The sequence below is a fragment of the Pseudomonas sp. UBA1879 genome, from assembly GCF_002338065.1.
Classification (GTDB): domain Bacteria; phylum Pseudomonadota; class Gammaproteobacteria; order Pseudomonadales; family Pseudomonadaceae; genus Aquipseudomonas.
The window spans coordinates 248,541-304,454 of record NZ_DDHJ01000018.1 but is presented as its reverse complement, the minus strand read 5'-3'; the positions used below and the strand labels follow the sequence as shown (position 1 = coordinate 304,454).

The 55,914-nt window shown below is 61.4% G+C and carries 57 protein-coding genes, 1 tRNA gene and 1 pseudogene (2 of these 59 running past the window's edge); 34 read left to right on the top strand and 25 right to left on the bottom strand.

Going from position 1 to position 55,914, the window contains the following annotated elements:
• The 8 genes from B3N48_RS21685 to B3N48_RS21650 all read left to right on the top strand — a co-directional run.
• Positions 1 to 86, top strand: partial view of a DeoR/GlpR family DNA-binding transcription regulator gene (locus B3N48_RS21685; RefSeq protein WP_296187300.1) — the 3' portion only. 715 nt of this gene lie to the left of the window's left edge; the window shows 86 of its 801 coding nt (coding positions 716–801); its start codon lies beyond the left edge, outside the window; the stop codon is at positions 84 to 86.
• Positions 83 to 1,054: an N-acetylglucosamine kinase gene (locus tag B3N48_RS21680; RefSeq protein ID WP_296187299.1), complete on the top strand. Its 972-nt coding sequence runs from the start codon at positions 83 to 85 to the stop codon at positions 1,052 to 1,054. Before B3N48_RS21685 ends, B3N48_RS21680 begins: the two co-directional genes overlap by 4 nt.
• 10 nt (positions 1,055 to 1,064) lie before the next feature.
• Positions 1,065 to 2,324 (top strand): extracellular solute-binding protein, encoded by a 1,260-nt coding sequence (locus tag B3N48_RS21675; RefSeq protein WP_296187298.1) that lies wholly within the window; start codon positions 1,065 to 1,067, stop codon positions 2,322 to 2,324.
• Complete coding sequence (locus B3N48_RS21670) at positions 2,324 to 3,229, top strand: carbohydrate ABC transporter permease (RefSeq protein WP_296187297.1); 906 nt, start codon at positions 2,324 to 2,326, stop codon at positions 3,227 to 3,229. Before B3N48_RS21675 ends, B3N48_RS21670 begins: the two co-directional genes overlap by 1 nt.
• The gene (locus B3N48_RS21665) at positions 3,229 to 4,104 is read left to right on the top strand and encodes a carbohydrate ABC transporter permease (RefSeq protein WP_296187296.1); all 876 of its coding nucleotides are present in this window, start codon (positions 3,229 to 3,231) and stop codon (positions 4,102 to 4,104) included. The genes B3N48_RS21670 and B3N48_RS21665 overlap by 1 nt, the downstream gene beginning before the upstream one ends.
• Before the next feature lie 18 nt (positions 4,105 to 4,122).
• Positions 4,123 to 5,076, top strand: coding sequence for an SIS domain-containing protein (locus tag B3N48_RS21660; RefSeq protein WP_296187295.1), 954 nt, complete (start codon positions 4,123 to 4,125; stop codon positions 5,074 to 5,076).
• 31 nt (positions 5,077 to 5,107) lie between these two features.
• A complete protein-coding gene (locus tag B3N48_RS21655) occupies positions 5,108 to 6,187 on the top strand; it encodes an ABC transporter ATP-binding protein (RefSeq protein ID WP_296187294.1) in 1,080 nt (359 codons plus the stop codon).
• Positions 6,188 to 6,379: 192 nt separating this feature from the next.
• Positions 6,380 to 6,670 (top strand): hypothetical protein, encoded by a 291-nt coding sequence (locus tag B3N48_RS21650; protein WP_296187293.1) that lies wholly within the window; start codon positions 6,380 to 6,382, stop codon positions 6,668 to 6,670.
• Between the two features lie 116 nt (positions 6,671 to 6,786).
• Here the strand turns inward: B3N48_RS21650 and B3N48_RS21645 are convergent, their stop codons facing one another.
• On the bottom strand, positions 6,787 to 7,539 hold the full coding sequence (locus tag B3N48_RS21645; RefSeq protein WP_296187292.1) for an SDR family NAD(P)-dependent oxidoreductase: 753 nt from the start codon (positions 7,537 to 7,539) through the stop codon (positions 6,787 to 6,789).
• Positions 7,540 to 7,646: 107 nt separating this feature from the next.
• Between B3N48_RS21645 and B3N48_RS21640 the strand changes: the two genes are divergently transcribed.
• Positions 7,647 to 8,564: a LysR family transcriptional regulator gene (locus tag B3N48_RS21640; RefSeq protein WP_296187291.1), complete on the top strand. Its 918-nt coding sequence runs from the start codon at positions 7,647 to 7,649 to the stop codon at positions 8,562 to 8,564.
• Between the two features lie 672 nt (positions 8,565 to 9,236).
• A complete protein-coding gene (locus tag B3N48_RS21635; protein ID WP_296187289.1) occupies positions 9,237 to 10,448 on the top strand; it encodes an MFS transporter in 1,212 nt (403 codons plus the stop codon).
• Positions 10,449 to 10,656: 208 nt separating this feature from the next.
• On the opposite strand, the gene B3N48_RS21630 is transcribed toward B3N48_RS21635, so the two are convergent.
• Positions 10,657 to 11,541, bottom strand: a complete 885-nt coding sequence (locus B3N48_RS21630; RefSeq protein WP_296187288.1) for a LysR substrate-binding domain-containing protein — start codon at positions 11,539 to 11,541, stop codon at positions 10,657 to 10,659.
• 103 nt (positions 11,542 to 11,644) lie between these two features.
• On the opposite strand from B3N48_RS21630, the gene B3N48_RS21625 reads away from it, so the two are divergent.
• Positions 11,645 to 12,235: a LysE family translocator gene (locus tag B3N48_RS21625; protein ID WP_296187287.1), complete on the top strand. Its 591-nt coding sequence runs from the start codon at positions 11,645 to 11,647 to the stop codon at positions 12,233 to 12,235.
• 2 nt (positions 12,236 to 12,237) lie between these two features.
• Positions 12,238 to 12,621: a cupin domain-containing protein gene (locus B3N48_RS21620; RefSeq protein ID WP_296187285.1), complete on the top strand. Its 384-nt coding sequence runs from the start codon at positions 12,238 to 12,240 to the stop codon at positions 12,619 to 12,621.
• Positions 12,622 to 12,659: 38 nt separating this feature from the next.
• On the opposite strand, the gene B3N48_RS21615 is transcribed toward B3N48_RS21620, so the two are convergent.
• Positions 12,660 to 13,106: a GFA family protein gene (locus B3N48_RS21615; protein WP_296187284.1), complete on the bottom strand. Its 447-nt coding sequence runs from the start codon at positions 13,104 to 13,106 to the stop codon at positions 12,660 to 12,662.
• Positions 13,107 to 13,265: 159 nt separating this feature from the next.
• On the opposite strand from B3N48_RS21615, the gene B3N48_RS21610 reads away from it, so the two are divergent.
• From B3N48_RS21610 to B3N48_RS21595, 4 genes are all read left to right on the top strand, one after another.
• Positions 13,266 to 13,427, top strand: coding sequence for a DUF2986 domain-containing protein (locus tag B3N48_RS21610; RefSeq protein ID WP_296187283.1), 162 nt, complete (start codon positions 13,266 to 13,268; stop codon positions 13,425 to 13,427).
• A gap of 251 nt (positions 13,428 to 13,678) precedes the next feature.
• Positions 13,679 to 13,915, top strand: coding sequence for a hypothetical protein (locus tag B3N48_RS21605; RefSeq protein ID WP_296187282.1), 237 nt, complete (start codon positions 13,679 to 13,681; stop codon positions 13,913 to 13,915).
• A gap of 143 nt (positions 13,916 to 14,058) precedes the next feature.
• Complete coding sequence (locus B3N48_RS21600; RefSeq protein WP_296187280.1) at positions 14,059 to 14,595, top strand: 2,4'-dihydroxyacetophenone dioxygenase family protein; 537 nt, start codon at positions 14,059 to 14,061, stop codon at positions 14,593 to 14,595.
• A 90-nt stretch (positions 14,596 to 14,685) separates the two neighbouring features.
• On the top strand, positions 14,686 to 15,588 hold the full coding sequence (locus B3N48_RS21595; protein WP_296187279.1) for a LysR family transcriptional regulator: 903 nt from the start codon (positions 14,686 to 14,688) through the stop codon (positions 15,586 to 15,588).
• 18 nt (positions 15,589 to 15,606) lie between these two features.
• Here B3N48_RS21595 and B3N48_RS21590 read toward each other — a convergent pair whose 3' ends face one another.
• A complete protein-coding gene (locus tag B3N48_RS21590) occupies positions 15,607 to 16,242 on the bottom strand; it encodes a cupin domain-containing protein (RefSeq protein ID WP_296187278.1) in 636 nt (211 codons plus the stop codon).
• A 328-nt stretch (positions 16,243 to 16,570) separates the two neighbouring features.
• Between B3N48_RS21590 and B3N48_RS21585 the strand changes: the two genes are divergently transcribed.
• From B3N48_RS21585 to B3N48_RS21575, 3 genes are all read left to right on the top strand, one after another.
• Complete coding sequence (locus B3N48_RS21585) at positions 16,571 to 17,632, top strand: ABC transporter substrate-binding protein (RefSeq protein WP_296187276.1); 1,062 nt, start codon at positions 16,571 to 16,573, stop codon at positions 17,630 to 17,632.
• A gap of 246 nt (positions 17,633 to 17,878) precedes the next feature.
• Entirely contained in the window at positions 17,879 to 19,126 is a 1,248-nt protein-coding gene (locus B3N48_RS21580; RefSeq protein ID WP_296187275.1) for an aspartate aminotransferase family protein, read from the top strand.
• A 527-nt stretch (positions 19,127 to 19,653) separates the two neighbouring features.
• Positions 19,654 to 20,127 (top strand): REP-associated tyrosine transposase, encoded by a 474-nt coding sequence (locus B3N48_RS21575; protein ID WP_296187274.1) that lies wholly within the window; start codon positions 19,654 to 19,656, stop codon positions 20,125 to 20,127.
• Positions 20,128 to 20,367: 240 nt separating this feature from the next.
• On the opposite strand, the gene B3N48_RS21570 is transcribed toward B3N48_RS21575, so the two are convergent.
• On the bottom strand, positions 20,368 to 21,693 hold the full coding sequence (locus B3N48_RS21570; protein WP_296187273.1) for an APC family permease: 1,326 nt from the start codon (positions 21,691 to 21,693) through the stop codon (positions 20,368 to 20,370).
• A gap of 148 nt (positions 21,694 to 21,841) precedes the next feature.
• On the bottom strand, positions 21,842 to 22,660 hold the full coding sequence (locus tag B3N48_RS21565) for a carbon-nitrogen hydrolase family protein (RefSeq protein WP_296187272.1): 819 nt from the start codon (positions 22,658 to 22,660) through the stop codon (positions 21,842 to 21,844).
• A 90-nt stretch (positions 22,661 to 22,750) separates the two neighbouring features.
• Between B3N48_RS21565 and B3N48_RS21560 the strand changes: the two genes are divergently transcribed.
• Positions 22,751 to 23,515 (top strand): helix-turn-helix transcriptional regulator, encoded by a 765-nt coding sequence (locus B3N48_RS21560; protein WP_296187270.1) that lies wholly within the window; start codon positions 22,751 to 22,753, stop codon positions 23,513 to 23,515.
• Between the two features lie 24 nt (positions 23,516 to 23,539).
• On the opposite strand, the gene ydiJ is transcribed toward B3N48_RS21560, so the two are convergent.
• On the bottom strand, positions 23,540 to 26,566 hold the full coding sequence (ydiJ, locus tag B3N48_RS21555) for a D-2-hydroxyglutarate dehydrogenase YdiJ (protein WP_296187269.1): 3,027 nt from the start codon (positions 26,564 to 26,566) through the stop codon (positions 23,540 to 23,542).
• Positions 26,567 to 26,724: 158 nt separating this feature from the next.
• Between ydiJ and B3N48_RS21550 the strand changes: the two genes are divergently transcribed.
• Positions 26,725 to 27,609, top strand: a complete 885-nt coding sequence (locus B3N48_RS21550) for a LysR substrate-binding domain-containing protein (RefSeq protein WP_296187268.1) — start codon at positions 26,725 to 26,727, stop codon at positions 27,607 to 27,609.
• Between the two features lie 12 nt (positions 27,610 to 27,621).
• Here B3N48_RS21550 and B3N48_RS21545 read toward each other — a convergent pair whose 3' ends face one another.
• Together B3N48_RS21545 and B3N48_RS21540 are read right to left on the bottom strand one after the other, a co-directional pair.
• Complete coding sequence (locus B3N48_RS21545; RefSeq protein ID WP_296187267.1) at positions 27,622 to 27,948, bottom strand: AzlD domain-containing protein; 327 nt, start codon at positions 27,946 to 27,948, stop codon at positions 27,622 to 27,624.
• Positions 27,945 to 28,688, bottom strand: coding sequence for an AzlC family ABC transporter permease (locus B3N48_RS21540; RefSeq protein WP_296187266.1), 744 nt, complete (start codon positions 28,686 to 28,688; stop codon positions 27,945 to 27,947). The genes B3N48_RS21545 and B3N48_RS21540 overlap by 4 nt, the downstream gene beginning before the upstream one ends.
• Before the next feature lie 285 nt (positions 28,689 to 28,973).
• On the opposite strand from B3N48_RS21540, the gene B3N48_RS21535 reads away from it, so the two are divergent.
• Positions 28,974 to 29,381: a PaaI family thioesterase gene (locus tag B3N48_RS21535; RefSeq protein WP_296187265.1), complete on the top strand. Its 408-nt coding sequence runs from the start codon at positions 28,974 to 28,976 to the stop codon at positions 29,379 to 29,381.
• A gap of 134 nt (positions 29,382 to 29,515) precedes the next feature.
• Here B3N48_RS21535 and B3N48_RS21530 read toward each other — a convergent pair whose 3' ends face one another.
• The gene (locus B3N48_RS21530) at positions 29,516 to 30,238 is read right to left on the bottom strand and encodes a dienelactone hydrolase family protein (RefSeq protein WP_296187263.1); all 723 of its coding nucleotides are present in this window, start codon (positions 30,236 to 30,238) and stop codon (positions 29,516 to 29,518) included.
• A 162-nt stretch (positions 30,239 to 30,400) separates the two neighbouring features.
• Positions 30,401 to 30,940, bottom strand: coding sequence for a sterol desaturase family protein (locus tag B3N48_RS21525; RefSeq protein WP_296187262.1), 540 nt, complete (start codon positions 30,938 to 30,940; stop codon positions 30,401 to 30,403).
• 384 nt (positions 30,941 to 31,324) lie between these two features.
• On the opposite strand from B3N48_RS21525, the gene ppnN reads away from it, so the two are divergent.
• The 5 genes from ppnN to B3N48_RS21500 all read left to right on the top strand — a co-directional run bounded on the left by ppnN (position 31,325) and on the right by B3N48_RS21500 (position 39,396).
• Positions 31,325 to 32,698, top strand: coding sequence for a nucleotide 5'-monophosphate nucleosidase PpnN (gene ppnN, locus B3N48_RS21520; protein ID WP_296187260.1), 1,374 nt, complete (start codon positions 31,325 to 31,327; stop codon positions 32,696 to 32,698).
• 177 nt (positions 32,699 to 32,875) lie between these two features.
• Positions 32,876 to 33,469 (top strand): GNAT family N-acetyltransferase, encoded by a 594-nt coding sequence (locus B3N48_RS21515; protein WP_296187259.1) that lies wholly within the window; start codon positions 32,876 to 32,878, stop codon positions 33,467 to 33,469.
• A 78-nt stretch (positions 33,470 to 33,547) separates the two neighbouring features.
• Positions 33,548 to 38,314: an AvrE-family type 3 secretion system effector gene (locus tag B3N48_RS21510; protein WP_296187257.1), complete on the top strand. Its 4,767-nt coding sequence runs from the start codon at positions 33,548 to 33,550 to the stop codon at positions 38,312 to 38,314.
• 45 nt (positions 38,315 to 38,359) lie between these two features.
• Positions 38,360 to 38,773: a type III secretion system chaperone gene (locus B3N48_RS21505; protein ID WP_296187255.1), complete on the top strand. Its 414-nt coding sequence runs from the start codon at positions 38,360 to 38,362 to the stop codon at positions 38,771 to 38,773.
• 176 nt (positions 38,774 to 38,949) lie between these two features.
• Positions 38,950 to 39,396, top strand: a complete 447-nt coding sequence (locus tag B3N48_RS21500; protein WP_296187254.1) for a CBS domain-containing protein — start codon at positions 38,950 to 38,952, stop codon at positions 39,394 to 39,396.
• Positions 39,397 to 39,448: 52 nt separating this feature from the next.
• Here the strand turns inward: B3N48_RS21500 and B3N48_RS21495 are convergent, their stop codons facing one another.
• Positions 39,449 to 40,132: a hypothetical protein gene (locus tag B3N48_RS21495; RefSeq protein WP_296187253.1), complete on the bottom strand. Its 684-nt coding sequence runs from the start codon at positions 40,130 to 40,132 to the stop codon at positions 39,449 to 39,451.
• A 451-nt stretch (positions 40,133 to 40,583) separates the two neighbouring features.
• Here B3N48_RS21495 and B3N48_RS21490 point away from each other — a divergent pair, with 451 nt between their 5' ends.
• The 4 genes from B3N48_RS21490 to B3N48_RS21475 all read left to right on the top strand — a co-directional run bounded on the left by B3N48_RS21490 (position 40,584) and on the right by B3N48_RS21475 (position 44,297).
• Positions 40,584 to 41,741 (top strand): murein transglycosylase A, encoded by a 1,158-nt coding sequence (locus B3N48_RS21490; RefSeq protein ID WP_296187581.1) that lies wholly within the window; start codon positions 40,584 to 40,586, stop codon positions 41,739 to 41,741.
• 6 nt (positions 41,742 to 41,747) lie between these two features.
• On the top strand, positions 41,748 to 42,353 hold the full coding sequence (locus tag B3N48_RS21485; RefSeq protein ID WP_414704267.1) for a GNAT family N-acetyltransferase: 606 nt from the start codon (positions 41,748 to 41,750) through the stop codon (positions 42,351 to 42,353).
• Positions 42,354 to 42,459: 106 nt separating this feature from the next.
• Positions 42,460 to 43,674 (top strand): MFS transporter, encoded by a 1,215-nt coding sequence (locus B3N48_RS21480; RefSeq protein WP_296187251.1) that lies wholly within the window; start codon positions 42,460 to 42,462, stop codon positions 43,672 to 43,674.
• Positions 43,675 to 43,808: 134 nt separating this feature from the next.
• The gene (locus B3N48_RS21475; protein WP_296187250.1) at positions 43,809 to 44,297 is read left to right on the top strand and encodes a MarR family winged helix-turn-helix transcriptional regulator; all 489 of its coding nucleotides are present in this window, start codon (positions 43,809 to 43,811) and stop codon (positions 44,295 to 44,297) included.
• Positions 44,298 to 44,378: 81 nt separating this feature from the next.
• Here B3N48_RS21475 and B3N48_RS21470 read toward each other — a convergent pair.
• The 4 genes and pseudogenes from B3N48_RS21470 to B3N48_RS21455 all read right to left on the bottom strand — a co-directional run.
• Positions 44,379 to 44,516, bottom strand: a pseudogene (locus tag B3N48_RS21470) (DUF2934 domain-containing protein); the annotation flags it as partial.
• Between the two features lie 224 nt (positions 44,517 to 44,740).
• On the bottom strand, positions 44,741 to 45,094 hold the full coding sequence (locus B3N48_RS21465; protein ID WP_296187248.1) for a glycine zipper domain-containing protein: 354 nt from the start codon (positions 45,092 to 45,094) through the stop codon (positions 44,741 to 44,743).
• Between the two features lie 111 nt (positions 45,095 to 45,205).
• Positions 45,206 to 45,832: a DapH/DapD/GlmU-related protein gene (locus B3N48_RS21460; RefSeq protein ID WP_296187246.1), complete on the bottom strand. Its 627-nt coding sequence runs from the start codon at positions 45,830 to 45,832 to the stop codon at positions 45,206 to 45,208.
• Between the two features lie 160 nt (positions 45,833 to 45,992).
• The gene (locus B3N48_RS21455; RefSeq protein ID WP_414704271.1) at positions 45,993 to 46,229 is read right to left on the bottom strand and encodes a DUF6021 family protein; all 237 of its coding nucleotides are present in this window, start codon (positions 46,227 to 46,229) and stop codon (positions 45,993 to 45,995) included.
• A gap of 707 nt (positions 46,230 to 46,936) precedes the next feature.
• Here B3N48_RS21455 and B3N48_RS21450 point away from each other — a divergent pair.
• From B3N48_RS21450 to B3N48_RS21440, 3 genes are all read left to right on the top strand, one after another.
• Positions 46,937 to 48,163 (top strand): MFS transporter, encoded by a 1,227-nt coding sequence (locus B3N48_RS21450; protein WP_296187244.1) that lies wholly within the window; start codon positions 46,937 to 46,939, stop codon positions 48,161 to 48,163.
• A 147-nt stretch (positions 48,164 to 48,310) separates the two neighbouring features.
• Positions 48,311 to 48,661 carry a hypothetical protein gene (locus B3N48_RS21445; RefSeq protein ID WP_296187242.1) on the top strand — a complete coding sequence of 117 codons (351 nt, stop codon included), beginning with the start codon at positions 48,311 to 48,313 and terminating at the stop codon, positions 48,659 to 48,661.
• A gap of 6 nt (positions 48,662 to 48,667) precedes the next feature.
• Positions 48,668 to 48,934: a hypothetical protein gene (locus tag B3N48_RS21440; protein ID WP_296187579.1), complete on the top strand. Its 267-nt coding sequence runs from the start codon at positions 48,668 to 48,670 to the stop codon at positions 48,932 to 48,934.
• 112 nt (positions 48,935 to 49,046) lie between these two features.
• Here B3N48_RS21440 and B3N48_RS21435 read toward each other — a convergent pair.
• From B3N48_RS21435 to thrS, 9 genes are all read right to left on the bottom strand, one after another.
• Positions 49,047 to 49,123, bottom strand: a tRNA-Pro gene (locus B3N48_RS21435).
• Between the two features lie 89 nt (positions 49,124 to 49,212).
• A complete protein-coding gene (locus B3N48_RS21430) occupies positions 49,213 to 49,569 on the bottom strand; it encodes a MerR family transcriptional regulator (protein WP_296187240.1) in 357 nt (118 codons plus the stop codon).
• A complete protein-coding gene (ihfA, locus tag B3N48_RS21425; RefSeq protein WP_296187238.1) occupies positions 49,550 to 49,852 on the bottom strand; it encodes an integration host factor subunit alpha in 303 nt (100 codons plus the stop codon). The genes B3N48_RS21430 and ihfA overlap by 20 nt, the downstream gene beginning before the upstream one ends.
• Positions 49,853 to 49,855: 3 nt before the next feature.
• Complete coding sequence (gene pheT, locus B3N48_RS21420) at positions 49,856 to 52,237, bottom strand: phenylalanine--tRNA ligase subunit beta (RefSeq protein ID WP_296187236.1); 2,382 nt, start codon at positions 52,235 to 52,237, stop codon at positions 49,856 to 49,858.
• Between the two features lie 32 nt (positions 52,238 to 52,269).
• Entirely contained in the window at positions 52,270 to 53,286 is a 1,017-nt protein-coding gene (pheS, locus tag B3N48_RS21415; RefSeq protein ID WP_296187234.1) for a phenylalanine--tRNA ligase subunit alpha, read from the bottom strand.
• 102 nt (positions 53,287 to 53,388) lie between these two features.
• Positions 53,389 to 53,745: a 50S ribosomal protein L20 gene (rplT, locus tag B3N48_RS21410; RefSeq protein WP_007905879.1), complete on the bottom strand. Its 357-nt coding sequence runs from the start codon at positions 53,743 to 53,745 to the stop codon at positions 53,389 to 53,391.
• Positions 53,746 to 53,773: 28 nt separating this feature from the next.
• A complete protein-coding gene (gene rpmI, locus B3N48_RS21405; RefSeq protein ID WP_002553160.1) occupies positions 53,774 to 53,968 on the bottom strand; it encodes a 50S ribosomal protein L35 in 195 nt (64 codons plus the stop codon).
• 60 nt (positions 53,969 to 54,028) lie between these two features.
• On the bottom strand, positions 54,029 to 54,580 hold the full coding sequence (infC, locus tag B3N48_RS21400) for a translation initiation factor IF-3 (RefSeq protein ID WP_296187576.1): 552 nt from the start codon (positions 54,578 to 54,580) through the stop codon (positions 54,029 to 54,031).
• Positions 54,580 to 55,914: the 3' portion of a threonine--tRNA ligase gene (gene thrS, locus B3N48_RS21395; protein ID WP_296187216.1), read on the bottom strand. Its footprint extends 588 nt past the window's final position; the window shows 1,335 of its 1,923 coding nt (coding positions 589–1,923); its start codon lies off the right edge, out of view — the gene reads right to left on this strand; the stop codon is at positions 54,580 to 54,582. The genes infC and thrS overlap by 1 nt, the downstream gene beginning before the upstream one ends.

The window sequence follows — 55,914 nt, the reverse complement described above, 5'->3', positions numbered from 1 at the left end:
AATGGCAGACCAGGCTGACCGAACTGGGCTGCGCCGTGCTGACCGGATCGAGCCAGTCGGTGGCGGCCGAGGATCTGAAGGGATGAACGCCGGCATCCTGGGCCTGGACAGCGGAGGCTCCAAGACGCATTGGGTTGTTGCCGACGCCAGGGGCCAGGTCATGCAATGGGGCACCTGTGAAGGACTGGACCCCATTGCCAATCCCCAATGGCGCGCGCAATTGCAGGGCCTTTTGGCTGTCGCGGCTCAGGTGCCCCTGGCCGCTGCGGTGCTGGGTCTGCCTTTGCACGGCGAACTTGAAGCGGTTTCGGCTGAACAGACTGGCGCCGCCCAACACGCCTTGAGCTGCCCGGTCATCGTCGAAAACGACGTGCGCGTGGCCTTCGACGGGGCATTCACCGGCGCCCGTGCCGGTGTCTTGATGCTGGCGGGAACAGGCTCCATGGCCTGGGCCAGCCAGAATCGCGAGGATTCGCCTCATGTGCGGGTCGGCGGCTGGGGCGATGTGTTCGGCGACGAAGGCAGTGCCCATTGGATCGGCCTTCAAGCGTTAATGCTGGCGAGCCGAACCCTTGATGGTCGCGCCCACGAATGGCCATTGACCCACGCGCTGCTCAACCACCTGGCGTTGACCCCGTCTGAATTGGCGGGGTGGGCATATGGCCTGGTCAATCGCCGCGCCGGCATCGCGTCCCTGGCCGCGCAGGTATCGACCTGGGCGGACGGCGGTGACCAAGGCGCCGTCGGCATTCTTAACAGGGCGACCGAACACTTGGCCGAACACGTGACTGCCGCGTGGCAACGCATCGGCCAGACCGACGTTCCGGTGTGGAGTCATGCCGGTGGAGTGTTCGCCAACCCCGACATCGCACGTCACATGGCGCACCGGCTGGGCACCGACCCGGTCGCGCCGCGTTTACCACCGGTGGGCGGCGCGCTGTGGCGTGCTGCTCGTCACGCGGGATGGAACCCGGATAACGGGTGGATCGACACCCTTGCCTCACACCTGCACCGCACGCTTGCACTGCCATCAACCTCCCCTTATCCGATCTAGAGGTTTTGCCATGCTCCGACGCCAATTAGTCGCCTCGCTCGCCCTCGTGCCGCTGACGTTCGCCCTCGCGGCGTTCACGCCAGCGGTCCATGCAGCCAGCACCGCCGAGGTGCTGTTGCCACCCTGGGGCACCTTGCCCAAGGCCATGACCGACCGCCTGAACACCGAGACGGGCCTGACGCTGGAGACGCAAACCCTCGGCTGGGACCAGATCCTGACCAAGGTCGCCACCTCGATGATCGCCGGCAGTCCCCCTGCGGACGTGACCGAAGTCGACTGGTCATGGGTCGGTCAGTTTGGCGCGGCGAAGTGGTATCAACCGCTCGACGGTGCAGTGGATGCCGCCACCGTTGCCGACATCCCCTCGGCCAAGCTGTTCGTTTTCGACAATCAACTGCTGGCCGTTCCCTACGCCAACGACTTCCGGGTGCTGATCTACAACCGCGACCACCTCAAGCGCGCCGGCATCAACGCAGCGCCCACCACCCCCGAGCAATTGTTGACGGATGCCAAGGCGATCAAGGCTAAAAACATTGCGCAGTACCCGATCGCCCTGCCGCTCTCGGCCACCGAAGGCAGCGCCACGGCGTGGTACTTGCTGACCAAGGTCTTCGGCGGTGAGCTGTTCAACGACGCGCTGGAACCGCAATTCGTCAAACCGGATTCGGCCGGCTACAAAGCCATGGCGTTCGAGATCGAGGCCCTCAAATCAGGGTTGATCAGCCCGGCGGCCACAGGCCTCAAAGACGTGGAAGTCCAGGAGCTGTTCAAGAAAGGTGACGCTTCGTTCGACCTCGCAGGCTGGGCGGGCAACATTGCGGTGTACAGCGATCCGGCCAAATCCCAGGTCGCTGAACAGGTCGCGGCCGCGCTGATGCTGACCACCACCGGCACCGCGCGGACCATCGGTTTGCCCGAAGCGGTAGGCATCCCGGCCACCGCCAAAAACAAGGAAGGCGCGAAGGCTTTCATCAACTGGTTCGTCAAACCTCAGAACCAGATCGAAAGCTATGAAACCCTCGGCAACCTGCCAACGCGCACCAGCGTGCTCAAGCAGCTGAATAGCGAAGGCAAGCTCAAGAGCGGCGACGTGATCCTGCAACAGGCCGGGCTGGTCGATCCGCTGTTCAAGCAAGGGACGCCGGTTTGGTACCCGCAATTCACCAGCGCGGTGTCTAGCGCGTTGAATCAGGCGGCCAAGGGTCAGCTGACCGTCGATCAAGCCGTCGCTCAGATCGCTCAAGAAGCCAAGAGTGCGATGCAGCCGTGATGAATCTGACCTCCCTCAGAGAACGCCTGCGTCCTGTTCCGGGCGAGACCTGGCTCGGGCTGCTGTACGTGTTGCCGATCATCGTGGTCATGGCCAGTCTGGTGTTTGTACCGCTGGTGACCACGGTCCTCGACAGCCTGTACCGCATCGACCCGATGCGTCCGGGCAGTCCCTTCGTCGGGCTGCTCAATTACCAGAATCTCACCGCCGACAGCAACGTTCAGCACGCCACCTGGAATACCGTGGTTTACGTGGTCCTGGCGGTGGTGCTGGAAACGGTCGGCGGGCTGGGTGCCGCGTTGTTGCTCAACAAGGTGCGTCACGGTCGGCAATGGTTGCTGGCGGCGCTGGTGCTGCCGTGGTGCCTGCCGCCCGTGGTCAATGCGCTGGTCTGGCTGTGGATCTACAACCCCAGCTACGGGCTGCTCAACAATTTGCTCAAAGCGGTGGGTCTGCTGGACGACAACGTGGTGTGGTTCAACGACCACAACACCGCCCTGCTTCTGGTCGCGCTGGTGCATGTCTGGCGGATGCTGCCGCTCACCGCGATCATACTGCTGGCTGCGTTGCAGGCGATTCCGGCCGATCTGTACGAGGCCGCGAAGCTCGATGGCGCTGGCCCTTTCAAATGTTTTCGCATGATCACTCTGCCGTTGATTGCAGGCGGCCTGGCCATTGCGCTGAGTCAGTCGACGGTGTTCGCGTTCAACCTGTTCGATGAGGCGTGGATTCTCAACGGCTCCAGCCTGGACACCCGCAGCCTGATCATTCAGGTGTACATGTCGGCGTTCCAGAACTTGAAGTTTTCGTATGGGATGGCGTTGTCCGTGCTGGCCATGATCGCGTCGCTGGTGGTTTCGCTGATTTACGTCCTCAAGGTCTATCGCGAAACGAGGTTCGACTGATGCGCACGCTTACGTTGCAGTGGCTGGGTAAAGCCGGATTTGCCCTCGCCATCCTCGTCCTGCTGATCTGGTCGTTGGGCCCGGTGTATTGGGCCGTGATGACCAGCTTCACGGACCCCAAAGACATGCTCAGCCAGCACCTGACGTTATGGCCGGAGCATCCGACGTTGGAACACTTCGCCAAGCTGTTCGGCGCCAGCAGCCTGTCTCAAGGCAACGAGGTGCAGTCGGTCTGGCCGCAGTTTTCCAGGGCCTTCGTCAACAGCCTGGTGACCTCGGTCGCCGCCACGCTGGTGACGCTGGTGGTGGCGGCCTTTGGCGGTTATGCCTTCGTACGCCTGCGCTTTCCGGGCCGCAATCTGCTGTTCGGGCTGGTGGTCGCCAGCATGGCGGTGCCGGCGTACACCGTGATGATTCCGCTGTACCGACTGATGATCTCGCTGCACCTGATCGACACCTACCTGGGGGTGACGTTGATCTATGTGTCGGCGTTTCTGCCCCTGGCACTGTGGCTGATGCGCAGCGTGTATCAGTCGCTGCCGGTCTCGCTCGAGGAGGCTGCGTGGCTGGACGGTGCGGGCCGCACCTACACGTTGATTCGCATCGTGCTGCCGCTGGCGGCCCCCGGTCTGATTGCCACCGCCATCCTCACGTTCCTCAGCGCGTGGGGGCAGTTCATGGTGCCGCTGGTGTTCTCCCCGTCGCTGGCGACCAAATCCCTGACGGTGCTGATCCCTGAATTCGTGACCCGCAACTACGTCGATTACGGGCTGATGAACGCAGCTGGCGTCGTCGCCATGCTGCCACCCGTGCTGCTGGTGATTTTTCTCAACCGTTTCCTCGTGCGCGGCCTCATCGCCGGCGCCACCAAATAACCCTGTAAGGACCTGAACATGAACGTTACCGAGCGCGTTATCGTCGAGCAATTCCCTTTCTGGAACGCGGCCCTGACCCAACCGCTTCCTGGTATTGGAAGCGCCAACGTGGTGGTCGTCGGCTGTGGCACCTCCTATTACCTGGCGCAAATCGTCGCCAGCGCCTTCAACCTCAATGGCAAACGCGCCATTGCCGTACCCGGCGGTGAATGGGCGCGCCGTCCGGAGGCGTACCTGGCGCATTATCAGGACGCACTGGTGATCGCGCTGTCGCGCAGTGGCGAATCCACCGAAACCGTTGAAGCGGTCCAGGCCAGTCGCGTACGCGGCTTGAAATCCATCGGCATTACCTGCGAAGCCGAGAGCAGCCTGGCCAAATGCAGCGATCAAGTGGTGTTCGCCCCGACCCACCCTGCAGAAGGCATTGTCATGAGCAGCTCGGCCAGTCTGATGCTGTTGCTGGGCTTGCGTCTGGCCGGGGCCACCGTCGACGCCAGCGTCGCCGCCCTGGCCGAGCACGCGATGAAGGCCCTGGATCGTCAGGTGAGCACGAGCGTGCTGTCGCGCTCGCACTTCGTGTATCTGGGCGGTGGTGCGTATTACGGGCTGGCCAGTGAAGGCGCCTTGAAGCTCCAGGAAATGAGCCTGACTTACACCCAAGTGTTTCACCCGATGGAATACCGCCACGGCCCGATCAGCCTGGTCGACGACAAGACCTGCGTGGTGTTGATCTACAGCCCGCAAACCCGTGACGAAGAAGCAAAGCTGTACGCCGAACTCAAGGAAAAAGGCGCATTCGTCATCGGCATCGGCGGCCCTGGCGATCTGTATGTCGACGTTGCTCAACACGAGCTGGACCGCAGCCTGACCATCCTCCCCGCCCTGCAATTGTTCGGCGAGCGCCTGGCGCAGCACAAAGGTCTGGACAGCACCGCGCCGCGCCATCTCACCAAGGTGGTGCGTCTTTCCTGAAGCAGTGGTCCGGCCGAGGTAGTGTCCTGATATGGCAACCGTAAACATTCAGCAACTTCGCAAGCACTACGGCACGATTCCGGTGCTGCATGGCATTGACCTGAGTATCGCCGACGGCCAGTTCGTGTCGCTGGTCGGCGCCTCGGGCTGTGGAAAATCCACCCTGCTGCGGATGATCGCAGGGCTTGAGTCCGTGTCCTCCGGGACCATTTCGCTCAATGGCAAGGTGATCAACGACCTCTCGCCCAAGGATCGGGACATCGCCATGGTGTTCCAGAACTACGCGCTGTACCCGCACATGACGGTCGCGCAGAACATGGGCTTCAGCCTGCAACTGCGCAAGGAATCCCCCGAGCGCATCGCGGCTGCCGTGAAAGAGACAGCCGCCATGTTGGGGTTGTCCAACTACCTGGATCGCTACCCGAAGGCACTTTCCGGCGGGCAGCGTCAGCGGGTGGCCATGGGACGCGCGATCGTTCGCCATCCGCAGGTGTTTCTGTTCGACGAGCCGCTGTCCAATCTCGACGCCAAGCTGCGTGTGCAGATGCGCATCGAGATTCGCACCTTGCAGCGCAAGCTCGGCACCACGGCCATCTACGTGACGCACGACCAGATGGAGGCCATGACCATGTCCGACCTGATCGTGGTCATGAACGCCGGGCGCATCGAACAGGTGGGCACGCCCATCGAGGTTTACGATCAGCCTGCCAATCTGTTCGTCGCGACGTTCATCGGCTCGCCCGCCATGAATCTGGTAGACGGCGTCGTACTACAGGAAGCGGGCTCTTCGGTCGTCCTCATCGGCGATCAGCGGATCGATCTTGGCCGCCGTATCGACATTCCCACAAACAGCCCGGTCGTGATGGGCATCCGCCCGGAGCATTTCAGCCTGGGCACCACGGCTGCGACAGACTTCAGCCTGCCGTTCACGGTCGATCTGATCGAGCCGACCGGCGCCGAAAGCCATGTGTACGGTCGCTATGGCACCACGCCGATGGTGGCGTCGCTTCCCCGCAACGGCGACTTGCAATGGGGTCAGCAATTGGTGCTGCGGGGCAGCTGCGAGCACGTCCATGTGTTCGACAAAGCCAACGGGCTGCGACTGGCATGACGACGGCAAGCGCCTGTCTTACGGCAGGCGCTTGCCGCATCCCGCGCGGCCGTACCAGCCCGACGACCGTTCATCGCTGAAACGTTTTTTTCGCAAACTTTTTTCAGGTGTCGGTGAGTCTGACTGAAGAGCTGCTGACGCCCTCGTCAGCGTGCAGGCGCTCTGAATCATTGACCAACGAGGCTTGATGACATGAATAAGAAACTGAGTTATGCGTTCGCGATGGCAGGCCTGACCTGCGTCCTTTCACTGCCGGTCATGGCAGCTACCACCACTGCCCCGAGCGACACCCACAAAACCCACACCACGCAGCAAACCCACGATAAGTCCACTCACTCCAGCAAGGAACCGGCCGGCACCAATGGCGCCAAGACCCAGGGCACTGCCCTTCCAGGTTCCGGTGGCGAAGCGGGCAGCGGTGGTAACTCCAGCCCGGGCAACAAGACCCCGTCCGGCGCAGGCAGCACTAACAGCGGTTCCTGAGTCACCGGACACGATCTGGCCAGACTAAGCGTCAACGCCGTCTGGCCATTTTTTCCCCCACCTTTTATGTGACCTGCCCTGCCACATCACGCAGCACGCTCAGGTCTCTCTTACGCTTAAACCTGCGCTTGCCCACCGTCGACGAACAACTCGATGCCGTTCACGAAACTCGCGTCGTCCGAGGCAAGAAACACCGCAGCATTGGCGATTTCCACCGGCTCACCTACACGACCTATCGGCACCTGCGAAGCCATGTAGTCGAGCAGGCCCTGCTGTTGCTGAGCGTCCGGACCGGCCAGCCCGACGAGACCCGGCGTTTTGGTGGCGCCGGGGCTGAGGGTATTGACCCGCACGTTGCGGTCTTTCAGATCAAGAATCCAGGAGCGGGCAAAGGCGCGGACAGCGGCTTTGGACGCCGAGTACACACTGAATGCCGCCGTGCCAGAGCTGCCTGCCGTCGAGCCGGTGAGAATGATTGACGCGTTCTTTGCCAGCAGTGGCAAGGCTTTCTGAACCGTGAACAGCACGCCCTTCACATTGCGATCGAAGGTGTCGTCGTAGTGCGCTTCGCTGATCTCGCCCAGCGGCACCATCGAGCCGCCGCCGGCGTTAGCGAAGAGTACGTCGAGGGTGCCTTTCTCCGCGCCGATTTGTGCGTACAGCGCGTCAAGCTGGTCGAGCTGCGTAGAGTCGACACGCACCCCGGTGGCGTTGCCGACGTCTGCGACCGCAGCGTCCAGTTCGGCCTGACGGCGGCCGGTGATATACACGTGAGCGCCTTCTTCGGCGAAACGCTTGGCAGTGGCCAGGCCGATGCCAGTGGTGCCGCCGGTGACCAGTGCGATTTTGCCTTCGAGTTTGCGAGTCATGAATGCTCTCCAGAACGATGATTAAGGTGTTTCGGTGAGAAGAAGCTTATCGACGACTTGATTCTTTCAAAATAGACTTGTCCGCAATCCATCATTGCAGAAATGAAATGAGCAAGTTCCCCGATTTCGAAGGCTTAGCCATGTTCGCCAAGGTGGCGGAAGAGGGTTCGTTCGCCGCAGCCGCGCGCCTGATGGGTGTGTCTGTGCCGACCGTGTCCCGCGCCGTGGCCCGGCTGGAAGAGCGTCTGGGTGGCCGCCTGTTCAACCGCACCTCCCGGCAGCTGGCGTTGACCGAGTTCGGTGCGAGCATGGCGGCGAAGGCCGGGGAGATTTATCGCCAGGCCGAAGAGGTCGAGAGCGAGGCGCAGGACCTCGCTGTCCAGCCCCGCGGGCAGGTGCGTCTGGCAATGCCCATGGCGTTCGGCCTGCGCTGGGTGGCGCCGCTGCTGCCCCGCTTGTTGCGTCAGTACCCTGAACTGTCGCTGGACCTTCACCTTTCCGATGCGTCGGTGGATCTGATTGCCGAAGGTTTCGACGCGGCTTTACGCATCGCAGTGTTACCCGACTCCTCGCTGGTGGCGCGGCGCCTGTGCGCCGTGAGGCAATTCCTGGTGGCTTCGCCGGGCTATCTGGCGGAACACGGTCATCCCGCCCACCCGCGAGACCTGGCCGATCGATCGTGTCTGAGTTACGCCTACCGCGCGCGCAGTGAGGTCTGGCGGTTCACCCACAGCGACGGCACAACAGAAGACGTGGCGCCGAAAGGTCCGCTGAGGGTGACCAACTCGGAGGCCTTGCTTCCCGTGTTGCTGGAGGGATTGGCAATCGCCGAACTGCCGGAGTTCATCGTCGCGCAATACCTGGCGGATGGCCGACTGGTCCCGCTGCTGCCGGAATGGAGCATGGCCCGGGGCGGCCTGTACTTCGTCACCCCTTCCGCCCGCAGCCGCCCTGCGAAAATTCGAGCGCTGTCCGATTTCTTCGCCGAACACCTCGCAGATCCGACATGGCGTTGGGCACCTTGAGGCGTCAGTGTGGGGGGTGAGCGGCCATCGCATGCAAGCAGAGGTCGCCCGGCAGCTCCCACGTTTTCCGGCCTGAATCGAAGCCGCTGACCCGCCACGATCTGCTTCCACCGCAGGCCTGGGAGCGTCGCTTACCCGCGATCGGCTGCGCGGCAGTCGTAAAACCGATGATTGCCGTACGCCTGACACACCCGTCCTTCACACGCAGGCAATCGCCCTCAATCTTCAATTGACAGACGAAATTGTGACGATTAGTTTCACAGCATCCGTGGCGCGACGTTGAGTGTTCGGTCACTGCGCGGGGCGAGGTTTCACGGGCGGGCCAGGACAGGTCCCGATACCCGCCCACGGACCCTATGGCCCCGTCCCTGCTGGCACACCCCGCTTCGAACATCACCCCGTTCGGCCTCGACGATGCCGACGCCAGCGATGCAGCACCCATGACCAACGCGGCGCACGACTCGGCGATAGCCGAGGGCTGCCACGCAAGTCGCAACAGAGAAGGCTGTCTCAAAAGCGTGCTGTGCCATGCACAACGCCGTTCGAGCAAGGCCTCCCCCGCACACCCTTTCGAACATCGTGATCGCCATCGAACACGGTTCGTGAATCGTTTTCCCCAATCATTGTGTTTGAAACACATCACGTTTCTTTCAAACCTTTCAGGAGCGCTCCATGTCGGACTCTTGCGTCGCAGAACAGGATTCACCGGGACCCATCCCCGATTGCCTTACCCGTGCGCCGGCCTGGCTGGCAGTCGCCTCGCTGGCCCTGAGCACGTTCGCATCGGTCACCACCGAATTCCTGCCCATCGGCTTGCTGACCAACATCGCCAGCAGCCTGGGTGTCAGTGAAGGCGATGCGGGCCTGATGATCACCATGCCCGGGTTGGTCGCAGCACTGACCGGCCCGGTGCTGATCATCCTTGCCGGACGGCTCGACCGTCGCATCGTGCTGCTGTTGCTCTCGACGCTGCTGGTGATCTCCAACGCCCTCGCGGCCATGGCGCCGGACCTCGTCACCATGCTCCTCGCCCGCGTACTGCTGGGTTTCTGCGTTGGCGGTTTCTGGACCTTCGCCCCCGGCGCCACCACCCACCTGGTACCTGCCCACCTCCAACCCCGCGCGATGTCTTACATCCTCGCGGGCATCTCAGTGGCAACCATCGCCGGGGTGCCGGCCGGGGCGCTGATGGGCAACCTGCTCGGCTGGCGCGCAGCATTCGCCGCTTCGGCAAGCCTGTCGCTGACCGTGCTTATTCTGCAACTGCGCAGCCTGCCGCCCCTGCCGCCGGAACGCGCCATCAAAGCCCGTGAGCTGTTGCTACCCTTCGCCCGCCCGCTGGCGAGAATGGGCCTGCTCGTGGCTCTGCTGCTGGTCACCGGTCATTTCGGCACGTACACCTACCTCAGGCCGATTCTGCAAACGGTCTACGGCGCGTCACCCGACGAGGTCACCAGCCTGCTACTGGTCTATGGCGTCGCGGGTTTCATCGGCACCTTCCTCGGCGGTCGCTGGGTTTCATACAGCCTGAAAGCCACGGCCTTGAGCGCAGCGCTCATGATCGGCGGTGTGCTGCTGCTTTCGGCCTTCGCCGGCCCTGGCATGGTGGGCGGGGGTCTGGCGGCGCTGATCTGGGGCGCGGCGTTCGGCCTGATACCGGTGTCGTTCACCACCTGGATGCTCAAAGCCCTGCCCGACTCGCCTGAAACCGGGCAAGCCGTGCTGGTCAGCACGTTTCAGATCGGGATCTGCACCGGGGCGTTCGTGGGGGGCGTCGTGATTGACACCTACAGCGTCATCACACTGTTGCTGACGGGAGCGGTGTTGCTGGGTCTGGCCAGCATCGCCATTGCCGCGTCGCGCTGGAAAGACGTTTCGGCCTAGAACGTCCGCGAACACCCCGACCGGGTACCGATCTCACCCGGTACCCTGGGGCCACTCGGCGCAAGAGCCCGAGGCAGTCGTCATCACCCCGATGACAGCGCGGACGTGGCGACCTTCCTTACCTCGGCCCATCGCGCCGGACGACCGCGGCATCGCTGGCCGTATTGCGCGGCCGGGGCTTGAAGCGCTCCTGCCCGGGTCTGCGGGGTCAGGCCGATGCCGCTTCCGGGTGCCGCAGGATATTCTCCCGGGGCAAGGTCTCCAGCAGGCACTGCGCGAATGCTTCAGCGACGGGCTGCACGGTCGATGGCAAGCGCAGGCAGATGGCGAATTCGGGCAGCTCCGGCAGCCCGAGGTTGTCGGGCAACACCTGCAGATCCTCTGGCACCGTGGACGTCAGCCACGCCGTGATCGCCAACCCGACCCGCACGGTGGACGCGGTGGCCTCGAAACTGCCGTTTTCGAACACTGTTCGCCAGACAATCCCTTCTCGCGCCAACGCGCCCAACACCAATGGGCGAAACACGCAGCGCTCGTCCACCAGTGACAACGGCAGCGGTCGGGTTTTCCAGACCTCACTCTGGCGGCTGCCCACCCACACCAGCGGTTCAGTGCGGATCACCCTTCCTTGCGGGCTGTGAGCGAGGTATTCAATCAGCGCGACGTCCAGCTGACCGGCATCGATGGCCTCGTGCAGCACCGGGGACGGCTCGCAGGTCAGCGACAGTTCCACCCGCGGATGGGCGTCGGTGAACGCTTTCATGGCAGGCGCCAGCGAGGTGATCAGGTCAGGCGGGGCACCGACCCGCAGCTGCCCGCGAATCGGCCCCTCGACGGTGTCGGCCCAGATTTCATCGTTCAAGCGCAGCAGCTGGCGAGCCTTGGCCAGAAACAGCTCGCCCGGTTGCGACAGCTCCAGTTGCTTGGGCTTGCGAACCAGCAATGGGCAACCCAGGGTTTCCTCGAGGCGTTTGACCTGCTGGCTGACGGCACCCTGGGTCATGTACAGCGCATTGGCGGCCGCGGTCATGCTGCGGTGATCGGCAACGGCGACAAAGGTTCGGATCAGGCTGAGGTCAAGGTTTCGAGGCATGGCGGGATTACGATCAGTAATGTCAGGCATTAAAGATATTCGATTTTCTAATGACCGAGCCAGCCTTACTGTCGGCCACATTCCATTGCCGGATGAAGCGTCGATGCCTACGCTGTTGCCCCTGTTTCTGTTCGTTGCGGCCTCCACGTTGTCCCCTGGCGGTGCCACGTCGCTTGCCACCGCTTCCGGCGCGCGATTTGGCCTGAGCCGGTCGTTGCCGCTGATTCTCGGCATCGCCACGAGCCTGGCGTGCATCGCCGCCATCGCCGCGATTGGCCTAGGTAATCTCATCGCCGAAGCACCGACGCTCGAATGGGCGGTCAAGGTCGCAGGCTCGGCTTACCTGCTGTGGCTGGCCTGGCGCATCGCGCGAAGCGGCGCGGCCTCTCACAGCACTGCTCAGAGCGAGCCGTTGGGGTTTGCCAATGCCATGGCGCTGCTGTTGCTGAACCCGAAAAGCTGGGCGATGACGGTCAGCGCCGCCGCCACTTTTTCGCCCCTGGCGACGCATCCCGCCGGACTGGCGGCATTGCTGGGGCTGTCGTTCGGCATCGCTGCCTGGCTCTCGCTGACCCTCTGGTGCGGGCTTGGCGTACTGCTGGCCCGCCGACTGCGCACCCCGCGTCATTGGCAAAGATTCAACCTGGCCATGGCCGCCCTGCTCGTTTTGTCCATCGTTCCCACTTGGAGTTGATCATGCTTAGCCTGCCGTTTGCCGAATCCTTCGACCTCGACACCTGCTTCGAGGACATCACCGAACACTGGTCGCCCAAGGTCGTCGCGCAAGTGAACGACCAATACGTGAAAGTGGCGAAACTGTTGGGCCAGTTCGTCTGGCACAACCACGCGCAGCAGGACGAATTGTTCTACGTCGTGCGCGGCCATCTGAAAATCGAATACGAAGGCGGCCGCGTGGCGCAGTTGCCGGCCGGGTCGATCCACGTCGTGCCCAAGGGCGTCATGCACAACCCGGTGGCCGATGATGAATGCTGGATCGTGCTGATCGAACCCATCGACACCCTGCACACGGGGGACGTCGAAACGCCGCTGAGCAAAACCATCGAGCAGCAGCTGGCTTGAGCCTCACGGCATTGCGGCAATCCGGCCCAAGGGGAGCGTTATTCTGCGCCACCCTCGACCGTTGGCTCGAAGCGCAAGACCCCCAACACTCCGGCCCCGGTCTTGTCGCGCTTGTCCGAGGGATGATTGACCCCGTCGTAGACCGTCAAATCCGTGAAGTCGAACGGGCTGATGCCGTTGAGGCAGGCCGCGTTGATGCCCAGTTGCGAGGGGTTCGAGCGACGCTGATGGTGGGTGTAAATGCCGCACTTCGAGCAGAAGTAATGCTTGGCGGTGCGCGTGTTGAATTCGTACAGGGTCAACGCCTCTTCGCCTGAGAGGATGTGCAGGTCTTCCTGGCGTGTAGTGACGGCAACGGCGCCGCGCATCCGGCAATACGAACAGCTGCACCGCCGTGCCGTGTGCAGCCCGTCCGCGAGTCGGACACGAAAACGCACGGTGCCGCAGTGACAGCTGCCTTCGAAATCGGCTTGATCCATATTCATTCTCGACCTCACGAAAAACCAGGGGGATGACGTTCACAGGAGGGCGATAGTAGCAGAGGGTCTCGCCGCGTCGGTGCACACCGTGCGCGCTATCGGCCAGCCGCTGCGGTGGCTACAATGCGCGGCATCCGCATTCCGCCCGCACGCGCAGAGTCGACCATGAACCGTCAGAAAAAGCTCCAACAGTTGTTCAAAGCCAAAGCCAAAAAGGCCAGCGCCAAGCTGGCCCCCAAGAAAAAATCCACCTACATCAGTAAGGCTGACCGGGCAAAGCTGGCAGCCGAAGTGGCGGCCGAACCGACCCCGACGGCTGAAAGCTGATAACTGCCAGCCCAGCAGCATTGAGCCCACGCCTCGTCACTTCACTCCGCCCACAGCATCGACCTCCGACGGCAGGTCTCACCACGGCAACTGCGCTGCCAACGGACCGCAACCATCCGACCAGTTGCACGGACGGTCGGGCCAGCCCGCCTACACTCTCAATGTCTTTTCCAGGGATGACACCCAGTCGTCTGCTCGCGGCTGACCATCCTTGCCACGCGGCGCAATCGCTCACTTCGGGAGGTGCAGGCATGTCGAGCAAACGTCCCCCTTTCACGATGGATGGCTGGAACAAGGACTGGATCATCCATGGCCATAAACTGGTGTGCCGGTCCTGTGGTGCCGGGCAATGCCCTGCCGTGGACGAACAACCGTTCAGGCACACGCCGACCTGCGAAATCTCGAACGCGGGAGCACGATACCCGTGGCGCGAATTGAACGACATCCTCAAGGAAGGGCTGGCGGACGCTCGACGCATGCTGCATTGAGCCGCCCTCCCGACCTATGACGACAGTTCACACCAGCTGTGCCATTGACCCTGTTTTACTGCTTCAAGTCCTCGCCTACGCTGTGCGCTACCCCGGACATTCAAGTATCTGGGGATTCTGATCACTGACCGTGGAAGAGACCGATGAGCACAGCACCCAAGCCCGATGAACTCGCCATTCCTTATCAACTGCCCCAAGTCCCGTTCATGACGCCGGACATGGTCATTCCCGGTGTGCTGACAGAGGGTTTGCAGGATGACGATTTGTGGGTGCCAGTGACCGCGTCGGTTTCGTTCAAGCCTCTGCTGCTCAGCACCACGGGCGGCTATTACATCAACCTGTTGCGGGTGCGTCAGAGTGGCGTGCTGTCCCGGCATCGTCACAGCGGCGGCGTGCATGCACTGGTGCTGAAGGGCCGCTGGTACTACCTGGAACATGACTGGGTGGCCACCGAAGGGGCTTTCGCCTACGAGCCGCCAGGTGAAACCCATACCCTGTTCGTGCCGGAAGACGTCGAAGAAATGATCACGTGGTTTCATGTCCAGGGCGGCTACACCTATGTCGACCCGCAAGGCGTGGCGGTGGGCTACGAGGACGTGTTCACCAAGCTCGAAACTGCGCGTAAGCACTACAAATCCCTCGGCTTGCCGGACGACTACATCGAGCAGTTCATACGCTGAAAGGCCGACGTGCGATGACGGCGGGGCCGCTTGTCCGGGGTCGCGAATGCTGGCAGGCTGCGCCCACCGTAGCCTGCCACGAGCGTGCAGATGGATAACTACTCACAGATGCTGGCCTTCGTTTGGGCAACTGAACATGGCAACTTCTCGGCGGCGGCGCGGGCCAACGGCCTGACCCCTTCGGCCATCAGCAAACTGATCACTCGGCTCGAAGACCGCTTGCAGGTGCGCCTGTTTCAACGCGGCACCCGTACGTTGACCCTGACCGAGGAAGGCTCGGCTTACCTGGTGAGTGCGCGGGCGGTGATTCATGCGATGGCAGAAGCGGACTCACTGGCGGAGGCGTTTCCCGGTCGGGTCACGGGTGCGCTGCGCATCCACACCATGACCACCTTCGCCAAACACCAGATCCTGCCGTGGCTGCCGGAATTCCTGTCGACCTACCCTGGCCTCACGGTCGATGTGCAAGTAGGACCGCAGTACGTGGACCTGTTCGATCAAGGCCTGGACATCGCGATCCACAGCGGCGGCCTGCCGGACTCTTCGCGAATCGCGCGCAAGATCGGCGAAAGCGCGTGGGTCACCTGTGCCTCACCGGCGTACCTCGCGCGCAGAGGCACGCCGACCCGACCGCAGGATTTGCTGAGTCACGACTGCTTCAATTTCGGGTTTCACAGCGCCTGGAACACCTGGCAGTTTCACGGCAGCGAGGGCGAGGTCATCACGCTGCCCATTGCGCCCAAGGCCGTGTTCGCCCAAGGCGATCTGCTGCGGGAAATGGCCCTGAGCGGGGCGGGGATCGTCAAACTGGCGCAGTTTCATATCGGCGAAGACATTCGCCAGGGCCGACTGGTCCCGCTGTTGAGCGACTTCAACCTGGCGGGCAAAGAGCCGATCTACCTGATCTATTCGAACAGGAAGCACCTGAGTCCACGTATCCGGGTGTTCCGCGACTTTCTGGAATCCAAACTCAAGGAACACCCATGGGATTGATCCACCTCGCCGCGCCGATCAGAACGTCGGCGGCGACACCGCGCTGACCACGATGCACACCTCGTCGAACGGGTTGCGCATGCGGTGCGGCAGGCGGCTGTCGAAGTAATACGCATCGCCCGGAGACAGGATGCGCACCTCATCGCCCACGGTCATTTCCAGACGGCCCTCGATGACGATCCCGCCCTCCTCGGCTTCATGGGAATACAACTCTTCGCCTTCCTGTCCGGTGTCGGCGCCGGGTTCGTAGCGCTCGTGAAGGATCATCATCGAACTGTTGCTGAGGTTGGCCCCGACCTGGCGGTAGGAGAGCATTTTGCCATCCGCCAGCTCGACCAGCTCGCTGGCCTTGTAGAACACCGCGCGATCGACGACCGCCGAATCGGAAAAGAACGTGCTCAAGGTGACGTTGAGCGGCTTGAGCAGGCGCTTGAGGATACTGACCGAGGGGCTGGATTTGTCGCGTTCGATGATCGACAGCGTGGCATGGGGCACGCCGGCCAGCTCAGCCAGGCCACGGATTGACAGGCCCCGGCTCTGGCGCAGGGCTTTGAGCCGTTCACCGACGGATGCGGTGTCTTCACTGGTCACTTCGTCTTCGGCGGGCTCTTCCGGCGCATGGGGGTTGCGGCTGATCGCCGGTGAATCTGTCACGGAGGTTTCCTCGATTGAACTCGGCCTGTGAGGGCGCACCAAGTTGGGTATTTCGCACCAACCGACAGCGGCTGACAAGCGCAAACGTAACAGTGTGCGGTGACGGTTCGGCTGCGACGGAAGCCACCGGCGGCCCGCTGGCCGCAAACGGCGCTGGCTGCAGGGGCCGCTCGAAGACAAATTCGGGGCGTGAAAAAACAATCGCTTACCGGCCATCCGGGCGATTTCGATTTTCAGACACGCAGGAAAATAAAACTTGCTTCGCCGTTTTTGCAGTGGTAAATATTTTTACCACCCCAACACCACACACTCTGCGTCGAGGTTCCACATGCACAAGAAGCACAAGCCGTGCCACGCTTTAGCCGCTCTCGCGTTGACCGTTGCCGGACTGGCCGCCGCACAGTCGGCAAGCGCCCGTGACCTGACCATCGTGTCTTGGGGCGGGAATTTTCAGGACGCGCAACGGGAGATTTTCTTCAAACCGTTTGGCGCCCAGACGGGTAAAAAAGTCCTTGACCAAAGCTGGGACGGCGGCGTGGGCGTACTCGACGCCAAGGTGAAAGTCGGTAACCCGAACTGGGACGTGGTCGAAGTGGAAGCCGAAGACCTGGCGCTGGGCTGCGACACCGGCCTCTACGAGAAAATCGACTGGGCCAAAATCGGCAACAAGGCCGATTTCATCCCTGAAGCGGTGAACGACTGCGGCGTCGGCGCCATCGTCTGGAACACTGGCGTGGCCTGGGACGGGGACAAGCTGAAAACCGCCCCGACGTCTTGGGCCGATTTCTTCGACACCCAGAAATTCCCCGGCAAACGCGGACTGCGCAAAGGTCCGAAGTACGCACTGGAATTCGCCCTGATTGCGGACGGCGTGAAAACCGCCGATGTCTATAAAGTCCTGCGCACCCCGGAAGGCGTTGACCGCGCGTTCAAAAAGCTCGACAGCATCAAGTCCAGCATCGTCTGGTGGGAAGCTGGCGCACAGCCGTTGCAAATGCTGTCGGCGGGCGACGTGGTGATGAGCTCGGCCTACAACGGCCGCATCAGTGGTTTCAACCGCAACGAAGGCAAGCACTTCAAGTTCCTGTGGAACGGCAGCGTCTCGGCCATCGACTCCTGGACCGTGCTCAAAGGCAGCGAAAACAAGGCGGCGGCCATGGACTTCATCGCCTTCGCCAGCAAGCCGGAAAACCTCGCCAAGCTGCCCAAGTTCATCGCCTACGGCTTGCCGAACAAAAAGGCCAACGACTTCGTGCCAGCGGACCTGAAGGCTGAACTGCCAACCACCCCTGAGAACCTCGCCGCCGCCCTGCCCCTCGACGTCGAGTTCTGGGTCGATAACAGCGAATCGCTGAATGAGCGCTTCAACGCCTGGATTGCCCGGAAATAACGCCCTACCCCCGCCGCCGGTTCGCCGGTGGTGACACGATTACCGTGGCGTTGGCCATCAGGGTCAACGCGACACCCAAGGGCTCTTCCCCCTTATCAGCAGTACCGACACCCGCCCGGGAGCGGGGACGGTCGAACAACAACCCACACGCTCACGCGCCTCCGAAGGCGCATTGGAAACACCACGTGATGGCGTCCCTATGATGTTGCGGGACGACACACCACTGTCCGGATTTAGAGGTTGAGAATGGCTAACTTAGTAGGCGATGTGTCCAGCGCCGCACGTATCCTGCCGGATTTACATGGCGAGACACTGTTCATCCGCAAGGGCAAAGGCGCATGGCTCTGGGATGACAAGGGGCGCCGGTACATCGATACCGCCCTGGGTTTCGGCGCCGTGTTGCTGGGGCATGCCAATGACACCGTCAACGAAGCGGTGACGCAGGCGTTGCACGACAGCGCCTCGCCGTCCTGGGCCCATGTGCGCGAACACGCTGCCGCGACAGCGTTGGCCAAGCACACCGGCTCGCTGAGCAAGGTGATGTTCACCAACTCCGGCAGCGAAGCCGTGCACCTCGCCTGCCGCGCGGCGCGGGCCTACACCGGTCGTGGCAAGATCGCCAAGATGGCGGCCGGTTTCGACGGCTGGTTCGACGACGTGAGCTTCGGCAACGTGACCTCCCGTGAAGCGAACTTCGCAGACGGCGCGCGCCCATCCACCGAACGCACCACGCTGCTGCGCTTCAACGACTTCGCAGACGTCGAGCGGCTGTTTGCGGAAGACCCTGACATTGCGGCGGTGATCCTCGAGCCGATGCTCGCCAATGCCGGTTGCATCATGCCCCTGCCCGGTTACCTGAAGCACGTGCAAGACGTCGCGCATCGACACGGCGCGCTGGTGATCTGTGATGAGGTGTTGATGGGCTTTCGGCTGTTTGTCGGGCTGGCGGGTCTGCGCGAAGGGCTGGACCCCGACCTGGCCAGCGTCGGCAAGGCCATCGGCAACGGAGTGCCGGTCTCGGCCGTCGTTGGCAAGCCGGAGATTTTGCAGGGTTTCGAAGAAGGCCGCGTCGCCCGTGGCGGGACCTTCAGCGGCAACCCCCTGGCCTGCGCAGCGGTGAGCAGCACCTTGGCGTTGCTGGACGAAAGCGATTACGACCGGTTGGTCCAACGGGGCGAAGCCTTGCGTGTGGCGGTGGAAGCTATCTTCAGAGCCCAGGGCATCGCGGTGGTGACCAGCGGCTATGGCAACGTCTTCGGCATCTGGCACGCCGCAGTGGCACCGACGACTTACGCCGAAGCCTCGACGATCGCCAACCCCGCCTTCAGCAAAGCTCTGCACCTCGCCCTGCGCGAAGCCGGCGTGCTGATGATGCCGTCGCCGTATGGACGCATCTACATATCGTTCGAGCATGGCGATGAGGTGATTGAAGCGATGAAGGAGGCGTTTGGGCAGGCGGCTGCGAAACTGCGTCTTGAGTTTGGTGGCCACTGATTCCCCGGTGCGGTGGGTCAGCCCCACGGGTAGCCTGACCCACCGCATCGCGGCCGTCGTGCCTCCGGCGGCTCCTACAAAACCTTCGTCGTCTTCGCAAAGCATGAGCGGCACAAAACCGTCACAGCTTTTGCGCCTGGCGGCTCCAACCAACACCACAAATCCTGTAGGAGACGCCGGGGGTACGACGGCAGCGACAGCGGTGCATGAGAACAATAGTTACCGAACTTGATCCCTGCCCGGACCTGACCAACAACACAAATCCTGTAGGAGCCGCCGGAGGTACGACGGCCGCGACGGCGGTGCACGAGAACAATAGTTACCGAACTTGATCCCTGCCCGGACCTGACCAACACCACAAATCCTGTAGGAGCCGCCGGAGGTACGACGGCCGCGAAGGCGGTAGGAGAGACGCCACAGAACGCTAGCGGTGCTTCGCCATTAACATTCCGAATCAGACACGTACCGCCCCCTCGTCCCGAACGCACTAGCCTTGACCTTCCTATCCCAGATCAGGAAGACAACGCATGTCTGCACGGCCTCATTCTTGGCGGCTACGCCTCGGCCGCTACTCCCAAACCGATCAGGTCTACCTGATCACGGCCGTCACCCACCAGCGACAACCTTTCTTCGCCGATTGGCGGGCGGGTCGACTGTTGGTCCATCAACTGCGCAAGGCGCAAGACGTGGGATGGGCCGATTCACTCGCCTGGGTGGTCATGCCTGATCATTTTCATTGGCTGATGCAGCTCAAAGACCGGGAGCTGTCGTCGGTGGTACACAGGGTCAAATGCCAGGGGGCGGGCCAGGTCAATGGGTATTTGGGCAGGTCAGGGCAATTCTGGCAGCGTGGTTTTCATGACCGAGCGCTTCGCAATGATGAAGATTTGCGGCCGGTAGCCCGCTACATCATTGCTAACCCGATAAGAGCAGGATTGGTCAAACGGGTACACGACTACCCACTGTGGGATGCTCACTGGCTGGACGGGTGTGAGTATTAAGCGCGAAAGCGGAGGTCCAGACGGCCCCTAATCCGACTGTCCCACCGCTTCGCTGCCGTCGTGCCTCCGGCTGCTCCCACAGAAACCGTGTTGAACCTTGATTCGTTGGCACTCTCACGCACGCGATGCGACGTCAATACCCTCTGCGCGCAACGAAAAAGATCTCGTAGGAGCCGCCGGAGGCACGACGGCCGCGAGGCGGTGGGTCGGACAACACACCCACCCCCGCCCCCGCATCCATCAGAGCGCTTCTTCCAGTGTCAATTCCGGCGGTTGCCGACACAGGCCACCGGTCAGGTACATCAGGTAAACAAAGCCGATCGCCAGCCATGACAACCCCAGTTCCACGGCGTTGGCGTCGAGGCTGAACATCAGCCAGAGGTCGGCAAGCATGCCTGCAAGGGGCAGCAACAGGTACAGCACCGCAGCGCCAGCCCCCCGCCGCTTCTGGCCGATCCAGTAATGAAAGATCACCGACAGGTTCACCAGGATGAACGTCAAAAACGCCCCGAAGTTGATGAACGACGTCGAGGTGGTCACGTCCATTTTCAGCGCGAGCAAAGCCACCACGGCGCTGAGCAGAATGCAGCCGACCGGCGTGCCAAAGCGCGGAGACAGGTAGCCGAAGAACGCCTTGGGCAGCACCGCGTCGCGACCGAGGACATACAGCAGGCGCGAGCCGCTGGCCTGGGCGGCGATCCCCGAGGTGAATTGGCCTATCACCAACCCGATGAGGAAGATCGACACGAACAGATCGCCGCCAATGTTTTTCGCGATCTCGTACGCCGCCGAATCCACATTGGCGAATTGCAACGACGGCTGCGCCAGTTGCACCACGTAGGACGTGCCAACAAAGATCAACCCGCCGATCAGCGTCACCCACAGGATCGCCCGTGGCATGGTGCGTTCAGGGTCGTGGGTTTCTTCGGTCAGGGTGCTCACCGCGTCGAACCCCAGGTAGGAATAGCAGGCAATGGCCGCGCCGCTCATGATCATCCCCCATTGCACCCCACCGCTGGCGAAAGGCGCCAAGGTGAACAACGGCTTGCTCGGATCGCCCAGCGTGTAGTGAACGCACAGCACGATGAACGCGGCAAGGATCAGCACTTGCAGTAACAGCAGCAGAATGTTCACCGCCGTCGCCAGCTTGAGGCCGAGGATATTGATGACAGTCGTCAGGGCGATGAACGCCAACAACCAGACAAATTGAGGCACGTCGGGAAAGGCGGAATTCAGGTACGCCGTGCCGATCAGCCAGATCGCCATCGGCAGGAACAGATAGTCGAGCAAGATCGCCCAGCCGGTCATGAAGCCAAGACGCGCATCGATGGCCTTTCTCACGTAGGTGTACGACGAGCCCGACACCGGGAATGCCTTGGCCATGTGGGCGTAGCTGAACGCAGTCAACAGCATTGCCACCAGCGCGGCGAGGTAGGCCATCGGCACATGGCCGCCGCTGGACTGCGCCAGAATACCGAAGGTGCCCAGCACGATGATCGGGGTCATCAAACCCACGCCGAAGATGACCAGCGTGCCGAGGGATAAAGTGCGTTTCAAATGAGCCATTAACGTCTCCGATTATCTTTTTAGTCATTTGCGCGCATGGCGCCGGATGTTTGGCAGTGGCAAAGAAAAATCCAGCTAATGATTATGGGGTCAGCCGTTTGCAAGTCAGACCAGGGTCGGTTCTCCGCGAAATGGGGTGCAGTAGGTGTCACGATCCGATCAGCAGCTCGCGCCGCTCGCCGGTTTCGACGACCTCCCCGCTGAGCCGCATCCGCTGATGACGGTCATACACATACGGCTCGCGTGCCTTGGCCAGCAGCGTCAGATCGAGGGTCAGGCGTAGCGTCGCTTCGTCGCGCCCGGCTTCCACCAGCAGATCGCCGAACGGGTCGACGACGGCGCTGCCACCCGCGAACACCAGCCCGTCATCGCCCTGCCCGACGCGGTTGACCATCACCGCGAAGGCCTGATTCTCCAGCGCACGAGCCATCACGCAGGTGCGGTGGGTCGGGCCGTAAGGGTCGAAGTTGCCGTTGGTGACGATCAGCAACTGGGCGCCCAGTTGACCGAGCGCTCGCGCGGTCTCCGGGAATTCGATGTCATAGCAGATCAGCAGCCCGACCCGTACGCCCCTCCACACTACAGTGGACATGCGATCGCCAGCGTCGAACACCTCCCGTTCGCCCGACCACAAATGCGTCTTGCGATAGTGCAGCGCAATGCCGTGCTCGGGGGTGATCAGCACCGTGGTGTTGTAGAAGCGCCCGTCGTGCACCTCGGCAAACCCCACCGCCACGGCAATGCCTCGCGCGGTCGCGGCCTGCTGCACACGCGTCAGCGTCGGGCCATCCAGCGGCTCTGCAATCTGCGCCACGTTGTCTTTGGTGGGGAAGCCGGTCAGGTAGGTTTCCGGCAATACCAACAGCTCGGTATCAGCCGCGCACGCCTCGATCAACGCGAGGGTGCGGGCAAGGTTGTACGCCACGTCTCCATCGCGCCCCGTGACTTGGGCCAGTTCTACATTCATGTGTGCTCTCCGTACGCCGGTCGTCAGGTATTATCGGCCCTTGCCGCCCACGGGGTAATCACACGTCATGGGTAATCCGAAGGAGTGACAATGACCACGCCGCCGACGTTGCAGGAAATCGCCTGGCATCGCACGTTCGGGATACTGATCGGTGCCATCGACCAGCCGAATTTCTGGCAGACGGTGGTGCGGCGGGTCAGCGATGTGCTGCGGTTCGATAACTGGGTCGCGCTGCTGTTCAAGGACGGTCGCCCCTATCTGCTCGACGAATCACCTGCCGATGACGGTGGGCCGGACCCGTTGTTTCAGGATTACCTGGGCGGCATCTATCTGATCGACCCGTTTTACCGGGTCAACTGCGAACACGCGCAAAGCGGGCTGTTCCAGCTGCGGGACGTGGCGCCCGACTGTTTTGAGCAGACCGAGTATTACCAGCGCTATTTCCACCTGAACGTGGTCGCCGACGAGATCCAGTTCAATTGCCGCATCGACGACCGCCAGCTGGTCTGCCTGTCGTTCGGCTCACGCACGCCAATCACTCAGGACGAGGTCGCGCACCTCGCGCTGTTCCAGCCGTGGATCGAGGCGCTGATTCGTCAGCGCCAGCTCCACGGCCAGCACGGCCCGCAGCCCTCTCGGGCGCCGTCCCACCACGGGCTGGAAAACCTGCGGGCGACACTGACCTCTCGCGAGTTCGACATCTGTCAGTTGATGCTCAGGGGGCATTCCAGCAAACGGATAGCCGACCTGCGGGACATCTCGGTGGACACCGTGAAAACCCATCGGCGGCACATCTACAGCAAGCTCGGGATCAAGACCCAGTCCGAGCTGTTTTCCTCGCTGCTGCCGTCGTAAAAAGGCCCGCGAACGGGCCGTTTTTCATTTCGCCAACAGCCGCTCCAGCACCACTTCCAGCGGGTGGCGCAAGGCCCGGTCCGCCTGACGCTTGACCTGGCTGCGGCACGAATACCCCGTTGCCAGCGCCTCACCCGGCTGGTCCAGCTTGGTCGCCCAGGACTGTTCGAAGATCGTCTTCGACGTGCCTTGATTGCGCGCCTCGTGGCCGTAGGTGCCGGACATGCCGCAGCAACCGGTGGCTTCGGTGACCAGTTTCAAACCGACCCGGCCGAAGACTTTTTCCCACTGCGACGTACTGGCCGGAACGTTGGTTTTTTCGGTGCAGTGGGCCAGCAAACGGAAGGTCTGCGTTGGCGCCTGTGCGATGGATTCGGGCAATGCGTCGATCAGCCACTCCTGCGGCAGTAACACCGTCGGGCTGCCTTCAAGGCCCGGCACCTTCTGGTATTCCTGGCGATAAACGAGGGTCATCGCCGGGTCCAGCCCCACCAGCGGCACGCCGCAATCGGCCAGAGCCTTGAGTTGGCTGGCGTTGCGTACGGCGGACTTGGCGAAGGCACCGAGAAAACCCTGTACGTGCAGCGGTTTGCCGTTGGCGCTGTAGGGCGCGAGGAATACTCGATAACCGAGCTGATGCACCAACTGAATGAGTGACGCCAACAGCGGGGTTTCGAAGTAACGGGTGAACGCGTCCTGCACCAGCACCACGCTGCGCTGACGCTGTTCGTCACTTAGCTCGCGCAGGGCCGGCACGCTGGCGACCGCGACGTTGCAGCGTGTCAGCGTGCTTTGCAGGTTGTAGCGGTGAATCAACGGGCTGTCGAGCATGCCGACGTGGCGCTCCAGCAGGCCACTGACCCATTTCGAGCCCATCACCGCGTTGTACAGCCCGGGCGCGTAAGCCAGGTAGGGAATGGTGAATTCCAGCGAACCGATCAGGTAATCCCGCAGCGGGCGCTGATAACGCCCGTGGTACAGCTCCAGAAAACGCGAGCGGAATTCCGGCACGTTGACCTTGATCGGGCACTGACCGGCGCAGGACTTACACGCCAGGCACCCGGCCATGGCGTCGTAGACTTCGTGGGAGAAATCCGTCTGACCCCGAGACCGCTTGACGTTATTGCTCAAGCGCGTTGGCAGGCCTTTGATCCAGTTTGCCTTGCCCTTCGCCGCTTCCAGCACGTCAATGTTGGCCGCCCCTTGCAAACGCAGCCATTCACGAATCAACGAGGCCCGGCCCTTGGGTGAATGCTGACGTTCGCGGGTGGCTTTCCACGACGGGCACATAGCGTCATTCGGGTCGAAGTTGTAGCAGGCGCCGTTGCCGTTGCAATGCACGGCGGTGCCAAAGCTCTGCCAGACGCGCTCGTCGATCTGCCGGTCGAGGTGGCCACGCAAGGTGACTTCGTTGACCTTGAGCAGCCCTTCGGCCGCATCGGGCGGGGTGCAGATTTTGCCGGGGTTGAGCTGGTTGTGCGGGTCGAACGCGCCCTTGAGCGATTGCAGCGCCGGGTACAGCTCGCCAAAAAATGCCGGTACGTATTCGGAGCGCAGGCCCTTGCCGTGTTCGCCCCATAGCAGGCCACCGTAGCGTTGGGTCAGCGCGGCGACGGCGTCAGAAATCGGCTTGACCAGCGCGGCCTGGGCCGGGTCTTTCATGTCCAGCGCCGGGCGCACGTGCAGTACGCCGGCGTCGACGTGACCGAACATGCCGTAGGCCAGGCCATGGCCATCCAACAGCGCGCGGAATTCGGCAATGTAATCCGCCAGTTTCTCCGGCGGCACGGCGGTATCTTCCACGAACGGCTGCGGACGAATCTCGCCCTCGACGTTGCCCAGCAGGCCCACCGAACGCTTGCGCATGGTGTAGACCTTGTTCACCGCCGCCGCGCCCTCCGATAACGTGTGGCCAAGACGCTCGATGGTCTGGTCGACCTGCAGGTGCTCAATGAACGCCGCGACCCGGCCATTGACCTCGTCCACGTCATCGCCGCTGAACTCCACCAGGTTGATGCCCAGGGTCGGGCGGTCCGGGTCGGCGGGAAAATACTCGGCGACGCTGTGCCAGACGATGTCTTTCATCGCCAGCATCAGCACCTTGGAGTCCACGGTTTCGATGGACAGCGGCCTGTGCGCCAGCAGCGCGTTGGCGTCGCGCAAAGCGTCCATGAAGCTGCTGTAGCGCACGTTCACCAACACCGAATACTTCGGGATCGGCAACACGTTGAGCTTGGCTTCGACCACATACCCCAGGGAACCCTCGGCGCCGCACAGCACGCTATTGAGGTTGAAACGCCCTTGCCCGTCACGCAGGTGCGCGAGGTCGTAGCCGGTCAGGCAGCGATTGAGCGGGGGGAAGATCGACTCGATCAGGTCGGCCTGGGTTTCCTGGATCTGCCGCGCCGTCCGGTAGACCTCACCGATGCGACCCGGCCGGGCGCAGGCAGCGTCCAGTGCGTCGTCGGAAATCGGCTGGCTGTGCAGGCGTTCACCGCCGAGCAGTACGCTGTGCAGTTCCAGCACGTGGTCGCGGGTCTTGCCGTAGGTGCAACTGCCCTGCCCGCTGGCGTCGGTGTTGATCATGCCGCCGACCGTGGCGCGGTTGGAGGTCGACAGTTCAGGGGCAAAGAACAGCCCGTGGGGTTTGAGCGCGGCGTTGAGCTGATCCTTGACCACCCCCGCCTGCACCCGAACCCAACGCTCTTCCACGTTGATTTCGAGGATGGTGTTCATGTGCCGGGACAAATCGACCACGATGCCGTCGGTCAACGACTGGCCATTGGTGCCGGTGCCGCCGCCGCGGGGGGTAAGCTTGATCTGACGAAAGCGCGGCTCGGCCATCAGCGTGGCGATGCGTGCGACGTCCTCGGCATCTTTCGGAAAGACCGCCGCCTGAGGCAATCGCTGGTAAATAGAGTTGTCGGTGGCCAGGACCGTGCGGGTCGCGTAATCGGCGCTGAGTTCGCCACGGAAGCCGCTGGCGCGCAACGCATCGAGAAAATCCGGGTATTGGCTCGCCGGCGCGGCGGGCAGAAGTTGGGCGATCATCAGGGGATGGCCTCTTGTCGGTGTGATCACGGAAAACAGCAAAACACTTGTCGCCCGAGCATTAATCGGTCAGCCTCGGATCGTTATGGCGCCAATGATCCCGCAGGCTTGCGCGCGAAACAAACAGATATTCCTGCCGCTATCGATGACTTTTCCGAATGAATTACCGCCACCTCACCCCCTCCATGTCGCTGTTGCTGGCTTTCGAGGCCGCCGCCCGACATGAAAGCTACACCCGCGCGGCCGTTGAGTTGTCGTTGACCCAGAGCGCGGTCAGTCGTCAGGTTCAGGCGCTGGAGCAACAGCTGGGCCTGACGCTGTTCCGTCGTGAAGGCCGACAGGTGCAACTGACCGACGTTGGACGCCTGTACCAGCGGGAAATGAGCGACGCATTGGGCCGCATTCGCAGCGCCACGTTGCAGGCCATCGCCTATCAATCCGGGGGCGGCAGCCTGCGTCTGGCCACCCTGCCCACCTTCGGTTCCAAATGGCTGCTGCCCAGGCTGCATGACTTTTACGCCAACCACCCCGGCATGCTGGTGCACATCAACTCGCGCATCGACCCCGTGGATTTCGACACCAGCGGCATCGACGCGGCCATCGTCGTCGGCCACACCGGCCTGCCGGGCCTGATCAGCCATCGTTTGCACGCGGAAGAATTGGTGGTGGTCATCGCGCCGCAGGTCGCCAAGGCCCAGACGCAATGGACACCGGAGCATATCGCCAGCCAGATGCTGCTCAACGTCGCCAATAACCCCAACGTCTGGGGCGACTGGTTCAGCCATCACCACCTGCCCCACCGGATGATGCGCCTGGGGCCAAGCTTCGAACTGACCTCGCATCTGATTCAGGCGGTCAAAGCGGGCATCGGCATCGGTCTGGTGCCGCGGATTCTGGTCAGCGACGAAATCGCCAACGCCGAACTCATCCCCCTCGACCTGCCCTTCCCCAGCCAGCGCAGCTACTTCCTCACCTACCCGCCACGCAATGAAATGCTGCCGTCGTTGCAGGCGTTTCGGGGGTGGTTGTTGGGGCAGATTTGAAGGGGTGTCACGTCAACCGACAACCCACCGCAACCCCCACAACACCACCATCCCCACCCCCAACGTCAGCAACGTGTTGCGGGTCTTCCAGGCGACCAGCGCGGCGAGGATGGCGGCGGGGATTTGCGGGTTGGCGATCGTGAAGTCGCCGTGCCCGTTCGGGTAGACCACCGCCGGAAGCACCAACGCTGCCAGCACGCTCGCCGGGACATAGACCAGTGCGCGGTTCAGCAGTGGGGGCATGCGCCAGCGGCCGTAGAGTTCGATGAAAGACACGCGCATCACAAAGGTGCCGAGCCCGACGGCGATGAACACGGACCACATCACCCAGTCGCTCATGGCGCTTCCCCTTCCGTTTCCTGCGTCCGGAGGGTCTGTCCGGCAGGTTTGCGCACCCCTTCGGCTATCAAACCGGCGATGATGCCGCCCACCGACGCCAGGACCAGGCCGAGGTTGTACGGCAAACTCACCGCCAACACGGCAATCAGGCCGCCGACCGTGGCAGCGGCCAACGTGGGCACGTTTCGTAAGCCGGGGACAAGCAACGCGAGAAAGGACAGCGGTATGGCGAACCCCAGCGACCAACGCTCGGGGATGCCGGCGCCGAGCAATACTCCACCAAGGACCGACAGCTGCCAGACCAGCCACATGGCGAACGCTGTGCCGGCGTAGTACCAATGCGCGAAGGGCCCGGTCAGCTCGCCGGACGCGAACTTCAGGGTGCTCAGCGCGTAGGACTGGTCGGAAAGCATGTACGAGACCGGCCATGTCCAGCGCCGGGGTAAGTGGTGCAGGTGCGGGGCGAGCGATGCGCTGTACATGGTGAAACGCAGGTTGATGATCAACGCCGTGACCACGATCGCCACCGGCAACACCCCGGTCTGCATGAGCTGCAGCGCGACCAACTGCGCAGAACCGGAATAGAAAATCAGCGTCATGCCCATGGCCGTCGCGGGTGACAGCCCCATGCCAACCGCCAACACCCCGGTGACCAACCCGAACGGAATAACCCCCGGCGTCAGTGGCATGAGCGTCCGAACGCCATGCAAAAAGGCCTGCGCTGCGCTTCGGTACGGCATCGGGTGTCCTTTGTTATTAGGGGGTGGGTCTGGGCAAAGTGCGCAGTTTAGGCACAGGAAGGCCGGGATTTGAACCGACTTTTTCAAGGGCAGAGTCGTCGTTTTTATGCTTGCCATGGCACCGGCCAAATCGGCGATTCACGTATCGCGCATCCATCGCCTCGCGGCCGTCGTGCCTGCGTCGGCTCCTATAGACCTGGCTGAATCACAGACCTGACTGAACCACGCGTTGACAAGTCCCGCCCGCTCATCACATCTTGCGAAGCCCATCACCGAGGAGTCTCCATGGCGAGCAAAGAAGCGATTGCGGCGTTCATCGCCGGGGAATTTCCGCAAACCCGGATCGTCGTCGACGCGGTCGGGGACAAGACGGCGACGGTTTCTCAGGCGGTGAATGATTCAGACTTGCGCCCTGGCGGCACGGTGTCGGGGCCTACGTTGATGGCAGTGGCCGATGTGGCGCTGTATGTGGCCGTGCTCGGCGCGATCGGCATCGTGCCCCTGGCGGTCACCACCAGTCTGACGATCAATTTCCTGCGTAAACCCGGCCCCGGGCGCCGGATCATTGCCGAGTGTCAGTTGTTGAAAGTCGGCAAGACCCTGGCCGTAGGCGAGGTATCGCTGTATTCCGAAGGCTCGGCGGACGTCGTGGCCCATGTGGTCGGGACCTACGCGATCCCGCCCCGGCGTTAGGCCTGAGCGCCAGTTGAGGCGACGGCAGGATCACATCGGTCGCCCCAACCACGCCGCCGAACCTGGACTGCCCCTTGAAATTCGGGCGGCTTCACGCCGCAGCCTGAGACCTGTATCCACCAAGACTCAAACCATCAGCCCCACAGCGTTCGGCCAAAGAACGTCAGCGTCCGGTCATAGGCCAGCTGTGCCCACACCGGGTCGTACTGTGTACCGGGAATACGGCCATGGCCCACGGCGGTTTCGTTGGTGAAGGCGTGGTGCGCCAGGTAACGATGGAACTCCACGTCGACGCCACCTTCGCTGAGTTTCTTTTCCAGCTCGCCCACGGTGTCGATCGGGAAGAACTCGTCCTGAGTCGCCCAGTGGGCCTGAACCGGCACTTTGATGGCTTTCGGGTCGAGGTATTCCAACGGCGGAAACCCGTAGAACACCACGCCCGCCGACAGTTCGGGGATGAAGTTCAGCGACAGCAGCGTCAGCGCGCCGCCCATGCAGAAACCGGTGACGCCGACCTTCTGCGCGTGCCCCTTGAGGTACTGCACCGCACCACGGATGTCTTGGGTGGCGGCGTCGGCGAAGTCGAGTTTGCTCATCAGGTGATGGGCCTCTTCTTCCTCGACCGTGGTTTCGCCGCGATACAGGTCCGGCACCAGCGCCAGGTAACCCGCTGCTGCCAGGCGGTCAGCCACGCCACGGATCTGGTCGTTGAGACCCCACCATTCCTGAATCACGACGATGGCCGGCGCGCCTTCGGTTTTGGCTGGCGTCGCCAGATAACCGCTGACGTCTTTGCCGTCAGGGCGTTTGAACGTGATGGTTTTGCCTGTTGCGGGTTGTGCGATGGATTGCGTCACGAGTGTCTCCCGGGCGTTGATAAGGTGTCTGAGACGCTGGCCTTGAACAGACTCAGGCAGCAGAGCGCTCTGTTCTACGACACTTGAGCGCCACTGAAAAGAACAAATGAAGGCCATTGCATGAAACTTGCCATCGAATAGCAGAAATGAGCGATTCGAAGCTCAGCCGTTCTGCAGGTCCGAGTTGATCGACGTGCCGCACAGGTCACTCAGCGAGGCCTCGCGCTCACGGGCGCGGTCGGCGTCTTGCAGGTCGCGCAGTTGCTTTTGCAGGGTCGCCACCGGCGGCGCATACAGAAAACCGAACGACACGCTGTTGCGGCGACCCTTTACGGCGTGGTGCATGAGGTGCGCTTGATACAGCCGGCGCAGGTAGCGATTGCGCGGTTGGGGACGCACCGGCCAGTGGCGATGGACGATGCCGTCATGGACCAGCAGGTAAATCAGCCCGAACGCCGCGACGCCTGCTCCCACCCATTGCAGCGGGTCGTAGCCATCGTTGCCGAGGACGATCAACCCCGTTGCAATCGTGCCCAGCGCCAACAGGTAGAGGTCGTTGGTCTCCAGCGCGCCCAGCTGTGCTTCGTGGTGGGAACGGTGCAGAAACCAGCCCCAGCCGTGCATCACGTACTTGTGCGCAAGAAAACCGACACCCTCCATGGCGATCAGGGTGCTGAGGAAAATCACGAAGTTGAAGATCATGGAAATGACGGTGTCACGGGCTATTGGAGGTCGACGTGCAGCATACCGGGGCGTGCGGGAAAATCAAAAGCCGGTGATCGTGTAGGCCACGCATGGGTACACCCGGTCTGTGGGAGTGAGCTTGCTCACGAATGCGCAAACACTTTCACCGAGAAGGTGACTGACACGACGCTTTCGTGAGCAAGCTCACTCCCACAGCGCCTCATGTCATCGCCGGGGCACCCGATCTGCAACGGGCATAAGCCAAACATTTCACTCACAACGTTTGCTTTCCTGACCGAGCGATGTAAAAAATGGCCCCCATGGGTGAGCGGATAGTTGGCTCACTGTATTAATGCCGGTCGTCGACACCCGCTGGCCGGCATCGCTTTCAAGGAATTCAGAATGGCTCCAAGACAGGTAATCAACGCGTCAGTCAGTCCCAAAGGTAGTCTGGAGACGCTGTCGCAACGTGAAGTGCAACAACTCAGCGCCGCAGGCTCCGGCAGCATCTACACCCTCTTTCGCCAGTGCGCCCTGGCCATCCTCAACACCGGCGCCCATGTCGATAACGCCAAAACCATCCTCGAAGCCTACAAAGATTTCGAAGTCCGCATTCATCAACAGGACCGGGGCGTGCGCCTCGAGCTGCTGAATGCCCCGGCCGATGCCTTCGTCGATGGCGAGATGATCGCCAGCACCCGGGAAATGCTGTTCAGCGCCCTGCGCGACATCGTGTACACCGAGAGCGAACTGGACAGCCAGCGCATCGACCTCAGCTCGTCCCAAGGCATCACTGACTATGTCTTCCACCTGCTGCGCAATGCGCGCACCCTGCGCCCGGGCGTCGAACCGAAGATGGTGGTCTGCTGGGGCGGCCACTCGATCAACACCGAAGAATACAAATACACCAAGAAAGTCGGCCACGAACTGGGCCTGCGCAAGCTGGACATTTGCACTGGCTGCGGCCCCGGCGTGATGAAAGGCCCGATGAAAGGCGCGACCATCGCCCACGCCAAGCAGCGCATCAACGGCGGCCGTTACCTGGGCCTGACCGAACCGGGCATCATCGCGGCCGAAGCGCCGAACCCGATCGTCAACGAACTGGTGATCCTGCCGGACATTGAAAAACGCCTCGAAGCCTTCGTTCGCGTCGGTCACGGCATCATCATCTTCCCGGGCGGCGCTGGCACGGCCGAGGAATTCCTCTACCTGCTCGGCATCCTGATGCACCCAGACAACCAGGGCCTGCCGTTCCCGGTGATCCTGACCGGGCCGAAAAGCACAGCACCGTACCTGGAACAATTGCACGCCTTCGTCAGCGCCACCCTGGGCGAGGAAGCGCACAAGCACTACACGATCATCATCGACGACCCGGCGGAAGTGGCTCGGCAGATGACCGAAGGCCTGAAACACGTGCGCCAGTTCCGTCGCGAACGGGCCGACGCGTTCCACTTCAACTGGTTGCTGAAGATCGAAGAAAGCTTCCAGCGTCCGTTCGATCCGACCCACGCCAACATGGCCAGTCTGCAGCTGCGCCGGGGCCTGCCGCCCCATGAACTGGCGGCCAACCTGCGCCGCGCGTTCTCCGGCATCGTGGCGGGCAACGTCAAGGACAAGGGCATTCGCCTGATCGAAGAACACGGCCCGTATGAGATCCATGGCGATGCCGAGGTGATGAAACCGCTGGACAAGCTGTTGCAGGCCTTCGTCGAGCAGCACCGGATGAAACTGCCGGGCGGCGCGGCGTATGTGCCGTGTTATCGCGTGGTGTCCTGAAAAAACAGACGGTGGCTCGTTCACACCTACACCGCGATATGAACGGTGGGAACCGGCTTCCTGGCGAAGGCAGTGGGTCGGTTGTTGATGGGTTGGCTGACGCAACCTCTTCGTCCGACCGCGGCCCGCAGCAAGCGGGCTCCCACATCGCGCTCTCGCAACTCCGATGGAACACCCATGATCCACATCCGCCCCATGACGCCCGAAGATTTCGAACGCTTCTGGCCCACTTTCCAGACCGTGGTCCGGGCGCAGGAAACCTACGCCTACGACCCTGCCATAACGTATGAACAGGCCCTGCATCTCTGGCTCGAGTACCCGCTGCACACCCTGATTGCCGAAGAAGACGGCGTGTTGCTCGGCAGCTATTACCTCAAGGCCAATGCCGCGGGGCCTGGCAGCCATGTGTGCAACTGCGGCTACATGGTCACCCCCGAGGCCCGAGGCAAAGGCGTCGCCCGGCTGATGTGCGAACACTCTCAGCAACTGGCGGTGGACAGCGGTTTTTCGGCGATGCAGTTCAATTCGGTGGTGGCGACCAACGAGATCGCGGTCGCGCTGTGGGGCAAGTTGGGTTTCGAGACCGTGGGACGCCTGCCCCGCGCTTACCGCCATGCCCGCCTGGGTCTGGTGGATTGCCTGGTCATGTACAAATGGCTGGCCGACATGCCTGCGTCCCGCAAGGCCAAAAGCCCGCTGCTGATCGGCCGCAAGAACATCGAGTCCGTCGTCTCGCGCCCGCGACGCAAGGCCCCTGACGCGCCCGCCTGATTTTTTCGATCGGCTGGAACCGGTCGCCGTCTGACCCCACTCAGTCCGCACAGTACCCACTGCATGGACGGCGTCAGCATGGCCTTACCCCTGAACCTTTTTCACCGGACCGCCCCCACGGGCAATGTGGCGCGGACGGGACACGCCGACGCAGCAGGCCCCGCCGAAGGACCGCGCCAGCGCTCGGGCATCATGGGCCGCATGGCCACCCTCAGCCAGTCGGCGGTCACCAAGGGCCGCAACCTGAGGGACGGGCTGTTCAGGGCGCGACCGGGGGACGCCGCTTCCGTGCCTCGCAGTTCCCGCGCACCGACGCCTGACCCCGCCCTGGCCGACCCGGGCCTGGCGCCGCCCCCGGTCGCCCTGCCACTGATGCCGAAACTCACCATGGCGCTGGACAACCAGAAACTGGTGTTCGGCGCGGACGGCCACACCACCCACACCGAAAAACTCCTCGACGGCATCCTCAACACGCCTGCCGACCGTTACAAAAGCCTCGCGCACCTCAGCACCCATGGCGATCAGAGCACCTATGCGCTGATCGACGCCCGTGATCGGCTGATCCATGCGCAGGCGAGCAACCTCTCGGTGTCCGTCTTCAAAAGCAGCGGGACACACGTCAACCCGGCGAGCCTGACCATGCCGGATCACGCGCACAGGGCGCAGGTCACCGGGGTCCACGTGGGCGATGACGGCCAGGCATGGCGGCTGCACGAAAAGAAACTCTACGCGCTGGTAAACGGCGAATGGAAAGAACGCACCCACGTCCGCAACCTGAAAAGTCTCCACAGCGTCGGCGACGGCACGGTCTACGCCTTGGGCGAGGACGGCAAGGTACGCTCGCTGAAAGATCCCCGCACGCCGCTGGAATTCACCCACAAGGTGTCTGCGCTGGGAAGCGCCACGGGCGGTGGGCTGATCGCGCTGTCCGAAGACGACGACCACACCCCGACGCTGGAGCGGCTGCACGTGTTCGGCGACGGCGTCCACGACATTCAGCCCCTGCGCCTGCCCACTGGCACGCCCAACGACGAGGCCCTGAAGCCGAAATCCGTGACCATCGCCGGTAACACGCTGCTTGCCACCAGCGCGTCGGGCAAGTTGCTGCAGGCGCACATCAGCGACAACGACCTCATGCCCTCGCTGGACCCTGACGCCCCCGAAGGCACGATGGTTTCGCGCCCGCCGCTGATCGGCCTCGACCTGCACCTGATCGAGAAAACACCCCACGCCCGTTTGCAATCAGCTTTTGGCGAGCACACCGTCAGCGACTTCTTCCACGATGATCAGGGGCAGTTGCACGCCAGGGTCAAGGATCAGAAAGGCGCCGAACACACCGCTCAGTGGGACCCGCACCGTCAGGACTTCAAACCCGGCTGGAACATGGCACCGCTGATCATGGACCGGCAGAAAGGCCTGCCGTCGTTGACGCCGGACGCCCAGTCGCAGATTCGCCTGCCGCGCGGCAACATCGCCCTCAGCGGCAACGACCTGCTGGTGCAGGACCCGCGCACCGAGCAATGGAAGAAAGGCAGCGAAAAAGACCTCAAGGCCTTGCAGGCGGGTCAGGACGGTTTTGCGTATCTGGTCGACAAGGACGGCAAGCTGAAGCAACTCAAGGTCGCGCCGCAAGCCGCCGCTCACGAAATGGGCAAAGGCGCGGACCTGGCGTTGCCGGGGCGCGGGACAGAAGCCAAAGGCACGGTCATGCGCGGCGCCGAACACCTCACCGTGGACAAAGTCGCGGTGCAGAACGATCAGAAATACGTGACCCTTAGCAGCGGCCAGTTGCGCCTGCACGACCAGAACGGTGAGCGTGCGTTCCTGCCCTCACCGCCCGGCACCGGGCCGATTCAGTCCTTGAGCAGTGGCGGCAAGGATTGGTACGCACTGCGCGACGATCAGCTGTTTCGCCTCCCTGGCGACAGCACCGACCCGAAAAAAATGAGCACCGAAACACCCCGCTGGGACCCCGTCACCGTGGACGGCCCACTCGCAGGCGCGACCCTGCAAGACCTGCGACCGGATCACGACGGCAAGCTGCTGGCGAAAACCGACCGGGGCGATTTCGTCCGAAACGGTGACGGCACTTGGGCAGCCGCCACGGCGCCCGCCGACCCCACACGCAAGGCCCACGAGCATTTCGACCAATTGGTGGCCGGCGAGCCAGACTTCACCCGGCGTGGCAACGTCAAGGCGAGTCTCAATGTGTTGGGCCGCAGCAACATCGAGACGATCAAATCCGAACAGTTCGCCCCCGCGCGCTGGAATCAGAACTACCTCACGTCTCACCTGTCACCGACCGGCGCTGTCAAGGTGCCTGCCGACAGCGTGCAGCACGCCTGGAAAGGCCGCGAAGGCCTCAAACCGATTTACACCGGTGAAACCGACGCCTTGCGAACCCTGGCCGAAAAATCGACCGCCGCGATGAGCGCTGTCAACGCGCCCACGGCGGCCTCTCGTATCGACGCGCTGAAAGCCATCCCGATCCCGGCCCAGACTCCAGCGCTCACTGAGCTGACCGAGCTGTTCGACTGGTTCCACAAAGCAGTGGCTGACGACCTGCAACACACCCTGCGTGAGCTGGCAGAAAAAGAGAACGCGCTGCTCAAGAACGGCGAGGTCAACCCGGCGTATCAAGGCAAGCCCCGGGCCAACGACATGCTGACCGAAGTGGCGCAAGTGGCGCGCAACAGCGGGATCAGCGACACCCACCCGCTGGGCAAATTGCTCAATTCGCTGCAGGACCAACACTTCACGCTGGAGCATCGCACCTCGCAAACCGGCCTCGATGCCTCGCGCAAACGCGGTGACGATCAAGCGCTGTTGCGTGCGCGCCTGGCACTGGACATCAACGTGCTGGACGACATCAGCAAAAAGCTCAGTGAATTGGTCGCGGAGACTCAAAAAACCGGCCCGCAGAACCTCGATGCCATCGCCAGGTCACTCGCCAAACTGCACAACGACACCTACGAAGGCAGCCCGATCAAGCGCTACACCGACGCCGGTTTCCGCAATCATGCCGCGCTGGAAGCCAGCTACGACGCGACCAAAAGCCTGCTCAAGTACATGCGCAAGGACAACCACCCGGTCAAACGCAGCGTGCTTCAAGGTCTGGAAACCCGGCCCGACGCGTTGGTGAGTAACCTGACCAACGCCCTGCGCGATCTCGAACCGAGGGAAAGCCTCAAGCTCAACCGCAACTACGGTGGCGGCGTCACGGGTGGCGTCTCTGGTCCGGAAGGCAAGGCGTTTCTGGGTTTTCGCGGCAGCATCGATCCCGAACGTACGTTCGGGCTGACGTTCACCCGCTTCGATCGCGGCCTGAAAGTCGCGCTCAATCGCGAGGGCGCGGTCAGCGGCACCGCCAGTTTCGGCTTCGGTAACGGCGTCAGCGACACCCGCACCACGCCCGGCGACAGCCACAAGAACATTCAGTCCAACGGCGGTTGGTTCGGCGGCAGCCTCGACGGCAAGTACAAATACACCGACAACACCGCCCTCAGCTTTTTTATCCGCGACGACGAGCTCGAAGCGTTCATGAAGGACCTCATGGAGGAGCCACTGCACAGTAGCAAGCAGCCTGACGCAGGCGGCTTGAAGCCCATGGCGTTGATGGACCGTGGCGTGGAAAAAGAGGTTCGCGAGACCACCAAGCACAACTTTGACCTCGACGTGGGACTGAACATCGAGTCCCGGACCAACAAAGGCCAGACCGACGCCGAGCCGGTCGCCGGTTTCATGCGTTTCGGCGCCGGGCTGCTCGCCAGCCTGTCCCTGCTCAGCGCCGAGCGGGAACGGACGGAAGGCCACGGCAGCGACGGGCTGACCACCGACATCTACAGCAGCAACCGCGCGCGGTTCCTCGAAAAGGGCTCGGTCTCGGGGTATGCGCGGATGTTCAGTACCGTGTTCAGTTCGCGTCCCAGCAACCTGTTCATCGCCGGCGGGGCGCCGATGGGTGTCACGGCGAGCCTGTCCTTCGATAACAAGACCGGCAAGACCTACGACGTGCGGTTCAAGCACGCGTTGCCCGTGCAAAACAACGACCTGAAGAGCCTGGCCGAAACCCTGGAGAAGGCCTACCCCGCCCTGCCCAAAAACCAGCCCACCGAAGGGCATCCGGCAGACCGCACCCTGCTGCTGCTCAAAACCAAATACCTCAGCGCCGGAGCACCGAAGAACGACGCCCAATTCGCCGCGCTTGCCAGCCTGCGCCAACTGGACCGGCAGAACACGGCCGCCAAACAGGGGTCGAGCCTGATGTCGCTGATGGACATGGTGGTCAAGCACAACAACGTCAATCGCGTCGATCAGGCGGCGATGTCGAAACGCGGCATCGACTGGACCAAAGAATTGCTGGGCCTGGACGTCAACCCCAGCAACGCCGAACACATCCACGACCTGATGAGCAATGACCCGCAGCTCAAGGGCCTGCTCGATGAACTGAAACGCACGAAAGGCACCACCCGCGCCGAGTTGAAGCTGGAGGTGCGCGACGACATCAAGCAGCGCATCGAAGAAGGCGCGCTGGCCGGGACCCTGACCGACAAGGACCTGAAAGAAATGCTCGCCAAAAAGGACAACTTGCGCATCAAGAGCATCGCGATCTTCCGGACGGCGGCGAAGGACGATTCGCTGGCGATCCCACTGCCCTATGTCAGCTTCAAAAGCGGCAGCAATCTGAGCATCGAGCGCCTGCGCGGCGAGGTCACGTTCGAGTACGGGCTGGACCAGACCCAGCCGAAGAAATTCACCCTGGACGGCGAGCAGGCGGATCAAAGCGACCCGCAACCGGCCCGCGACCTGGCCAGCGACGCCCAAGGCGTGTTCAGGCCGGCGTGATGTGAGGCAGGTTCACACGACGACATTCATTTGAGGAGCTCATCCATGGCAACTGCAACCACCCTGATCGACGCCCTGGCCAAACAGATGGGCATTACGCTGACGCTGGAAAACGGCGTCTGCGCCTTGTTCGACCAGCAACGCGAAGTGGTCATCATTGAAATCCCCACCGCAGGGGATGTGGCGATTTTGCACTGTCGGCTGGCATTGCGCCCCGACCCCGCGCTGCATGAAAAGCTGCTGCGCCTGAACTTCGACTCCAGCGCCATGAGTGGTTGCTGGCTGGCGCTGGACGACCGCAATCAGGTGCGGCTGTGCGCCGAGCTGCCGCTGGACGGCTTGAGTGAGTTGGCGTTCGTGCATTGGGTGCAAGGGTTCGTCAAGCAGACCCAGGAGGTCCCCGCGCTGTTGCGTCCTTCGGCTCCGACTGCGCCGGTGATGGCTCGACGGTTCGTCTGATCGATCGTCCCGCAAGCCGCAAATACGGCTAAAAACGTCAATGCTTGCCTCACTTGACGTTTTTCGCCATCTGCGCGGCGCTTTCAAAAACTTGCCCGAATGCCATCTCTCTACGATTCTCTACACACGGCCCGACCACGGTGGCCGAGCTTACAATACGTGCCGGAGAGGCCACCATGACGACCGTAGCCGAGTTACTGAAGCTCAAAGATGAACAACACCGTGTGACCCATACCGTCACGCCGGATCAGAAGGTGTTCGAGGTGATCACGCTGATGGCGGAGAGAAACATCGGCGCGGTTCCGGTGGTAGAAAACGGCAAAGTGGTCGGCATCGTCAGCGAGCGGGATTACGTGCGCAAGATGGAGCTGAAAGGCCGAGCGTCGCTGGGCACACCAGTCAGCGAGATCATGACCCGCGACGTGAAGACCGTGGCGCCTGGCGACAACGTCGGCGATTGCATGGCGATCATGACCAATGGCCGACTGCGGCATTTGCCGGTGGTGGACAACGGCGAGCTGGTGGGTTTGTTGTCGATTGGCGATCTGGTGAAAGAAGCGATTGCCGAACAGGCCAGGCTCATCCAGAAAATGCAGGCATACATTCGCGGCGAGAGTTATTGAAGCCGGGGCTGGGTCTGGGTCTGGGACGTTTCATGGAGCCCGGGCCATGTAGCTACTGCACCGGCAGGAAATTCAAGAACAGCAGACTCTGGGCGTAGTTGAGGCCGATCCTCCGGTAGCGTTCGTCCAGCATCTGGGTCAGCAAATCCAGCCGCGCGACGATCTTGCCGAATTCGGTCGCAAAGCTCAGGTTGCTGCCCTCCTCCGAAATCTCATTGGAAAACAGCATCAACTCGCCGTTGGCGTTCTGTCGCTGACTCAACAGCCAGGTGGCTTTTTCGATATTGCGCGCGGCGTTGCTCACGAATTTGGGGTTGATCTGGTCGGTCATGAAGAACTCCATGCGCCCGCCGTGGGCCGTGACCAGCATGCTGCCGATGGCATAAATGAACGCGCCCACCCGGTCACCAAGGAATTCCGGACTCAGGGCATAGCTCAAGGCCGCCAGGTCACGCCGATTGCCCAGTTGTGCCAGCGGCTTCTGCTGCTCGATCGCCGCACGCACGTTGCGTTCGGCGGAGCGCGCATCGACAAACCCGGACTTGCGCCACTCGGCGGGGTTGCGCAGGTAGAGCTTGTTCATCAGCAGGTAAAGGCTGTCGAGGTTGTCGTGCATGGCGAGAGTGGCCATGCGGTCGACGCTGGTCTGAAAAAACTCCTGAGGACGGGTATTGCCAAATTGCGTGGCGACGTCCTGTCCGTCCTGGCGGGTGCAACCGAGGGTGCAGAAGGTCATCAGACACACCACGACTCCGGTACGAACCTGCCGACGAGTGAGAGAGAAAGGCAACAGTGGAACCATGCGTATTTCGGGCTTCAACAATCTGCATCCCGCGTGAATCGCGGGATCCCGGCCATGCATAGAGCGGCAAATCAGCGAAAAGTGCGGAAACGGGGTGCAATGACGTTGGCGTTCCGTCGCTAAGCCGGCTTCGCGGCCGTCGAAACCTCCGGCGTCACCCCCACCCTGTGTGTCGGCTTGAAGATTCACGTTGGGCGGTATGAGCGTCCGTCCAGGCTTTCGCGGCCACCGCTGACCTTTGGGAACAGCCGGAGGTTACGAAGGCCGCGAAAGCGGTCGGTCTGACACCCTGATGTCGAGCAAACAATGCCTCACAGATTTGACGCCGCCGTCGCCTTTCACCAAGCTAGCGGACTTCACTTGTTTTCAGGAAACACCCCGCGTGATGATCCCAAGCCTGCACTGGCGCCGCTTTCTGTTTTGCCTCGCTCCCCTGATCGCCTTGCTCGCGGCCTGCGACGGAGGAGCGCCGAAGACCAAGCCTTCCGAAGCCACGACCTACGTGAGTGTCGAATGGGACAAACTGCCCGCGGTCAGCGATCAGGACCTCATGGGTGGGTTCAACAGTTGGTTCTCGGCGTGCAAGCGGTTGGCCAAGGATCGGGTCTGGGGCACGACCTGTGCGGCGGCGGCTCAGGTGCCGCTGAACCCTGCAGCCGTGCGCGATTTCCTCAAGAGTCAGTTGCAGGTCTACAGCCTGCGTTCGTCCGAGCATGGTGCCAACGGCCTGATCACCGGCTATTACGAGCCTATTTATAAGGGCAGCGACGCCCATAACGATCAGCATCCCGTGGCTATCTATGGCGTGCCGGATGACCTGATCATCGTCAACCTCGACAGCATCTATCCCGAACTGAAGGGCAAGCGCCTGCGCGGTCGGCTGGATGGCCGCGTGCTGCGTCCGTACGACGACGCCGCGACAATCAACGAGAAAGGCGTCAACGCCCCGGTGCTCGCCTGGCTGGAAAACCCCATCGACCTGCAATTCCTGCAAATCCAGGGCTCCGGCCGTGTCCAACTGGAAAGCGGTCGTCAATTGCGCATCGCCTACGCCGACCAGAACGGCCACCCCTACAAACCGGTGGGTCGCTGGCTGGTCGAGCAAGGCCAATTGACCAAGGACGAGGTGTCCATGGGGCGGATTCGAGACTGGGCCATCGCCCACCCGGATCGCGTCCACGAACTGCTCGGCAGCAACCCCAGCTACGTGTTCTTCACCCTGCGTCCGGACAGCGATGAAGGCCCGCGTGGCTCGCTCAACGTGCCGCTGACGGCCGGCTACAGCGTGGCCATCGACCGCAAAGTGATCCCGTTAGGCAGCCTGTTATGGCTGTCTTCCACCCGTCCCGATGGCTCGCCGCTGGTGCGCCCGGTCGCGGCACAGGACACCGGCGGCGCCATCGCCGGCGAAGTGCGCGCCGACATGTTCTGGGGCACCGGTGACGCGGCGGGCGAATTGGCAGGCAACATGAAACAGCAAGGCCAGATCTGGATGCTGTGGCCCAAAGGCGCAGCATTGCCCAACGCAAAACCCAAGGAATGATGCGGCATGAGCAGTGAAGTGATGGCCATCGAACAGGTCACCTTGAACGGCAACACCGTGACCCTGCTGCCGTTGCAGGCCGGGCACGCGGAGCCACTGGTGCAGGCCGCTGAAGACGGCGAGTTGTGGAACATGAAGGTCACGGTCATTCCGGGGCCTGCAACCGTCGAGACGTACATCGCCACCGCGCTGGCGGGACGCGTGGCCGGAACCGTCATGCCCTTCGCCATCGTGCACCGCGCCACCGGCAAGATCGTCGGCAGCACCCGGTTCTGGAAGATCGATCGCAAGAACCGCAAGCTGGAAATCGGCCACACCTGGCTCGGCCAGTCCGTACAGCGTTCCGGGCTGAACACTGAAATGGAATACCTGCTGCTGGAATACGCCTTCGAAGTCATGCAGTGCGTACGGGTGCAGTTCACCACCGACGAATTGAATGAGAAATCCCGCGCCGCCATTCTGCGCATCGGCGCGAAACAGGAGGGCATCGTCCGTCACGAGCGGATCATGCCCGACGGGCGCAAGCGCAATTCCGTACGTTTCAGCATCATCGATGACGAATGGACGGAGGTTAAAGCGCTGCTGCAGGCGAAATTGGCGCGCTTCAGCTGACGCCCTTGGTCGTTCCACCCAGACTCGACGCCGGTTTCAGGTTGATCTGAAACCGGTTTCAGGTATAACAGAACGCTTGTTTTCCACACGCCGCCGTTGGCCCACCATGACCCACTCTCCTGACACCTCTCCCGACTTTCATATGGGCTGGCTGCTGTTCGCGCTGGCCATGGGAGCGTTCGCCATTGGCACCACCGAATTCGCGTCAATGACACTGCTGCCTTTCATCGCCAGTGATTTCCAGACTACCCAACCGCTGACAGGGCACGCCATCAGCGCGTATGCCTTGGGCGTCGTAGTGGGATCGCCTGTGATCATGGTGCTCGGCGTTCGACTGCCGCGACGCGCGCTGCTGGTGGCCCTGGCCGCCTTCATTGGCGTCGCCAATGCCCTGAGCGCCATCGCTCCTTCACTGCCGTGGCTGGTGTTTTTCCGTTTTCTGAGCGGCTTTCCCCACGGGGCGTACTTTGGCGTCGCCATGCTGCTGGCCGCTTCTTTAGTGCCCAAGAATCGGCGGGCTCAAGCGGTTTCCCGGGTGTTTCTGGGACTGACCATCGCCACCATCGTTGGCGTGCCGTTCGCCACCTGGATCGGCCAGACCGTGGGGTGGCGCTGGGGCCTTGCAGTGGTGGCGGTGCTCGCCGCGATCACCGCAGTGCTCATCCGAACCCTGGCACCGGCCTCCCCGGCTCAATCCGACGCCAGCCCGCTGCGCGAACTTAACGCACTGCGGTCGCGCCAGGTGTGGCTCACGCTGGGCATCGCTGCGATCGGCTTCGGCGGGGTGTTTTGCGTTTACACCTATCTGGCTGCGACGCTGATCGAGGTCACCCATACGTCAGACTTCATGATCCCGGTGGTCATGGCCGTGTTCGGCGTCGGCACTACGGTGGGCAATCTGGTCTGCGGCTGGGCGGCGGACCGAGCGACCATGCGATCGGCCGGGATCTCCCTGGGATTCACCGCCCTGGTGCTGGCGCTCTACCCGTCTGCCACCGAAAACCTGTGGCTGCTGATCCTGCTGGTGTTTTTCATCGGCTGCGGGGTGGGGCTGGCGGCGATCCTGCAAACCCGTCTGATGGACGTCGCCCCCCACGCGCAATCGCTGGCCGGCGCCCTGGTGCAGAGTGCCTTCAACCTGGCGAATGCTATCGGCCCCTGGGTGGGCGGGATGGTGATTTCCGCTGGAATGGGGCTACCGGCAACGGGCTATGCCGCTGCGGTACTCACGCTGGGCGGTATGGGGATGTGGTATTGGGCCCTTACTGATGCTCATACCCGTGCGCGGCGATTCGAGAGCTCCGCCGCGTCAAAATCCTGATCGGCTCAGCCGACTTCGCTGTCGGCATCGCGACCGTGTGTCACCCTGTCGCGCCCCGACGGGGTGAAAAACCTTGTCCGCCTCGCTCGCGCAGGCATAATCGCTTCATCTACCGCAAGCTGTGAGTACCCGTTTTGAAACGCCCGTCTTTCTGCTCAGACCCCATTGCCGTCAGCAGTTGCGCCAACGGCTCGGTGCGCCGGGCTTCCCGCCGTCTGGGGCAAATCTACGACGAGGCTTTCACCGAGTGCGGCCTCAAAGCCACGCAGTATTCCTTGCTGTCTCAGATTGCCCGCAGCGGCCAGCCCAAAATGCGCGACCTCGCCCAGTCGATGGTCATGGACCTGTCAGCGCTTGGCCATACCCTCAAACCGCTGATGCGCGACGGCCTTGTCGAATTGCAGATCGATGAGTCGGACCGCCGCAGTCGCCGGGTCCTGTTAACGCAGGCAGGTCAGGACAAATACGCTGAGGCGCGCCATGTTTCTGACCGGGTGCAGCGGGTGTTTGACAAAACTTTCGGCGCCGAGGAAACCGTGAAGCTGCGTCAGGCCCTGGACTACATCGCTTCAGAAGGCTTTGCACAATCGCTGCTCGGCGAGTTGAAGGCCAGCGAGGCCTGAGCGCCAGACGCGTGACGGTTATTGATCCTCGGGCTCATCCGGCATCGGAAACAGCGTATCGACCTTATGCCGGTTGGACACTCGAGTCGGCGCCATGGCCGCGGATTCCGCAAGCTTGGTGGCCATTTCCCAATGACGGGCTTCTTGCCCTTCCGGTCGCCCTTCGGTTTCCCAAATCAATTGCGCCAGTTGACGAACAGCCTCTTCGTCCACACTCATGCAGCGTCCCCCTCGATATTTCAGACACTCATCGCCCGGTGTCAAATAGACCCCGAGGCCCCCTGCGGTGACCACGCTGGGGGAGCCGTAAATCAGCCAGTAACGGGGTGAGAACGCCCGCGCGCCCTCACACCGCTTGTAAGCGTTGGATAACGAAAACCGGCCTCCTGGCCCTCTGCGCATCGTTGCGATCCCGCGACCACGCATCACGTCGAAGTCTCCTCTCAGCGTTGCCTGCGGTTGAGCAGCAGGCTCACCACCAGTCCTACGCCGGCCGCCGTCGCGACGGCGGCCCACGGATTGGCCCTGACGAAGCCTTTGGCTTCATTGAGGGCTCGGGTGACCGGCGGCTCAATAGGTAGGACATCACCCTCGGTCACGCTTTCCCCACGCAATGCCGCTTCTTTGAGAAACGCCACCAGGCGGTCTCGCGCCACATTTGTACGGTCCTCATGCAACGCATCCCCCGCGGCCAGCAAGGCGTTGGTTTCGTTGATGAAGGTATTCAGCTGCGCGCGGGTCTTCGCGTAAAGATCCTCGCTCAGTGTTTCGGTGAGTGTATCGGTCAGTTTGCTCATGGACGTTCCGTGTTCAGGGGTGTCGAGAAAGGTTGACCCGGCCTGAAGGTGATTCGTTCCGAGAGATTGCGCCAAGGTAATGGCATGGCCAGGCTTGAAACTGCGAAGGCCTCAACCGGGCGTCGCGTCGTCGGTCGAAGCGCTGACAGCATGGGTGGACCCGTCGTGATTTTCCACAGTCGCTTGCGGCACCAGCCACTTCTTGAAACGGGCCGGGCTGCCTGCATACATCGCATTGGCGGGAACGTCGGCATTCACCACGCTGTTGGCAGCGACCACGCTGTTCTCGCCGATGCTCACGCCCGGCAATACCACGGTGCCCGCGCCGATCCACGCGTTCGCACCGATGCTGATCGGCGACGAACGCGTGTGGGTGTGACGCAACGCGGGGTTCAGATCGTGCGTGGTGGTGCACAGACGAACCTGCGGCCCGAGCATCGCATCCGGGCCTATGGTGATGCTCGCTTGATCCAGAAACACACACCCGGCATTGATCAGTACGTTCCGACCCAACGTGATGCGCCCCCGCTCAAAATAGAACGGCGGGCGGATAACCGCGTTGCCCGCTGTCATTACCCCGGTTTTAGCCAGCAGACGGTTGCTTTTTTTCTTCCCCAGATCATGGGTATGCAACAGCCGAATGTACTCGGCAGGCGTGAGAGTTTTCCTAAATTCGTACAGCCACAGCATCATGGACTCGATCGCGTCAGAAGAATGAAATCGCTGGCCGCTCAGCATGGACGCCAGCGTTGAACGTCAGCATGATTCTAGCGCTTGCCGAGCGCGCCGTATCGAGTGTCGATGCGCTACAACCTGCGATTGGGCGTCACGACTCGCCCGTAAGTCCCATGAAAAAGCCCGGCACAAGGGCCGGGCTCGAATACGCGCGCAACAGAAACTAGAGGCCTCGCGGCTTGCCGTCACTCTGCGGCAGGTGCTTCCCTGTGGGCACCGGATCATTGCTGGTTCTGGCCGGGTGTATAGGGTCTACAGCCGGGTCGGACACGTCCGGCGAGTCAGGGTCGAAGCCCAATTCGGGGTCAACGTTACCATTTTTATCCCCAGCGCCGGGCGCAGCCGGACGCTCGCCCGCGCGCTGCTCAAAACCGGTTTCGTTGTCTGCCTGGCCGCTCACGCCTTTCTGCGAAATGTTGCCTGGCGCATCTGGATTCATCTCCATCACGATTCTCCATCCTCATGGCGCGGGATATCCACACACATACCTCTCGGAAAACCTTGCCTGCCAAGAGTGCCCGAAGATGGACGAATGGCGTGATCGCAGCAAAACGTCGCTCACAGGCATGCGGGCGTCGGCTTCATAGCCTTAAGTCGGATGGCAATCCACTACGCTCCAGCCCACTATGGAGGCCAGCTTTGAGCTGCGCCAACCGCGTGTCGTGAAACCGAGGATGCCCACGGGATACGCTGGTGATGTGAAAGCGGACGGAGGTAGAGGTCAACGGATAGGTGACCACTGACTGCTTCAGAATGTACACACCAGAGGCTCACCGTGCTCGTACCCCTGCCCTCGATCAAACGCGACCTCGAAGAAACCGCGACTCACCTCGAACACCTCTCCCAGTCGATGGCAGGTCACTTGGCCTACGCAACCTTCCGACAGCCTCATCAGCCTCATACCGAAATTGTCGGTAGAATCCAGGCCATTCACTCGTCAGTTCAGCAATTGAAAGCAGCAGCTGCTCGAATCGAGTAAAACCCACAAAGGGGCTCCAGACAGATGACTGCAGTGGCCTGTGATAAACGCGTATAAGTGCCTTCCAGCTACCCGCCTCCAACGTTGCCCTGACCGTTAGCCGCGCCGCTCGTTACCAGGAGGTCAATGTGCGCAAGGATTACCTCGCTTTTTTTCTTTCGCTGTTTTTGTCCCGGTTGGCGGATCAGATCCTGCTGTTCATCGTGCCGCTGGTGGTGTTCCAGACCACTCAAAGCGCATCCTGGGCCGGGCTGGCGTTTTTCGTCGAGTCACTGCCGCGTTTTCTCGCGTTTCCGTTGTGCGGAGCCCTGTGCGACAAATACGCACCCGTGCGCATCCTGCATGTGAGCCAGGTCTGTCGGGCCGTGCTGTGTTTACTGGCAATGGCGTTTCATGGCCTGTTCGGCGGCATGGCCTGGCTGGTAGGGCTTTCGGCACTCTGCGGCGTGCTGACCACTCAAGGCATCATGGCGCGAGAAGTGCTCATGCCGCACATCTTCCAGCATTACAGCTACACCAAGACGCTGTCCTACTCGCAGATTGCCGATCAGACCGGCTGGGTCCTCGGGCCGCTGCTGGCAGCGCTGATGCTGGAAGCATGGACTTGGCCTTGGGTTGTGCTGTGGGCCGCAGGGCTATTTTTGCTCGCTGACCTGAGCATGCTCGCGTGGCAGCGCCTGAGCGGGATCACGGTTGCAGTCTCCGAGCCCCATCAGGGCGTCTGGGTGCAGCCGATCAAAGTCGCTTTGCGGCATATCCGTGATCGAGCAGCGCTGCAAAAGATCATCACGCTGGCGGTTGGCGTCAATCTGCTCGTCGGTGTCACCCTCGCGACTTCAGCGGCGATGGTCATGGGTCAATACGGCGCGGGCAAAGAAGCTTACGCAGGCCTCCAGGCGGCAGGTGCCCTTACGACGATCTTGATTCTCGTCGTGATGGCCCGCGTCCCGCTATCGTTGCGACTGCTCGGCGGTGCCGGCTATTCGATGATCGCCATCGGCGCCTTCGTCTGTGCCATAAGCCCGACACTGATCGGCTATGGGGTCGGATTTTTGCTGATCGTCACCTTCGACAAGGTCTTCAACGTCTACATGCGCACCCTTCGACAACGGGTGATTCCCCCTCGGGATTTTGGCAAAACCGTCGGCGTGATCACGCTGCTCAACAACCTGTCTCAGCCCATGGCCGGATTACTGGTGGCGCTGCTCGCAGCCCACTTGAGGCTGCAGACAGTGATCCTGCTGCTTGCGGTATTGACCAGCCTGCTAGGCGTCGTCGCGTGGTGGTGGTTTGCGGAAAGACACCACCCCACCCCTACGTCCGTACACAAGGTCGATCAACACGCAGGACAATGAGCCAGGCCTTCCCAAATCCGTAGCCAGGGCGTTTTATCAATCGTCGAGCGCCTGTCCGCTCAAGGGTGCTACAGCTCGTCACCTCGGCCAACCTGCGTGGGACCTTATCGACTACTGTATGCCCAAACAGTATCAAGGCTTTTTCAAATGGACGCCGCACCCAACACCGAATGGCCCGATGAATTCACCCGCGAGGAGATGCTCGAACAACAATCGCGCTTGCTCATCGAGGAATGCCACATGCTTCAGAAGGAACTGAGCCGGTACCGGAAAAACCTGGCCAAGCTGGTGGACATGCACAGCACAGTCACGACTGAACGCGACAAACTTCGCACAGCGCTCGCCCACACTCAGGCTAGGCTGTCAGACTGCTTGCGGGAAAACTCCGCGATCAGCAACCGCATCGGCGGCCTTGAAGGTTGCAGGGACCAGTTAGCGGAAATCCATCAAGCCGAGCGCCAGCGCTGCAGCACAATGGCACCACTTAGTAAGGACTGATTCATGCTGCAAGAACGAATTGACGCGCTCCGACTCCCAAAATCGACTCGAGGGGACATTGACGACCTGGTGCGTGCATTGAATGCGGCGAGCGACAAAGAAGCGATCGAACGCGAGGCACAGATGCAGATCGCGTTCATCGTCAGCCAGGAGAAAGCCAAAAAACTGCGCTCGGCGGACATCGAGGCGCTTTACATCATCTTCGACGATGCCGTTCAGGCTAAATTAGAGGAACTCGACTGCACGCATATAGGACTCATGTCGGCTGATTGATGCCGGGGCGGGTCGGGCTGCGGGTTCCTGAAGCTCAATGAGACTCCACTTAAAAAGCCCTATAAATGAAAAAGCCCAATCTGAGAAGATCGGGCTAAGTCATTGAAATATATGGTCGGGACGGAGTGATTCGAACACTCGACCCCTAGCACCCCATGCTAGTGCGCTACCGGACTGCGCTACGCCCCGACTAGGCGTGTATCTGTTGGGCTTCTTGCGGAAGCGTCGAGGAATATACCCTAAGCATTTGAATGATGGAAGTATTTTGAGTCATCGATCTACTTCCGTAGCACGATGAGCACGTCTTCCAACTCTGTGATCATCTGCTTGATCAACTGCTTGTATTGCAGGGAATCGTCCTTGACCTCATCGCTGGACATCCGGAGACGCGCCCCACCGATCGTGAAGCCCTGGTCGTAGAGCAACGCGCGTATCTGTCGGATCATCAGGACGTCCTGTCGCTGGTAATACCGACGATTCCCGCGGCGCTTGACCGGGTTGAGCTGAGGAAACTCCTGCTCCCAATAACGCAAAACGTGCGGTTTCACCGCGCAGAGCTCGCTGACTTCACCAATGGTGAAGTAGCGTTTGCCAGGGATAGGCGGTAGCTCGTCGTTATGACTTGGTTCCAGCATATGCCTCAACTCGGGCCTTCAATTTCTGCCCTGGGCGAAAGGTGACCACACGGCGAGCCGTAATCGGAATTTCTTCCCCTGTTTTGGGATTTCGACCCGGTCGCTGACGTTTATCTCGCAGGTCAAAATTGCCGAATCCGGACAATTTGACCTGCTGATTATCCTCCAGAGCGTGCCTGATTTCCTCAAAGAACAGCTCAACCAGTTCCTTGGCTTCTCGTTTGTTCAGGCCTAGCTCTTCGTACAGACGTTCGGCCATCTCAGCTTTCGTCAGAGCCCCCATACGCTACTTCCTTAACGTGGCGTTTAACCTTTCCTCTAGCGAGGTGAGAATTTGCTGCGTCGAAGCGTTTACCTCATCGTCGGTAAGAGTGCGCGATGGATGTTGCCAGGTCAAGCCAACGGCAAGGCTTTTTCTATGCGGATCAATGCCTTTACCCTGATAGACATCAAAGAGCCTTAGGTCTGTAAGCCATTCCCCTGCATTTTCACGAATAACGTCCAGTACAGCGGTCGCTGCAACCTCGCGGTCCGCCAGCAACGCCAGGTCACGCCGGACCTCTGGAAAGCGGGACAATTCGTGGAATTTCGGCAAACGCCCTTCGACCACATCCGCCATGACCAGCTCAAAAACGAACACCGCGCGGTCCAACCCTAGTGTCTTCACCAGCTCCGGATGCAGTGCACCGATGAAACCGACCTCGCGACCATCGCGTTCAATTCGGGCTGTTTGCCCAGGATGAAGTGCAGGATGATTGCCTGGTACGAAACGGAAGTCATCCAGCGCACCCGCAAAACCGAGTATCGCTTCTACGTCAGCCTTGACGTCGAAAAAGTCCACGGCATCCCGCCCTTGCGCCCATCCTTCCGGCAAGCGGCTGCCGCAAATCACACCCGCGAGCATGGGCTCTTGCTTCAAACCTTCCAGTTGACCGACGAAACGCAGGCCGCTCTCGAAAAGGCGCACCCGGTCCTGCTGGCGGTTGAGGTTATGCTGCAACACTTTGACCAAACCCGGCCACAGCGACGAGCGCATCGCCGCCATGTCAGCGGAAATCGGGTTGGCCAGCAATAGCGGTTCAACACCGGGATTGAACAGCTCGAACCATTTCTGATCGATGAAGCTGTAAGTGATCGCTTCCTGATATCCGCGAGCAACCAGCAAACGACGCAGCGCAGGCAGATCGCCGCGGGCCTCGGGGCGGGCTTGAGGCGCCAGACGCGCCTGCGGGTAACGCACCGGCAGACGGTTGTAGCCGTAAAGACGGGCCAGCTCTTCGATCAGATCGACTTCCAGGCTGATGTCAAAACGGTGACTGGGCACTTCAACGCGCCATTGGCCGGCTGCCTCGGTAGACACCTGCAGACCCAATGCCGTGAGCAGACGCTCCACTTCGGCGGCGTCCAGGGTCATGCCCAACATCTGCTCGATACGGTCGGCGCGCAAAATGACTGGCGCAATCGTTGGCAAGTGCTGTTCGCTAACGGCTTCAGTGATCGGTCCCGCTTCCCCGCCTGTGATTTCCAGCAACAGGCCGGTGGCGCGCTCCATGGCTTCACGGGCGAGCTGCCAATCGACACCGCGCTCATAACGATGCGAAGCATCGGTGTGCAGGCCGTAAGAGCGAGCCTTGCCAGCGACGGCAATCTGATCGAAGAATGCGCTTTCGAGAAAAATGTCGCGAGTCGTCGCGGTGTTCACGCCGCTGTGCTCGCCCCCCATCACCCCTGCGATTGCCAGGGCGCGCTGATGGTCGGCGATCACCAAGGTGTCTGCGCGCAAGCTGACTTCCTGACCGTCCAGCAGAACCAGCTTTTCACCTTCTTCCGCCATGCGAACGCGGATACCACCGTTGATCTCGGCGAGGTCGAAGGCGTGCAATGGCTGACCCAGCTCGAGCATCACGTAGTTGGTGATGTCAACGGCAGCATCGATGCTCCGCACTTCAGAACGCCGCAGGCGCTCGACCATCCACAGGGGCGTCGGACGCGACAGATCCACATTACGAATGACACGACCCAGATAACGGGGGCATGCGGCGGGCGCGAGCACCTCCACCGAGCGCGCTTCATCGTGAACGGCTGGAACCACGTCGACCTGCGGACGCGTGACCTTGGCGTCGTAGAGCGCGCCCACTTCACGGGCCAGGCCCGCAACGGACAGGCAATCGCCACGGTTCGGCGTCAGGTCGACTTCAATGCTGGCATCGTCCAGTTCGAGATAGTCACGAAAATCCTTGCCAACCGGTGCATCGACCGGCAGCTCCATCAGACCGTCGTTGCCTTCGCCGACCTGCAGCTCGGATTGCGAACACAGCATGCCGTTGGACTCGACACCGCGCAGCTTGGCCTTCTTGATCTTGAAGTCGCCCGGCAATTGTGCGCCGATCATGGCGAAGGGAATCTTCAGGCCCGGGCGCACGTTGGGTGCACCGCAGACCACCTGAAACGTTTCCGAGCCATTGCTGACCTGACAGACACGCAGCTTGTCAGCGTCCGGGTGCTGCTCGGTGCTCAGCACCTCACCGACCACAACACCGCTGAAAATACCGGCCGCCGGGGTCACGCTATCGACCTCCAGACCGGCCATCGACAGTCGGGCAACCAACTCGTCACGGGAAACCTGCGGGCTTACCCAGCCGCGCAACCATTGTTCACTGAATTTCATCCTGCTCTCCTAAAAAGTTCGTGACGGGCGACCTAGCGAAATTGCGCGAGGAACCGTAAGTCGTTGTCGAAGAACAGGCGTAAGTCATTGACGCCGTAACGCAGCATGGCCAAGCGCTCCGCGCCCATGCCAAAAGCAAAACCCTGGAACTCTTCCGGGTCGATGCCGGACATGCGCAGCACGTTCGGGTGGACCATGCCGCAGCCCATCACTTCCAGCCAGCCGGTCTGTTTGCAGACGCGGCAGCCCTTCCCGCTGCACATCACGCACTCCATGTCGACTTCTGCGGATGGCTCGGTGAACGGGAAATAGGAAGGACGGAAACGCACTGCCAGTTCTTTTTCAAAGAACACGCGCAGAAACTCCTCGATGGTGCCTTTCAAGTCCGCGAAGTTGATATCGCGGTCAACCAACAGGCCTTCCACCTGATGGAACATCGGGGAGTGAGTGATATCAGAGTCGCTGCGATACACACGGCCTGGGCAGACGATGCGGATCGGCGGCTTGTTCGCTTCCATGGTGCGGACCTGTACCGGCGAGGTATGAGTGCGCAGCAGCATGTTGGCGTTGAAATAGAAGGTGTCGTGCATCGACCGGGCCGGGTGATGGCCTGGGATGTTGAGCGCTTCGAAGTTGTGGTAATCGTCTTCCACCTCAGGGCCTTCGGCGATGCCGTAACCAATATGAGTGAAAAACTGTTCAATACGCTCCAACGTGCGGGTGACCGGGTGCAGACCGCCGGTGGTCTGTCCGCGGCCGGGCAACGTTACGTCGATGGATTCGGCGGCAAGTTTGGCGGCGAGATTCTCTTCCTCGAAGGACGCCTTGCGTGCATTGAGGACCTCTGTGACACGCTCCTTGGCGACGTTGATCAGCGCGCCTACCTGCGGGCGCTCTTCGGCCGGCAGATTGCCCAAGGTCTTCATCACCTGGGTCAATTCGCCTTTCTTGCCAAGGTAATTAACCCGGATTTGCTCCAGGGCATTGATATCTTCGGCGCTTTGCACAGCCTCAAGTGCTTGAGAGACCAGCGCGTCCAGGTTTTCCATGTACAGACTCCAGATACAAAATAGGGGAAGAGCTTACAAGGCTCTTCCCCTATTTAAGACGTTTAACACCGGGCCCCAAAGAGCCCGGTGATTGTCGGGGACTTAGGCCAGAGTGGCTTTAGCTTTCTCGACAATCGCAGCAAACGCCGCTTTTTCGTTCACTGCCAGATCAGCCAGAACCTTACGGTCGATTTCGATCGACGCTTTTTTCAGGCCAGCGATGAAACGGCTGTAGGACAGACCGTTGATACGCGCACCAGCGTTGATACGAGCGATCCACAGAGCGCGGAACTGACGTTTTTTCTGACGACGGTCACGGTAGGCGTATTGGCCAGCCTTGATTACCGCTTGCTTGGCAACACGGAATACGCGTGAACGCGCGCCGTAGTAGCCTTTAGCAAGTTTCAGAATTTTTTTGTGACGCTTACGGGCAATGACGCCACGCTTTACACGAGCCATGAGTTACTTCCTCTATTCTTGATCAAAATTAACGAAGGCGCAGCATGCGCTCGACTTTCGCGACGTCAGACGGATGCAGCAGGCTGCTTCCGCGCAGTTGACGCTTACGCTTGGTCGACATTTTGGTCAGGATGTGGCTCTTGAAAGCGTGCTTGTGCTTGATGCCATTCGCGGTTTTCAGAAACCGCTTAGCTGCACCACTTTTAGTCTTCATCTTTGGCATGTTCGGATACTCCGCATTCAGTTGATAAACATAACCGCAAGGCCTGCCGTGCCCTGGTGGTTATTTCTTCTTTTTCGGGGCGATGACCATGATCAGTTGGCGTCCTTCCATCTTAGGATGCTGTTCGACCGAACCGTATTCGAGCAGGTCACCTTCAACCCGCTTCAACAGTTCCATCCCCAGCTCCTGGTGGGCCATCTCACGACCGCGAAATCTCAAGGATATCTTGGCCCTGTCCCCGTCACTCAGGAAACGTACCAGGTTGCGTAGTTTTACCTGGTAATCCCCTTCCTCCGTCCCTGGACGAAACTTGATTTCTTTAATCTGTACTTGCTTCTGGTTTTTCTTCGCCGCAGCGACCTGCTTCTTCTTCTCGAAGATGTGCTTGCCGTAGTCCATTACGCGACATACAGGTGGCACTGCGTCGGCAGAAATCTCCACCAAATCGAGTTTGGCTTCCTCAGCAATACGAAGCGCTTCATCAATCGAGACGATGCCAATCTGCTCGCCGTCAGCGCCAATTAACCGAACCTCGCGTGCCGAGATATTCTCGTTGATCGGGGCCTTCGGTGCAGCTCGTTTATCTTGTCTCATTTCACGCTTAATAATAATTACTCCGAATCTTGGCGACCACGCCGGGAAACCGCTTGTGCGAGGAACTCCGAAAATTGGGCGACCGGCATTGAGCCAAGGTCTGCGCCTTCACGGGTACGCACAGCGACAGTTTGCGTTTCAACCTCCCGATCCCCGATGACGAGGAGATAGGGAACCTTGAGCAACGTATGCTCGCGGATTTTAAAGCCGATCTTTTCATTTCTCAAGTCAGACTTGGCACGAAACCCGCTTTCAGCCAGAGTTTTTTCCACGTCAAGGGCAAAATCTGCCTGTTTATCAGTGATATTCATGATCACTGCTTGAGTAGGAGCAAGCCACGCCGGGAACGCACCTTCGTAGTGCTCGATCAGAATGCCGATGAAACGCTCAAAGGAACCCAGAATTGCACGGTGCAACATGACCGGATGTTTGCGCCCATTGTCTTCCGACACGAATTCGGCGCCCAAACGGATAGGCAGGTTGAAATCGAGCTGCAATGTACCGCATTGCCAGACACGACCCAAGCAATCCTTGAGAGAGAATTCAATTTTCGGACCGTAAAACGCACCCTCTCCCGGCTGCAGATCGTAAGGCAGGCCTGCGCTATCGAGCGCTGCGGCTAACGCGGACTCAGCACGGTCCCATAGGTCGTCCGACCCTACCCGCTTTTCAGGTCGAGTGGAGAGCTTCATCTCGATGTCTTTAAAGCCGAAGTCAGCGTACACATCCATGGTCAGCTTGATGAAGGCTGCGGATTCCGCCTGCATTTGTTCTTCAGTACAGAAGATGTGAGCGTCGTCCTGAGTGAACGCGCGCACGCGCATGATGCCATGCAGCGCACCTGATGGCTCATTCCGGTGACAGGCACCGAATTCCGCCAGACGCATCGGCAGCTCTCGGTAGCTCTTCAGGCCCTGATTGAACACCTGCACGTGGCAAGGGCAGTTCATCGGCTTGATGGCGTAGTCGCGGCTTTCCGATTCGGTGGTGAACATGTTTTCGGCATAGTTCGCCCAATGACCCGACTTTTCCCACAGGGAGCGATCGACAACTTGCGGCGTCTTGATCTCGAGGTAGCCGTTTTCACGCTGAGTCTTGCGCATGTACTGCTCGAGTACCTGATACAAGGTCCAGCCGTTCGGGTGCCAGAACACCATCCCCGGTGCTTCTTCCTGAGTATGGAACAAGCCAAGGCGTTTACCGATCTTGCGGTGATCGCGCTTCTCGGCTTCCTCGATGCGCTGGATGTAGGCAGCCAGCTGCTTCTTGTCAGCCCAGGCCGTGCCATACACTCGTTGCAATTGTTCATTTTTGGCATCACCGCGCCAGTAGGCACCGGAGAGCTTGGTCAG

Coding starts and splice junctions, on each gene's coding strand:
- B3N48_RS21680 (WP_296187299.1), top strand. CDS start 83: ATGAACGCCGGCATCCTGGGCCTGGACAGCGGAGGCTCCAAGACGCAT.
- B3N48_RS21675 (WP_296187298.1), top strand. CDS start 1,065: ATGCTCCGACGCCAATTAGTCGCCTCGCTCGCCCTCGTGCCGCTGACG.
- B3N48_RS21670 (WP_296187297.1), top strand. CDS start 2,324: ATGAATCTGACCTCCCTCAGAGAACGCCTGCGTCCTGTTCCGGGCGAG.
- B3N48_RS21665 (WP_296187296.1), top strand. CDS start 3,229: ATGCGCACGCTTACGTTGCAGTGGCTGGGTAAAGCCGGATTTGCCCTC.
- B3N48_RS21660 (WP_296187295.1), top strand. CDS start 4,123: ATGAACGTTACCGAGCGCGTTATCGTCGAGCAATTCCCTTTCTGGAAC.
- B3N48_RS21655 (WP_296187294.1), top strand. CDS start 5,108: ATGGCAACCGTAAACATTCAGCAACTTCGCAAGCACTACGGCACGATT.
- B3N48_RS21650 (WP_296187293.1), top strand. CDS start 6,380: ATGAATAAGAAACTGAGTTATGCGTTCGCGATGGCAGGCCTGACCTGC.
- B3N48_RS21645 (WP_296187292.1), bottom strand. CDS start 7,539: ATGACTCGCAAACTCGAAGGCAAAATCGCACTGGTCACCGGCGGCACC.
- B3N48_RS21640 (WP_296187291.1), top strand. CDS start 7,647: ATGAGCAAGTTCCCCGATTTCGAAGGCTTAGCCATGTTCGCCAAGGTG.
- B3N48_RS21635 (WP_296187289.1), top strand. CDS start 9,237: ATGTCGGACTCTTGCGTCGCAGAACAGGATTCACCGGGACCCATCCCC.
- B3N48_RS21630 (WP_296187288.1), bottom strand. CDS start 11,541: ATGCCTCGAAACCTTGACCTCAGCCTGATCCGAACCTTTGTCGCCGTT.
- B3N48_RS21625 (WP_296187287.1), top strand. CDS start 11,645: ATGCCTACGCTGTTGCCCCTGTTTCTGTTCGTTGCGGCCTCCACGTTG.
- B3N48_RS21620 (WP_296187285.1), top strand. CDS start 12,238: ATGCTTAGCCTGCCGTTTGCCGAATCCTTCGACCTCGACACCTGCTTC.
- B3N48_RS21615 (WP_296187284.1), bottom strand. CDS start 13,106: ATGAATATGGATCAAGCCGATTTCGAAGGCAGCTGTCACTGCGGCACC.
- B3N48_RS21610 (WP_296187283.1), top strand. CDS start 13,266: ATGAACCGTCAGAAAAAGCTCCAACAGTTGTTCAAAGCCAAAGCCAAA.
- B3N48_RS21605 (WP_296187282.1), top strand. CDS start 13,679: ATGTCGAGCAAACGTCCCCCTTTCACGATGGATGGCTGGAACAAGGAC.
- B3N48_RS21600 (WP_296187280.1), top strand. CDS start 14,059: ATGAGCACAGCACCCAAGCCCGATGAACTCGCCATTCCTTATCAACTG.
- B3N48_RS21595 (WP_296187279.1), top strand. CDS start 14,686: ATGGATAACTACTCACAGATGCTGGCCTTCGTTTGGGCAACTGAACAT.
- B3N48_RS21585 (WP_296187276.1), top strand. CDS start 16,571: ATGCACAAGAAGCACAAGCCGTGCCACGCTTTAGCCGCTCTCGCGTTG.
- B3N48_RS21580 (WP_296187275.1), top strand. CDS start 17,879: ATGGCTAACTTAGTAGGCGATGTGTCCAGCGCCGCACGTATCCTGCCG.
- B3N48_RS21575 (WP_296187274.1), top strand. CDS start 19,654: ATGTCTGCACGGCCTCATTCTTGGCGGCTACGCCTCGGCCGCTACTCC.
- B3N48_RS21570 (WP_296187273.1), bottom strand. CDS start 21,693: ATGGCTCATTTGAAACGCACTTTATCCCTCGGCACGCTGGTCATCTTC.
- B3N48_RS21565 (WP_296187272.1), bottom strand. CDS start 22,660: ATGAATGTAGAACTGGCCCAAGTCACGGGGCGCGATGGAGACGTGGCG.
- B3N48_RS21560 (WP_296187270.1), top strand. CDS start 22,751: ATGACCACGCCGCCGACGTTGCAGGAAATCGCCTGGCATCGCACGTTC.
- ydiJ (WP_296187269.1), bottom strand. CDS start 26,566: ATGATCGCCCAACTTCTGCCCGCCGCGCCGGCGAGCCAATACCCGGAT.
- B3N48_RS21550 (WP_296187268.1), top strand. CDS start 26,725: ATGAATTACCGCCACCTCACCCCCTCCATGTCGCTGTTGCTGGCTTTC.
- B3N48_RS21545 (WP_296187267.1), bottom strand. CDS start 27,948: ATGAGCGACTGGGTGATGTGGTCCGTGTTCATCGCCGTCGGGCTCGGC.
- B3N48_RS21540 (WP_296187266.1), bottom strand. CDS start 28,688: ATGCCGTACCGAAGCGCAGCGCAGGCCTTTTTGCATGGCGTTCGGACG.
- B3N48_RS21535 (WP_296187265.1), top strand. CDS start 28,974: ATGGCGAGCAAAGAAGCGATTGCGGCGTTCATCGCCGGGGAATTTCCG.
- B3N48_RS21525 (WP_296187262.1), bottom strand. CDS start 30,940: ATGATCTTCAACTTCGTGATTTTCCTCAGCACCCTGATCGCCATGGAG.
- ppnN (WP_296187260.1), top strand. CDS start 31,325: ATGGCTCCAAGACAGGTAATCAACGCGTCAGTCAGTCCCAAAGGTAGT.
- B3N48_RS21515 (WP_296187259.1), top strand. CDS start 32,876: ATGATCCACATCCGCCCCATGACGCCCGAAGATTTCGAACGCTTCTGG.
- B3N48_RS21510 (WP_296187257.1), top strand. CDS start 33,548: ATGGCCTTACCCCTGAACCTTTTTCACCGGACCGCCCCCACGGGCAAT.
- B3N48_RS21505 (WP_296187255.1), top strand. CDS start 38,360: ATGGCAACTGCAACCACCCTGATCGACGCCCTGGCCAAACAGATGGGC.
- B3N48_RS21500 (WP_296187254.1), top strand. CDS start 38,950: ATGACGACCGTAGCCGAGTTACTGAAGCTCAAAGATGAACAACACCGT.
- B3N48_RS21495 (WP_296187253.1), bottom strand. CDS start 40,132: ATGACCTTCTGCACCCTCGGTTGCACCCGCCAGGACGGACAGGACGTC.
- B3N48_RS21490 (WP_296187581.1), top strand. CDS start 40,584: ATGATCCCAAGCCTGCACTGGCGCCGCTTTCTGTTTTGCCTCGCTCCC.
- B3N48_RS21485 (WP_414704267.1), top strand. CDS start 41,748: ATGAGCAGTGAAGTGATGGCCATCGAACAGGTCACCTTGAACGGCAAC.
- B3N48_RS21480 (WP_296187251.1), top strand. CDS start 42,460: ATGACCCACTCTCCTGACACCTCTCCCGACTTTCATATGGGCTGGCTG.
- B3N48_RS21465 (WP_296187248.1), bottom strand. CDS start 45,094: ATGAGCAAACTGACCGATACACTCACCGAAACACTGAGCGAGGATCTT.
- B3N48_RS21460 (WP_296187246.1), bottom strand. CDS start 45,832: ATGCTGAGCGGCCAGCGATTTCATTCTTCTGACGCGATCGAGTCCATG.
- B3N48_RS21445 (WP_296187242.1), top strand. CDS start 48,311: ATGGACGCCGCACCCAACACCGAATGGCCCGATGAATTCACCCGCGAG.
- B3N48_RS21430 (WP_296187240.1), bottom strand. CDS start 49,569: ATGCTGGAACCAAGTCATAACGACGAGCTACCGCCTATCCCTGGCAAA.
- ihfA (WP_296187238.1), bottom strand. CDS start 49,852: ATGGGGGCTCTGACGAAAGCTGAGATGGCCGAACGTCTGTACGAAGAG.
- pheT (WP_296187236.1), bottom strand. CDS start 52,237: ATGAAATTCAGTGAACAATGGTTGCGCGGCTGGGTAAGCCCGCAGGTT.
- pheS (WP_296187234.1), bottom strand. CDS start 53,286: ATGGAAAACCTGGACGCGCTGGTCTCTCAAGCACTTGAGGCTGTGCAA.
- rplT (WP_007905879.1), bottom strand. CDS start 53,745: ATGGCTCGTGTAAAGCGTGGCGTCATTGCCCGTAAGCGTCACAAAAAA.
- rpmI (WP_002553160.1), bottom strand. CDS start 53,968: ATGCCAAAGATGAAGACTAAAAGTGGTGCAGCTAAGCGGTTTCTGAAA.